59 protein-coding genes and 1 tRNA gene (2 of these 60 cut by a window edge) are annotated in these 55,150 nt (G+C 68.9%); 39 read left to right on the forward strand and 21 right to left on the reverse strand.

The window, feature by feature from the left end; genetic code table 11:
* The 6 genes from ACIO3S_RS18880 to ACIO3S_RS18905 form a co-directional block, all read left to right on the forward strand.
* On the forward strand, window positions 1-1,161 hold the 3' portion of the coding sequence (locus ACIO3S_RS18880; RefSeq protein WP_160026723.1) for an NAD(P)/FAD-dependent oxidoreductase. Its footprint begins 282 nt before the window's first position; only the last 1,161 of its 1,443 coding nucleotides appear in the window; the start codon falls outside the window, past its left edge; the stop codon is at window positions 1,159-1,161.
* Between the two features lie 144 nt (window positions 1,162-1,305).
* Window positions 1,306-2,145 carry an alpha/beta fold hydrolase gene (locus ACIO3S_RS18885; RefSeq protein WP_350842025.1) on the forward strand — a complete coding sequence of 280 codons (840 nt, stop codon included), beginning with the start codon at window positions 1,306-1,308 and terminating at the stop codon, window positions 2,143-2,145.
* On the forward strand, window positions 2,142-3,086 hold the full coding sequence (locus ACIO3S_RS18890; protein ID WP_400466846.1) for a metal-dependent hydrolase: 945 nt from the start codon (window positions 2,142-2,144) through the stop codon (window positions 3,084-3,086). Before ACIO3S_RS18885 ends, ACIO3S_RS18890 begins: the two co-directional genes overlap by 4 nt.
* Complete coding sequence (locus tag ACIO3S_RS18895; protein ID WP_400466849.1) at window positions 3,083-4,159, forward strand: PDR/VanB family oxidoreductase; 1,077 nt, start codon at window positions 3,083-3,085, stop codon at window positions 4,157-4,159. The genes ACIO3S_RS18890 and ACIO3S_RS18895 overlap by 4 nt, the downstream gene beginning before the upstream one ends.
* 60 nt (window positions 4,160-4,219) lie before the next feature.
* The gene (locus ACIO3S_RS18900) at window positions 4,220-4,753 is read left to right on the forward strand and encodes a GNAT family N-acetyltransferase (protein ID WP_400466852.1); all 534 of its coding nucleotides are present in this window, start codon (window positions 4,220-4,222) and stop codon (window positions 4,751-4,753) included.
* The gene (locus ACIO3S_RS18905; protein WP_400466855.1) at window positions 4,750-5,028 is read left to right on the forward strand and encodes a hypothetical protein; all 279 of its coding nucleotides are present in this window, start codon (window positions 4,750-4,752) and stop codon (window positions 5,026-5,028) included. The genes ACIO3S_RS18900 and ACIO3S_RS18905 overlap by 4 nt, the downstream gene beginning before the upstream one ends.
* A 6-nt stretch (window positions 5,029-5,034) precedes the next feature.
* Here the strand turns inward: ACIO3S_RS18905 and ACIO3S_RS18910 are convergent, their stop codons facing one another.
* On the reverse strand, window positions 5,035-5,805 hold the full coding sequence (locus ACIO3S_RS18910; protein WP_400466858.1) for an IclR family transcriptional regulator: 771 nt from the start codon (window positions 5,803-5,805) through the stop codon (window positions 5,035-5,037).
* A 69-nt stretch (window positions 5,806-5,874) separates the two neighbouring features.
* Between ACIO3S_RS18910 and ACIO3S_RS18915 the strand changes: the two genes are divergently transcribed.
* The 8 genes from ACIO3S_RS18915 to mgrA all read left to right on the forward strand — a co-directional run bounded on the left by ACIO3S_RS18915 (window position 5,875) and on the right by mgrA (window position 12,871).
* A complete protein-coding gene (locus tag ACIO3S_RS18915) occupies window positions 5,875-6,678 on the forward strand; it encodes a 2-keto-4-pentenoate hydratase (protein ID WP_400466860.1) in 804 nt (267 codons plus the stop codon).
* A gap of 5 nt (window positions 6,679-6,683) precedes the next feature.
* Complete coding sequence (locus tag ACIO3S_RS18920; RefSeq protein ID WP_400467542.1) at window positions 6,684-7,658, forward strand: acetaldehyde dehydrogenase (acetylating); 975 nt, start codon at window positions 6,684-6,686, stop codon at window positions 7,656-7,658.
* Window positions 7,655-8,677: a 4-hydroxy-2-oxovalerate aldolase gene (gene dmpG / locus ACIO3S_RS18925; RefSeq protein ID WP_400466863.1), complete on the forward strand. Its 1,023-nt coding sequence runs from the start codon at window positions 7,655-7,657 to the stop codon at window positions 8,675-8,677. The genes ACIO3S_RS18920 and dmpG overlap by 4 nt, the downstream gene beginning before the upstream one ends.
* Window positions 8,678-8,747: 70 nt before the next feature.
* Window positions 8,748-9,737, forward strand: a complete 990-nt coding sequence (locus ACIO3S_RS18930) for a hypothetical protein (RefSeq protein WP_400466866.1) — start codon at window positions 8,748-8,750, stop codon at window positions 9,735-9,737.
* Between the two features lie 149 nt (window positions 9,738-9,886).
* The gene (locus tag ACIO3S_RS18935) at window positions 9,887-10,129 is read left to right on the forward strand and encodes a helix-turn-helix domain-containing protein (protein WP_160026734.1); all 243 of its coding nucleotides are present in this window, start codon (window positions 9,887-9,889) and stop codon (window positions 10,127-10,129) included.
* Window positions 10,113-11,357 carry a type II toxin-antitoxin system HipA family toxin gene (locus tag ACIO3S_RS18940; RefSeq protein ID WP_400466869.1) on the forward strand — a complete coding sequence of 415 codons (1,245 nt, stop codon included), beginning with the start codon at window positions 10,113-10,115 and terminating at the stop codon, window positions 11,355-11,357. Before ACIO3S_RS18935 ends, ACIO3S_RS18940 begins: the two co-directional genes overlap by 17 nt.
* Window positions 11,358-11,399: 42 nt before the next feature.
* Entirely contained in the window at window positions 11,400-11,813 is a 414-nt protein-coding gene (locus ACIO3S_RS18945) for a DoxX family protein (protein WP_400466872.1), read from the forward strand.
* Window positions 11,810-12,871 carry an L-glyceraldehyde 3-phosphate reductase gene (gene mgrA, locus ACIO3S_RS18950; RefSeq protein WP_400466875.1) on the forward strand — a complete coding sequence of 354 codons (1,062 nt, stop codon included), beginning with the start codon at window positions 11,810-11,812 and terminating at the stop codon, window positions 12,869-12,871. The genes ACIO3S_RS18945 and mgrA overlap by 4 nt, the downstream gene beginning before the upstream one ends.
* 7 nt (window positions 12,872-12,878) lie before the next feature.
* On the opposite strand, the gene ACIO3S_RS18955 is transcribed toward mgrA, so the two are convergent.
* Complete coding sequence (locus ACIO3S_RS18955; RefSeq protein WP_400466878.1) at window positions 12,879-13,313, reverse strand: DUF4440 domain-containing protein; 435 nt, start codon at window positions 13,311-13,313, stop codon at window positions 12,879-12,881.
* Between the two features lie 80 nt (window positions 13,314-13,393).
* Here ACIO3S_RS18955 and ACIO3S_RS18960 point away from each other — a divergent pair, with 80 nt between their 5' ends.
* The 4 genes from ACIO3S_RS18960 (at window position 13,394) to ACIO3S_RS18975 (ending at window position 20,047) form a co-directional block, all read left to right on the forward strand.
* Window positions 13,394-14,869: an amidase gene (locus ACIO3S_RS18960; RefSeq protein WP_400466881.1), complete on the forward strand. Its 1,476-nt coding sequence runs from the start codon at window positions 13,394-13,396 to the stop codon at window positions 14,867-14,869.
* Window positions 14,870-14,936: 67 nt separating this feature from the next.
* The gene (locus ACIO3S_RS18965; protein WP_400466883.1) at window positions 14,937-16,760 is read left to right on the forward strand and encodes a serine hydrolase; all 1,824 of its coding nucleotides are present in this window, start codon (window positions 14,937-14,939) and stop codon (window positions 16,758-16,760) included.
* Window positions 16,761-16,784: 24 nt separating this feature from the next.
* Entirely contained in the window at window positions 16,785-18,104 is a 1,320-nt protein-coding gene (locus tag ACIO3S_RS18970; RefSeq protein ID WP_400466886.1) for a M20 family metallopeptidase, read from the forward strand.
* A gap of 107 nt (window positions 18,105-18,211) precedes the next feature.
* Window positions 18,212-20,047: a bifunctional metallophosphatase/5'-nucleotidase gene (locus ACIO3S_RS18975; protein ID WP_400466889.1), complete on the forward strand. Its 1,836-nt coding sequence runs from the start codon at window positions 18,212-18,214 to the stop codon at window positions 20,045-20,047.
* A gap of 58 nt (window positions 20,048-20,105) precedes the next feature.
* Here the strand turns inward: ACIO3S_RS18975 and ACIO3S_RS18980 are convergent, their stop codons facing one another.
* Window positions 20,106-20,804, reverse strand: coding sequence for a TetR/AcrR family transcriptional regulator (locus ACIO3S_RS18980; protein WP_400466892.1), 699 nt, complete (start codon window positions 20,802-20,804; stop codon window positions 20,106-20,108).
* Between the two features lie 93 nt (window positions 20,805-20,897).
* Between ACIO3S_RS18980 and ACIO3S_RS18985 the strand changes: the two genes are divergently transcribed.
* The gene (locus tag ACIO3S_RS18985; protein WP_400466895.1) at window positions 20,898-21,836 is read left to right on the forward strand and encodes a helix-turn-helix domain-containing protein; all 939 of its coding nucleotides are present in this window, start codon (window positions 20,898-20,900) and stop codon (window positions 21,834-21,836) included.
* 31 nt (window positions 21,837-21,867) lie between these two features.
* Window positions 21,868-21,940 (forward strand) — tRNA-Lys (locus tag ACIO3S_RS18990).
* 58 nt (window positions 21,941-21,998) lie between these two features.
* Here the strand turns inward: ACIO3S_RS18990 and ACIO3S_RS18995 are convergent.
* The 3 genes from ACIO3S_RS18995 to ACIO3S_RS19005 all read right to left on the reverse strand — a co-directional run bounded on the left by ACIO3S_RS18995 (window position 21,999) and on the right by ACIO3S_RS19005 (window position 24,515).
* Window positions 21,999-22,466, reverse strand: coding sequence for a MarR family winged helix-turn-helix transcriptional regulator (locus ACIO3S_RS18995; RefSeq protein WP_400466898.1), 468 nt, complete (start codon window positions 22,464-22,466; stop codon window positions 21,999-22,001).
* Between the two features lie 13 nt (window positions 22,467-22,479).
* Window positions 22,480-23,541, reverse strand: a complete 1,062-nt coding sequence (locus ACIO3S_RS19000) for an alkene reductase (RefSeq protein WP_400466901.1) — start codon at window positions 23,539-23,541, stop codon at window positions 22,480-22,482.
* Window positions 23,542-23,609: 68 nt separating this feature from the next.
* Window positions 23,610-24,515 (reverse strand): NADP-dependent oxidoreductase, encoded by a 906-nt coding sequence (locus ACIO3S_RS19005; protein WP_400466903.1) that lies wholly within the window; start codon window positions 24,513-24,515, stop codon window positions 23,610-23,612.
* A 451-nt stretch (window positions 24,516-24,966) separates the two neighbouring features.
* On the opposite strand from ACIO3S_RS19005, the gene ACIO3S_RS19010 reads away from it, so the two are divergent.
* Both ACIO3S_RS19010 and ACIO3S_RS19015 read left to right on the forward strand, forming a co-directional pair.
* Complete coding sequence (locus tag ACIO3S_RS19010) at window positions 24,967-25,170, forward strand: cold-shock protein (protein WP_045548871.1); 204 nt, start codon at window positions 24,967-24,969, stop codon at window positions 25,168-25,170.
* A 240-nt stretch (window positions 25,171-25,410) separates the two neighbouring features.
* A complete protein-coding gene (locus ACIO3S_RS19015; protein WP_165111317.1) occupies window positions 25,411-25,557 on the forward strand; it encodes a hypothetical protein in 147 nt (48 codons plus the stop codon).
* Window positions 25,558-25,562: 5 nt separating this feature from the next.
* On the opposite strand, the gene ACIO3S_RS19020 is transcribed toward ACIO3S_RS19015, so the two are convergent.
* Window positions 25,563-26,696: a hypothetical protein gene (locus ACIO3S_RS19020; protein WP_400466907.1), complete on the reverse strand. Its 1,134-nt coding sequence runs from the start codon at window positions 26,694-26,696 to the stop codon at window positions 25,563-25,565.
* 50 nt (window positions 26,697-26,746) lie between these two features.
* Here ACIO3S_RS19020 and ACIO3S_RS19025 point away from each other — a divergent pair, with 50 nt between their 5' ends.
* From ACIO3S_RS19025 to pstB, 5 genes are all read left to right on the forward strand, one after another.
* Entirely contained in the window at window positions 26,747-27,613 is an 867-nt protein-coding gene (locus ACIO3S_RS19025) for an NUDIX domain-containing protein (RefSeq protein ID WP_400466910.1), read from the forward strand.
* Window positions 27,614-27,790: 177 nt separating this feature from the next.
* A complete protein-coding gene (locus tag ACIO3S_RS19030; RefSeq protein WP_400466913.1) occupies window positions 27,791-28,888 on the forward strand; it encodes a phosphate ABC transporter substrate-binding protein PstS in 1,098 nt (365 codons plus the stop codon).
* A gap of 100 nt (window positions 28,889-28,988) precedes the next feature.
* Window positions 28,989-29,948: a phosphate ABC transporter permease subunit PstC gene (gene pstC / locus ACIO3S_RS19035; protein WP_400466916.1), complete on the forward strand. Its 960-nt coding sequence runs from the start codon at window positions 28,989-28,991 to the stop codon at window positions 29,946-29,948.
* On the forward strand, window positions 29,945-31,000 hold the full coding sequence (gene pstA / locus ACIO3S_RS19040; RefSeq protein WP_400466919.1) for a phosphate ABC transporter permease PstA: 1,056 nt from the start codon (window positions 29,945-29,947) through the stop codon (window positions 30,998-31,000). Before pstC ends, pstA begins: the two co-directional genes overlap by 4 nt.
* 9 nt (window positions 31,001-31,009) lie before the next feature.
* The gene (pstB, locus tag ACIO3S_RS19045) at window positions 31,010-31,783 is read left to right on the forward strand and encodes a phosphate ABC transporter ATP-binding protein PstB (RefSeq protein ID WP_141801331.1); all 774 of its coding nucleotides are present in this window, start codon (window positions 31,010-31,012) and stop codon (window positions 31,781-31,783) included.
* Window positions 31,784-31,882: 99 nt separating this feature from the next.
* Here pstB and ACIO3S_RS19050 read toward each other — a convergent pair whose 3' ends face one another.
* The 3 genes from ACIO3S_RS19050 to ACIO3S_RS19060 all read right to left on the reverse strand — a co-directional run bounded on the left by ACIO3S_RS19050 (window position 31,883) and on the right by ACIO3S_RS19060 (window position 35,784).
* Entirely contained in the window at window positions 31,883-32,884 is a 1,002-nt protein-coding gene (locus ACIO3S_RS19050) for an anion permease (RefSeq protein ID WP_400466921.1), read from the reverse strand.
* Window positions 32,885-32,888: 4 nt separating this feature from the next.
* Window positions 32,889-33,506 carry a DUF47 family protein gene (locus tag ACIO3S_RS19055; protein WP_350842069.1) on the reverse strand — a complete coding sequence of 206 codons (618 nt, stop codon included), beginning with the start codon at window positions 33,504-33,506 and terminating at the stop codon, window positions 32,889-32,891.
* A gap of 82 nt (window positions 33,507-33,588) precedes the next feature.
* Entirely contained in the window at window positions 33,589-35,784 is a 2,196-nt protein-coding gene (locus ACIO3S_RS19060; protein ID WP_400466925.1) for an RNA degradosome polyphosphate kinase, read from the reverse strand.
* A 122-nt stretch (window positions 35,785-35,906) separates the two neighbouring features.
* Between ACIO3S_RS19060 and ACIO3S_RS19065 the strand changes: the two genes are divergently transcribed.
* A complete protein-coding gene (locus ACIO3S_RS19065) occupies window positions 35,907-36,953 on the forward strand; it encodes an alpha/beta hydrolase (RefSeq protein WP_400466928.1) in 1,047 nt (348 codons plus the stop codon).
* Between the two features lie 88 nt (window positions 36,954-37,041).
* Here the strand turns inward: ACIO3S_RS19065 and ACIO3S_RS19070 are convergent, their stop codons facing one another.
* Both ACIO3S_RS19070 and ACIO3S_RS19075 read right to left on the reverse strand, forming a co-directional pair.
* The gene (locus ACIO3S_RS19070) at window positions 37,042-39,654 is read right to left on the reverse strand and encodes a hypothetical protein (protein ID WP_400466931.1); all 2,613 of its coding nucleotides are present in this window, start codon (window positions 39,652-39,654) and stop codon (window positions 37,042-37,044) included.
* A 105-nt stretch (window positions 39,655-39,759) separates the two neighbouring features.
* Entirely contained in the window at window positions 39,760-40,119 is a 360-nt protein-coding gene (locus ACIO3S_RS19075) for a DsrE family protein (protein ID WP_160026759.1), read from the reverse strand.
* A gap of 60 nt (window positions 40,120-40,179) precedes the next feature.
* On the opposite strand from ACIO3S_RS19075, the gene ACIO3S_RS19080 reads away from it, so the two are divergent.
* From ACIO3S_RS19080 to ACIO3S_RS19090, 3 genes are read left to right on the forward strand one after another with little or no spacing between them, the layout of a single operon-like run.
* Window positions 40,180-40,683, forward strand: a complete 504-nt coding sequence (locus ACIO3S_RS19080) for an FABP family protein (RefSeq protein ID WP_091045857.1) — start codon at window positions 40,180-40,182, stop codon at window positions 40,681-40,683.
* Between the two features lie 5 nt (window positions 40,684-40,688).
* Window positions 40,689-41,120, forward strand: a complete 432-nt coding sequence (locus tag ACIO3S_RS19085) for a Fur family transcriptional regulator (protein WP_160026760.1) — start codon at window positions 40,689-40,691, stop codon at window positions 41,118-41,120.
* The gene (locus ACIO3S_RS19090; protein ID WP_400466936.1) at window positions 41,117-42,076 is read left to right on the forward strand and encodes a YgfZ/GcvT domain-containing protein; all 960 of its coding nucleotides are present in this window, start codon (window positions 41,117-41,119) and stop codon (window positions 42,074-42,076) included. Before ACIO3S_RS19085 ends, ACIO3S_RS19090 begins: the two co-directional genes overlap by 4 nt.
* Before the next feature lie 22 nt (window positions 42,077-42,098).
* Here ACIO3S_RS19090 and ACIO3S_RS19095 read toward each other — a convergent pair whose 3' ends face one another.
* The 4 genes from ACIO3S_RS19095 to ACIO3S_RS19110 all read right to left on the reverse strand — a co-directional run bounded on the left by ACIO3S_RS19095 (window position 42,099) and on the right by ACIO3S_RS19110 (window position 45,420).
* Window positions 42,099-42,740, reverse strand: a complete 642-nt coding sequence (locus ACIO3S_RS19095) for a hypothetical protein (protein WP_400466939.1) — start codon at window positions 42,738-42,740, stop codon at window positions 42,099-42,101.
* A gap of 128 nt (window positions 42,741-42,868) precedes the next feature.
* Window positions 42,869-43,834: an ADP-ribosylglycohydrolase family protein gene (locus tag ACIO3S_RS19100; protein WP_400466942.1), complete on the reverse strand. Its 966-nt coding sequence runs from the start codon at window positions 43,832-43,834 to the stop codon at window positions 42,869-42,871.
* Between the two features lie 11 nt (window positions 43,835-43,845).
* Window positions 43,846-44,664 (reverse strand): mycothiol synthase, encoded by an 819-nt coding sequence (gene mshD / locus ACIO3S_RS19105; RefSeq protein ID WP_400466945.1) that lies wholly within the window; start codon window positions 44,662-44,664, stop codon window positions 43,846-43,848.
* Between the two features lie 9 nt (window positions 44,665-44,673).
* The gene (locus ACIO3S_RS19110) at window positions 44,674-45,420 is read right to left on the reverse strand and encodes a response regulator transcription factor (protein ID WP_160026765.1); all 747 of its coding nucleotides are present in this window, start codon (window positions 45,418-45,420) and stop codon (window positions 44,674-44,676) included.
* A gap of 122 nt (window positions 45,421-45,542) precedes the next feature.
* Here ACIO3S_RS19110 and ACIO3S_RS19115 point away from each other — a divergent pair, with 122 nt between their 5' ends.
* Window positions 45,543-45,812, forward strand: coding sequence for a MoaD/ThiS family protein (locus ACIO3S_RS19115; protein WP_160026766.1), 270 nt, complete (start codon window positions 45,543-45,545; stop codon window positions 45,810-45,812).
* Window positions 45,813-45,884: 72 nt separating this feature from the next.
* On the opposite strand, the gene ACIO3S_RS19120 is transcribed toward ACIO3S_RS19115, so the two are convergent.
* Window positions 45,885-46,319, reverse strand: coding sequence for an Hsp20/alpha crystallin family protein (locus ACIO3S_RS19120; protein WP_400466950.1), 435 nt, complete (start codon window positions 46,317-46,319; stop codon window positions 45,885-45,887).
* 92 nt (window positions 46,320-46,411) lie between these two features.
* Between ACIO3S_RS19120 and ACIO3S_RS19125 the strand changes: the two genes are divergently transcribed.
* From ACIO3S_RS19125 to ACIO3S_RS19150, 6 genes are all read left to right on the forward strand, one after another.
* Entirely contained in the window at window positions 46,412-46,702 is a 291-nt protein-coding gene (locus tag ACIO3S_RS19125; RefSeq protein ID WP_400466952.1) for a MerR family transcriptional regulator, read from the forward strand.
* A 29-nt stretch (window positions 46,703-46,731) separates the two neighbouring features.
* Window positions 46,732-47,193, forward strand: coding sequence for a thioredoxin family protein (locus ACIO3S_RS19130; RefSeq protein ID WP_201451213.1), 462 nt, complete (start codon window positions 46,732-46,734; stop codon window positions 47,191-47,193).
* Between the two features lie 242 nt (window positions 47,194-47,435).
* Complete coding sequence (locus ACIO3S_RS19135; protein WP_400466956.1) at window positions 47,436-47,897, forward strand: DUF4395 domain-containing protein; 462 nt, start codon at window positions 47,436-47,438, stop codon at window positions 47,895-47,897.
* A gap of 37 nt (window positions 47,898-47,934) precedes the next feature.
* Window positions 47,935-48,783 (forward strand): sulfurtransferase, encoded by an 849-nt coding sequence (locus tag ACIO3S_RS19140; protein ID WP_160026771.1) that lies wholly within the window; start codon window positions 47,935-47,937, stop codon window positions 48,781-48,783.
* A complete protein-coding gene (locus ACIO3S_RS19145) occupies window positions 48,783-49,082 on the forward strand; it encodes a DUF1416 domain-containing protein (RefSeq protein ID WP_160026772.1) in 300 nt (99 codons plus the stop codon). The genes ACIO3S_RS19140 and ACIO3S_RS19145 overlap by 1 nt, the downstream gene beginning before the upstream one ends.
* Window positions 49,083-49,198: 116 nt before the next feature.
* Entirely contained in the window at window positions 49,199-50,023 is an 825-nt protein-coding gene (locus tag ACIO3S_RS19150; protein WP_400466960.1) for a 3-keto-5-aminohexanoate cleavage protein, read from the forward strand.
* Window positions 50,024-50,093: 70 nt separating this feature from the next.
* Here ACIO3S_RS19150 and ACIO3S_RS19155 read toward each other — a convergent pair whose 3' ends face one another.
* Window positions 50,094-50,693, reverse strand: coding sequence for a TetR family transcriptional regulator (locus tag ACIO3S_RS19155; RefSeq protein WP_400466963.1), 600 nt, complete (start codon window positions 50,691-50,693; stop codon window positions 50,094-50,096).
* Window positions 50,694-50,805: 112 nt separating this feature from the next.
* Between ACIO3S_RS19155 and ACIO3S_RS19160 the strand changes: the two genes are divergently transcribed.
* Window positions 50,806-51,957, forward strand: a complete 1,152-nt coding sequence (locus ACIO3S_RS19160) for an FAD-dependent oxidoreductase (protein WP_400466966.1) — start codon at window positions 50,806-50,808, stop codon at window positions 51,955-51,957.
* Window positions 51,958-51,970: 13 nt separating this feature from the next.
* Here ACIO3S_RS19160 and cysC read toward each other — a convergent pair whose 3' ends face one another.
* From cysC to cysD, 3 genes are all read right to left on the reverse strand, one after another.
* Complete coding sequence (gene cysC / locus ACIO3S_RS19165; protein WP_400466969.1) at window positions 51,971-53,158, reverse strand: adenylyl-sulfate kinase; 1,188 nt, start codon at window positions 53,156-53,158, stop codon at window positions 51,971-51,973.
* Between the two features lie 90 nt (window positions 53,159-53,248).
* Window positions 53,249-54,499: a GTP-binding protein gene (locus tag ACIO3S_RS19170; protein WP_222118650.1), complete on the reverse strand. Its 1,251-nt coding sequence runs from the start codon at window positions 54,497-54,499 to the stop codon at window positions 53,249-53,251.
* Window positions 54,499-55,150 carry the 3' portion of a sulfate adenylyltransferase subunit CysD gene (gene cysD, locus ACIO3S_RS19175; protein WP_160026779.1) on the reverse strand. It continues 263 nt past the right edge of the window, so 652 of the gene's 915 nt are visible here — the last part of the coding sequence; the start codon falls outside the window, past its right edge; it ends in the stop codon at window positions 54,499-54,501. The genes ACIO3S_RS19170 and cysD overlap by 1 nt, the downstream gene beginning before the upstream one ends.

Genomic DNA, 55,150 nt, shown 5'->3' on the forward strand with positions numbered 1-55,150 from the left:
GCGAGCATTCTCAACCAAGAGATCGACGTTCCCTACGACTCCCTGATCGTCGCTGCCGGTGCCGGCCAGTCCTACTTCGGCAACGACCACTTCGCCGAGTTCGCGCCCGGGATGAAGTCGATCGACGACGCGCTCGAGCTGCGCGGCCGCATCTTCGGGGCCTTCGAGATCGCCGAGCTGACCGCCTCGCGCGGCGAGCCGATCGGTGACCTGCTCACCTTCGTCGTCGTGGGCGCCGGCCCGACCGGTGTGGAGATGGCCGGCCAGATCGCCGAGCTCTCCCGGCGGGTGCTGAAGAAGGACTTCACTCACATCCAGTCGGAGAAGGCCCGGGTGGTCCTGGTCGACGCCGCGCCGCAGGTGCTGCCGCCGTTCGGCGAGAAGCTCGGTGCCAAGGCCGAGAAGGCCCTGGAGAAGGCCGGTGTCGAGGTCGTCCTCGGCGCGATGGTCACCCACGTCGACGAGTTCGGCATCGAGATGAAGTTCAAGGACGGCACGACCCAGCGGATCGGCTCGATCGCCAAGATCTGGGCCGCGGGTGTCCAGGCCTCCCCCCTCGGCAAGACGCTCTCGGAGCAGACCGGCGCCGAGCTCGACCGGGCCGGCCGGATCGCGGTCAACCCCGACCTGACGCTGCCGGGCCACCCCGAGATCTTCGTGGTCGGCGACATGATCAACCTCAACCACCTGCCCGGTGTCGCGCAGGTCGCGATCCAGGGTGGCAAGCACTCGGCCAAGACGATCAAGGCCCGCCTGAAGAACAAGCCGGAGCCCGGCGACTTCAAGTACTTCGACAAGGGCTCGATGGCCACCATCTCGCGCTTCAACGCGGTCCTGATGATGGGCAACTTCAGGCTCACCGGCATCCTCGCCTGGTTCGGCTGGCTCGTGGTGCACCTGGCCTACATGACCGGGTTCCGCAACCGGCTCACCGCGACCCTGCACTGGATGATGTCGTTCATCGGCAAGGACCGCTCCGAGCGCACCACCACCATGCAGCAGATCTTCGCCCGGGAGGCGCTCGAGCGTGTCCCAGGCGGCATGGCCGCTCTCATCGACGACCCTGCCGAGGTTGCTCTGCAGGTCGAACGCCGCCGCAAGGAGCTCGAGGAGCAAGCCGCCGAGGAGTCGCGCCTGGCCGACTCCCACAGCGCCTCGTAGCCGCAGCTCTCTCCCCGGCCCGCCGCAGACACGTCTGCGGCGGGCCGGTCTTTTCGGTGAGTCCGGATCTGCGCTTGCTATTGTTTGCGGACACGGTGTCTCATTAATCTGTTCGGTGAGACACCCGCGAACGGAGGAGGAAGCGTGACCCAGGTGACCAAACGGCTGGTCGACACGACTGACGGGCTGACGCTCGCCGTCTACGAGCAGGGGCCGGCCGATGCCGAGACCGTGCTGCTCGTCCACGGCTACCCCGACAACCACTCCGTCTGGGACGGGGTCGCCAAGGTGCTCGCCGAGCGCTTCCATGTCGTCGCCTATGACGTACGCGGCACGGGGGAGTCCGGGGTTTCGGACTCGACCGCCGGCTATCGCCTGGCGCAGCTCTCCGCAGACTTCAAGGCGGTCATCGACGCCGTCTCGCCCGACGCGCCGGTGCACGTCGCGGCGCACGACTGGGGCTCGATCCAGACCTGGGAGTCGGTGACCGACCCGGCGCTGAGGAGCCGGATCGCGACGTACGTCTCGATCTCGGGGCCCGACCTCGGGATGGCGACCACCTGGCTGCGCGAGCGGACCCACCTGGGGAGCTCGCTGCGGCAGCTGGCCCACTCCTGGTACGTCTTCGCCTTCCAGCTGCCGCTGCTGCCCGAGGCGATGGTGCGCTCGGGGCTGCTGGCCAAGTTCGTCGGTGGCGAGGATCGGCCGACGAAGGACCAAGTCAACGGGGTCGAGCTCTACCGGGCCAACTTCCTCGGCAAGCTGCTCCGTCCGACGCCGCGGTCGACGGAGGTGCCGGTGCTGGTGATCGCCCCTCGCGACGACGCCTATGTGACGGTGCCGCTGCAGACCGAGGCGCCCCGGGCGTACGCGACATCGCTGGTCACCCAGGTCATCGACGGCGGACACTGGGTTGTGGCCGCGGATCCGGAGCTGGTCGCGGGCGAGATCGCGGCCTTCATCGAGAAGGAGGGTGTGCGATGAGCAAGCTGACGAAGGAGACCAAGCGCGGGCACGAGCCGGCCAAGGTGGCCCTCCACCCGCGGAACGTGAAGTTCGACTGGAGCAAGCTGCCGCTGGTGTGGATCCCGGGCGAGGTCTTCGCCTCCCACTACGTCAACGTGCTGCATCTGCTGCTGCCCGAGGGCGAGCGGTGGTTCGTCAAGGTGTTCTCCGAGATCCTGCCGCTGATCGAGGACGACCAGCTGCGCGAGGACGTGATCGGCTTCATCGGCCAGGAGGGCGTGCACGCCGCCGCCCACCAGGAGGTGCAGGACTACTTCACCGACAACGGTCTCGACGTACGTCCGTTCGCGGCCGAGATCGAGGCTCTGTTCCGCAAGATCCTCGGCGACCGCGACCTGACCGGCCGGGCCAAGGAGGAGTGGCTGATCGAGCGCGCTGCGATCATCGCGGGTCTCGAGCACCTCACCGCCGTGCTCGGCAACTGGGTGCTCAACTCGCCCGCGCTCGACGAGATCGGCGCCGACGAGACGATGCTCGACCTGCTGCGCTGGCACGGCGCGGAGGAGGTCGAGCACCGCAACGTGGCCTACGACGTCTTCCAGCACGTCGATGGGCGCTACTCCCGTCGGATCCGCTCCTACCTGCTCGGCGGCACCGCCCTGCTCGTCCTGTGGTGGCGAGGCGCCGGCTACCTGATGAAGAACGACCCCACCGAGCCCGATCCGGCGAAGCGGCCGAAGGCGGGGCTGCTCAAGCTGATCGACGCCGAGCGTCGCGGGCTGGTGCCGGGTGTCGTACGCATCGGGTGGGCGACCTGGAAGTTCTTCCTGCCCAACTACGACCCGTCCAAGGAGGGCTCGACCGCCCAGGCGGTGAGCTACCTGGCCAAGTCTCCGGCGGCGCTGCGGGCCGACGCCATCGCAGAGTCACAGGAGACGGCACAGGAGACGGCGCGGTGACCAAGCCGGCGCACTACACGGTCCCGGACATCCCCGACTCGCGGCTCTACCGGGGCTTCGAGGCGATCGTCGGGGGCTACTGGACCAAGGCCGCCTACCGATCCTGGCGGCGCCGCAAGCCGCTCGGCAGGATCGACCGCGACCTGCACGTACGTGTCAGCCGGATCGACGAGGAGGGCCTCGACGTCAGGGCGATCTGGTTCGAGCGTCTGGACGGCACCGATCTGCCGCCCTGGGATCCGGGCGCGCACGTCGACGTGGTGCTGCCCAGCGGCCGGCTGCGGCAGTACTCGCTCAACTCCGACCCCGACGACCTCTCCGCCTACCGGATCAGCGTGCGCCGGATCGAGCCGACCGCGGGCGGAGGCGGAGGCTCTGTCGAGGCGCACTTCCTCGCCGTCGGCGACCGGCTCGTCCTGAAGGGGCCGCGCAACGCCTTCCCGTTCGTCGCCTCGCCCGCCGGCTACCTCTTCGTCGCCGGTGGCATCGGGATCACCCCGATCCTGCCGATGCTGCGCGACGTGGTGCGCCGAGGTGTGCCGTACGAGTTCGTCTACACCGGCCGCTCGCGCGAGACGATGCCGTTCCTGGCCGAGATCCGGGAGATCGTCGGCGACCACGAGATCCAGCTGTGGCCCGACGACGAGATGGGCGCGCCGGACGCGGCCAAGATCATCTCGCTCGCTCCGGAGGGAGCGGCTCTCTACTGCTGCGGGCCGATGCCGATGATCGACGCGATCCGTGCGCAGATCCCCGACCCGCAGATCGACACGCTGCACTACGAGCGGTTCTCGCCGCCGCCGGTGCTCGGCGGCCGCCCGTTCCGGGTGCGCCTCGAGGACTCCGACGTCGAGGTGGAGGTCGGCGCCGAGGAGTCGGCGCTGACCGCCGTCCGCCGGGTGCGGCCGACCCAGGCGTACTCCTGTCAGCAGGGGTTCTGCGGCACCTGCCGGGTGCGGGTGCTGGAGGGCGAGGTCGAGCACCGCGACCATGCGCTCGCCGACTACGAGCGCGATGGCCACATGATCCTGTGCGTCTCGCGTGCGAAGGGGACCGTGGTGATCGACGGCTGATCCCCGTCGTTCTGCGATAAGGGTTTGTTCCGGCGGGCTGTGGGCTGGTCTGCTTGCGACATGACAGCACTTGCCCTTCCCTCGCTCGATCTCTACAACTCCTGGGCGGCGTCCGTCGCCGAGTTCGGTGGGGCTCATGTCGACGGCGCCGCCATCCCCGACGAGGAGGCCGCCGACGTGAGCCGCGAGGCGTGCGAGCGGCTGGTCGCGAAGACGGCGCGGGACCGGAACCTCACGATCCCGCCGCCCGCCGGGCGGGTGCATGCCTCGTCCTTCTGGATCACCGACGACGGCCAGGTCGTCGGGTTCATCCAGCTGCGGCACGAGCTCAACGAATTCCTGGAGAACGTGGGCGGGCACATCGGCTACTCGGTGCGGCCGTCGTCCCGTCGCCAGGGGCACGCCCGGCGAGCGCTGGGCCTCGTGCTCGACGAGGCCCGGGCGCTGGGCCTCGAGCGTGTCCTGATCACCTGCGACGAGGACAACGGCGCCTCGGCGCGCACCATCGAGTCCCAGGGCGGCGAGCTCCAGGACGTCATCGACGCGGCTGCGTACGGCTACGGGCTCACCCGGCGGTACTGGGTCAAGCTGTGAGCGAAGACGGGGTCGCGACCGAGGGGGAGGTGGAGTGGGCACTGGCCGGTGACCCCGCTGCGCCTGCCGAGCAGGTCGAGGAGGTGCTGACGGCGCTGCGCAGCACCGGGCGTACGCCCGAGGTGGGTGTCGAGGCGCTCCGCGCCGCTGCCTTCCGGCTCGTCTCCGAGGACCGGCTCGACGAGGTCGGCCGCGGTTGGCTGGAGCTCCTCGACGCCGTTCGAGCGCATCCGGACGCGAGGCTGGCCGACCTGCCGCCCGCTCGCACGGACTGAGCTGCCTCAGCTGGACAGGGAGCGGCGGCGACTCGCCAGGCTGGAGAGGCCCTGGGCCGCGGCCCGGACGATGGTCACGTGGGCCTCGGGGCGGAAGCGTCCGACCGGGCCGGTGACGCTGATCGCGGCGAGCGCCTTGTCGCCGCCGTCGGCGAGGACCGGGGCTGCGATGCACTGCAGCCCCGCGGCCGACTCCTCGCGCTCGAAGGCGACGCCGTTCTCGAGCACGGCGGCGAGCTGCCGCTCCAGCAGGCCGGGCGCCACGATCGTGTGAGGCGTACGCCGCTCGAGGGGGCTGCTGAGGATCTCCTGCTGCACCTCGGGATCGGCGTAGGCGAGCAGGACCTTGCCGATCGCGGTGCAGTGGACCGGCATCCGGCCGCCCGGCCGGGAGGGTGACTTCGCCTGGCGGTGGCCGCCGATCTTGGCGACGTAGACGACGTCGTGGCCCTCGCGTACGCCCAGGTGGACGGTCTCGTGGGTGCGCTCGTAGAGGTCCTGGAGGAACGGCATCGCCAGCTCCAGGAGCGAGCGCTCGACCGAGGCCCGCATGCCGAGCTCGAAGAGGCCGCCGGAGAGGCGGTAGCCGAGGTTGGTGCGGTCGAGGAGGCGGTTGGTGACCAGGTCACCGGCGACGCGATGGGCGGTCGCCTTGGGGAGTCCGGTGCGGCGTACGAGCTCGGCCAGCGAGAGCACCTGGTCGTCGACCGTGAAGGCCCGCAGGATGGTCACCGCCTTGCCGAGCACGGTGTCGAGATCGGCAGGCTGGTGCGGCATGAGATCACCGTACCGGTCAGCGGGACGCCTACCCCGCTTCTTTCGCCCATCTGCTGAGACCGTGGCCATATGAACGAAGTGACCTCCCCGTCCGATGCTGCCGTCGATGCCGCGGCAGATCGGCTGCTGACCGCCGCGGCGACGGGCACCCCCGTGCCGCCGATGCGGGACCTGCTGGGCGCGACCGACCTGAAGACGGCGTACGCGATCCAGGAGCGCCTCACCGCCACCCGGCTCGCCGGCGGGGCGAAGATCGTGGGCCGCAAGATCGGGCTCACCTCCAAAGCGGTGCAGGAGCAGATCGGCGTGGACACCCCCGACTTCGGTGTGCTCTTCGACGACATGGCGTACCCGGACGGCGGCGTGCTCCCCGCCGACGCCATCCTGCAGCCGCGGGCCGAGGCCGAGATCGCCTTCGTGCTCGCCGCCGACCTGGACGACGGCGACCTCTCCTACGACCAGGTCCGTGAGGCGATCGACTACGCCGTCGCCGCGATCGAGATCTGCGGCAGCCGGATCGCCGACTGGAAGATCGCCTTCGGCGACACCGTCGCGGACAACGCCTCCGCCGGCGCCTACGTCCTCGGGGCCGAGCGGCGGCGGCTGGCCGAGTTCGAGCCCCGCGAGGTCACCATGTCGATGTCGATCGACGACGTGGAGGTCTCGACCGGGACCGGGGCAGCCTGCCTGGGCGACCCCGTCAACGCCGTCCAGTGGCTGGCTCGCTACGCGCGTGACTTCGGTGAACCGCTGCGCGCGGGCCAGCTCATCCTCTCCGGCGCGCTCGGGCCGATGCGGCCGATCGCCCCGGGCAACACCGTTCGTTCCACCGTGTCGGGCCTCGGCTCGGTGGCCTTCAGCGTAGGGAAGTGACCTTCATGCCAGCGGAAAGCACAGCCAAGACGAAAGTGGCGATCATCGGGTCGGGCAACATCGGCACCGATCTGATGATCAAGGTGATGCGTACGTCGCAGCACCTGGAGATGGGCGCGATGGTCGGGATCGACCCGTCCTCCGACGGCCTGGCTCGCGCCGAACGCTTCGGGTTCGCGACGACCGCCGGCGGCGTCGAAGGGCTGATCGGGCTGCCGGGGTTCGACGACATCGAGATCGTCTTCGACGCGACCTCGGCCAAGGCGCACGTCGCCAACGCGGCAGCGCTGGAGCCCTACGGGAAGCGGCTGATCGACCTCACCCCCGCGGCGATCGGGCCGTACGTGATCCCGGCCGTCAACATCGACGAGCACATCGACGCCCCGAACGTGAACATGGTGACCTGCGGCGGGCAGGCGACGATCCCGATCGTGGCCGCGGTCGCGCGGGTGGTGCCGGTCGCCTATGGTGAGATCGTCGCCTCGATCTCGTCCCGCTCCGCCGGTCCCGGCACCCGGGCCAACATCGACGAGTTCACCGAGACCACCTCGGGCGCGATCGTCCAGGTCGGCGGCGCCAAGCGCGGCAAGGCGATCATCATCCTCAACCCGGCCGAGCCGCCGCTGATCATGCGCGACACCGTCTTCGCGCTGGTCGAGGGCGGGTCTCGCTCCCTGGAGGAGCTGACCGCGGAGATCACCGAGTCCGTCGAGAAGATGGTCGGTGACGTCGCTGCGTACGTCCCCGGCTACCGGCTCAAGCAGAAGGTCCAGGTCCACCCGATCCCGTCGGATCAGCCGGTCGAGACCTTGCTGGCCGAGGGTGAGACGACCCGGCCCACGCATCAGGTGTCGGTGTTCCTCGAGGTCGAGGGCGCCGCGCACTACCTCCCGGCCTATGCCGGGAACCTCGACATCATGACGTCGGCCGCGCTGCAGATGGCCGAGCGCATCGCAGCGGCCAAGGAGGCTGACAAGTGAGCATCCCGATCTATGTCCAAGAGGTCTCGCTGCGCGACGGCATGCACGCCGTACGCCACCGGATCACGCCCGAGGACGTCAAGCGGATCGTCGTCGCGGCCGACGAGGCCGGCGTCGACGCCATCGAGGTCGCCCACGGCGACGGTCTGACCGGCGGCTCGGTCAACTACGGCCCCGGCTCCAACAGCGACTGGGAGTGGATCGAGGCTGCGGCCTCGGTCATCAAGAACGCCCGCCTGACCACCCTGCTGCTCCCCGGAGTCGGCACCATCCACGACCTCAAGCGGGCCTATGACCTCGGCGTGCGCTCGGTCCGGGTCGCGACTCACTGCACCGAGGCCGACGTGTCGGCCCAGCACATCGCCGCCGCCCGCGAGATGGGGATGGACGTCTCCGGCTTCCTGATGCTCTCGCACATGGCCCCGCCCGAGCAGCTCGCCGAGCAGGCGAAGCTGATGGAGTCCTACGGCGCGCACTGTGTCTATGTCACCGACTCCGGCGGCCGGCTGACGATGAACGACGTACGCGACCGGGTCCGCGCCTACCGGTCCGTGCTCGATGACGAGACCGAGATCGGCATCCACGCCCACGAGAACCTCTCGCTGTCGGTGGCCAACTCGGTCGTCGCGGTCGAGAACGGCGTCTACCGCGTCGACGCCTCCCTCGCCGGCCACGGCGCCGGCGCCGGCAACTGCCCGATCGAGGCGTTCATCGCGGTCGCCAACCTGTCGGACTTCAAGCACAACTGCGACCTGTTCAAGCTCCAGGACGCCGCCGACGACATCGTCCGCCCGCTCCAGGACCGCCCCGTACGCGTCGACCGCGAGACCCTCACCATGGGCTACGCCGGCGTCTACTCCTCCTTCCTCCGCCACGCCGAGAACGCGAGCGCCCGCTACGGCGTCGACACCCGCGACATCCTCATGGAGTGCGGCCGCCGGGGTCTGGTGGGCGGCCAGGAGGACATGATCGTCGACATCTGCCTCACGAAGCTCGAGGAACGCGCCGACGCGAACTGAGTGCGCCGAGGACCTGGGGAGCGTCAGGCGTACGTGGTGCGTCTGGCGCTCCCCGGGTTACCGTCGCTCCGTGATCGAAGCACCGGATGAGCGGAGGGCGCGAGAGCGGCGCGAGGACGCTGCTCGGCTGCTGCGCGCCCACCTGCTCATGCAGGACGGTGTCGCGAGCCACGCCCAGCTGACTGCCGGCGGGGTGACGAAGACCGACATCGAGCGGAGGCTGCGCCGCAAGGAGCTCCGCCGCGTCTACCCGCGGATCTACGTCGATCACGCCGGTCCGATGACGTGGTCCCAGCGCGCCTGGGCCGCTGTCTTCTACGCCGAGCCCGCCTACCTGTGCTGGACCAGCGTCGAGGAACCGAGGGGCCGCGACGACGGCGCCCCGATCCACGTCGCCATCGACCACAACCGCCGAATCCGGCCGCAGGACGGCATCGTCATCCACCGGATGAAGAGACTGGAGCTGCGCGCCTACGGCGGTACGCCGCCCCGGCTCAGTGTCGAGGACAACGCGCTGGCGATGGCGTCTGAGGCCACCAAGGACATCGACGCGATCGCCCGGCTCGCAGACGTGGCGAGCAGGCCGTACGTCACCGCGGACTCCCTGCGCGCCGCCCTCGACCGCTACCCGTCGATCCGCCGCCGCGCGCTCCTTGCCGGCCTGGTCGATGACCTCGAGTCGGGTACCCACTCCGTGCTCGAGCACGGCTATCTCACCAACGTCGAGCGAGCCCATGGGCTGCCTGTCGGGACGCGCCAGGCACCCCGATCCGGCCCGGCAGGGAACCAGTTCCGCGACGTCGAGTACGCGGCGTACCGCCTCGTCGTCGAGCTCGACGGCGCCGTTGGCCACGACTCCTGGCGTGACCAGTCCCGTGACGCCGACCGCGCGCTCGACGACCTCGCCGCCGCCGGAACGCTCACCGCCTGCCTCCGCTTCCACCAGGTCTTCGACACCACGTGCCAGACGGCAACCCGGATCGCCAGGATCCTCAGACGCAACGGCTGGACGGGCGCGATGAGGGCGTGCGGCGACGACTGTCGAATGAAAGCGGCTTGACCCGGGGAGCGCCAGGCGCGTGTGGTGCGCCTGGCGCTCCCCAGGTTCGTGTCATCGGCGGCGTAGGTATCGCGATTTCACGATAAGCCATCAGTATCGTGAAATCGCGATACAGTAGTGCTATCGCGATTTCACGATAGGAGACCGGTGTGACCAGTACGAGCCTGCGGGTACCGGCCGACTTCGGGCTTGCTCTTCAGCAGGCTCGGTTGGCGCGTGGAATGACCCAAGCCGATCTTGCCGGTGAGGTCGATGTCCCACAGAGCACCATCAGTGAGATCGAGGCAGGGAAGTCGACGATCTTCATGCGCCGCCTTCTGGATCTGATGCAGGCCACCGGGGTCGAGCTCACCGCGACCTGGGAGGACGAGGCAGATGCGCCTCGCCGTTGAGCTCTACGGAACCATCGTTGGCGACCTCAACGGTCAGCCTGCGACGTACGACTTCGTCCCGGGCGCCGAAGGGATCGACCGCTTCGGCGCCAACAGTCTGATCCTGTCGGTCGTTGCACCGCTGGTCGGCATCTCGCGCAAGCACCAGGCCGCTCGACGCCGCAACTGGTTCAGCGAACTGCTCCCGGAGGGGGACCAGTACGACTACATGCTGCGGCAGGCTGGATTGCGACGCGGGGACACGCTCGGATTCCTTGCCCGCTATGGACGGGACGTCGCCGGTGCGCTGCAGATCTGGGATCTCGACGACCCGACCGAGCCGAAGACGCCGTCGCGTCGGCCGGTCGACCACGCGCAGATCAGGCGTCTGCTCGAGGACCCGGTGGGGTCACCACTCGCCAACGAGTCGTTGCTCGGCAAGTCCTCGTTGGCAGGTGTGCAGCCGAAGGTGGTTCTCGTGCGCGACGGTGCCGGATGGGCGCAATCGCTGGGTGGCTACCCGACCACCCACATCATCAAGCCGATGCTGGAGCGACGTCCGAGCGTGGTCTTCGATGAGGAGTACGGTGCCCGAGTCTCGCGGGCACTGGGCCTCGCCGAGCACAGTGCGTGGATCGACGACTTCGACGGTCTGTCGGCACTTGTCATCGAGCGCTTCGACCGCGCCGCGGGAACACGGGTCCATCAGGAGGACTTCAGCCAGGCGCTCGGTGCCTCGGGCGACCAGAAGTATCAGGAGTACGGCGGCCTTGTGAGCCTGCGACGGGTCGCCGACACCCTGCAGCGGACCACTCGATCCTCCGACTTGGTCAGCCTGGCGCGGATGGTCGTTCTCGCGGTCGCGATCGGCAATCTCGACATGCATGCCAAGAACCTCGGCATCCTTCACCCGCTCGATGACGAACCTCGGCTCGCGCCGGCGTACGACGTCGTTCCGCAATCTCACCTTTCGGGGATCGACGGGAAGATGGCGCTGGCCGTGAACGGGAACTACCGCCACGCCGGCCTCACCGCCTCGGACATCAAGGCCGAGATCGCGAAATGGGGCGTACGTCGTGCCGAGCGAGTCGTGGACGACTGCCTGTCCGAGATCGCCGAGGTGGTCGCGAAGGAGAGCCCGTTGCCCGGTGCCCACCCCGCCGTCCAAGAGGACATCGCCACCTTCACCGAGAACCTGCGGGCAGGAAGGGCGGTCGGACGACCCGGGAGTCCTGAGGTCACCGGGTGACTCCCCGGCTCCCACGTTAGGCGAGCGTGACAGAGTCGTCCCGTGAGCACTGAATCTTCTTCTTCGCGGCTCGATCTGCCGCTGGCCGGGTTGGCCGCACTGTTCCTCGGGTCGGGGACCCTGCATCTGGTGAGGCCGCAGGTGTTCGAGCCGATCGTGCCGGCGGCGCTGCCGGATGCGCGCAAGGTGGTCGAGGTCTCCGGTGTCGCGGAGATCGTCTGCGGGTTGGGGCTGCTGCACCCGAAGACCCGTCGGATCGCGGGGCTAGCGAGTGCCGCGCTGCTGGTGGGTGTGTTCCCGGCCAACGTGCAGATGAGTGTCGACGCGGGGAAGCGGGCGAACCGGAAGCGGACGCCCAAATCGGCCGGGTTCTTCGCCGGTACGGTCGCGCGGCTGCCGCTGCAGTGGCCGATGATCAAGGTGGCGCTGCGCGCCGGAAAGGGGACCGGCGCATGACGTACGTTCCTTCGGAGTCGCGCTACGACGCGATGCAATATCGGCGGACCGGCAACAGTGGCCTGGATCTGCCGGCGGTCAGCCTCGGGCTGTGGCACAACTTCGGTGACGACCTGGCGTTCGAGCGGCAACGGGCGATCCTGCGTACGGCCTTCGACGCGGGGATCACCCATTTCGACCTGGCCAACAACTACGGCCCGCCCTACGGGTCCGCCGAGGAGAACTTCGGGCGTCACCTGCGTGGCGACTTCGCCCACCTGCGCGACGAGCTGGTGATCTCGACCAAGGCCGGCTGGGACATGTGGCCGGGGCCGTACGGCAAGATCGGCGGCTCGCGGAAGTACCTGATCTCCAGCCTCGACCAGTCGCTGAAGCGGATGGGGCTCGACTACGTCGACATCTACTACCACCACCGTCCTGACCCCAGCACGCCGCTGGAGGAGACGATGGGCGCCCTCGACCAGATCGTACGGTCCGGGAAGGCGCTCTACGTCGGGCTGAGCTCCTACTCCTCGGCGCTGACCCGGGAGGCGGCGGCGATCCTGCGCGACCTCGGTACGCCGCTGCTGATCCACCAGCCGTCCTACTCGATCCTCAACCGCTGGCTCGAGACCGACGGCCTGCTGGACACGCTCGACGAGGTCGGGGCCGGAGCGATCTCCTTCTCGCCGCTGGCGCAGGGTCTGCTGACGAACAAGTACCTCGGTGGTGGCGGCATCCCGGAGGACTCGCGCGCTGCCAAGGCCCGCTTCCTGACCCCGGAGGCACTCACGCCCGAGACGCTCGCCGGCATCGAGTCGCTCAACGCCCTCGCCGTCGACCGTGGCCAGACGCTCGCTCAGATGGCGCTCGCCTGGGCGCTGCGTGATCCGCGGATGACCTCGGTCGTCATCGGCGCCTCCCGTCCGGAGCAGGTCACCGACTGCATCGGCGCGCTCGCCGGCCCCGAGCTCACGACCGAGGAGCTGGCCAGGATCGACGAGTACGCCGCCTCCACCGGGATCGACCTGTGGAAGCGCGACCGGGTCGAGGGCGACTACCGGGAGATCTTCAACTGACCGGCCATCAACGCTCGTCGTCCCAAACAGCGGAGCTGATCCGCCAGCCGTCGTCGGTGCGTACGAACGACATCGTCTTCATGCCCCTGCCGGTGTGGACCTCGTCGTTCGTGCGCCAGCGCTTCCCGTAAGCGCCCCACCAGTGGGCGATGTCGCCGAAGACGTCGGTGCGACCGGGCTCCGGCCACTCCTCGAACTCGCTGATCTCGCCACTGGTCAGGAGTGCGAGGCGCGGGGCGATGAAGGACTCGACGTCGTAGACCTCGATCGGCAGGCCGCATGTGCGCACCACGGTCGCGCCGGGAAGCATGATCCGGCGCAGATCGTCCAGGCGCGCGGCCGCGTCCGGTCCTGAGGTGAACGCGGAGAAGAACGCATGCACCAGGGCCTCGATCGCGGTCTCGTCCGACGTCGAGGCGGCTTCGCCGCTGGTGATGGCCATGCCCGGAACATAGCCATGCACTCCGGAAACGGCACGCCATTTGGGGGCGCGGAGGTCGCCCCGGCCGCTAACCTGCGCTCATGCGGGTCGATGAGTATCTGACGTACGACGCCACCGGGCTGGCGCAGTTGGTCGCTGCCAAGGAGGTGACCGCGGCCGAGGTCCTGGCCGCGGCGCGGGAGCGGGCGGCGGCGGTGAATCCGCGGATCAACGCGATCGTCGCGGACATCCCCGAGGCCGACGCCCAAGTCGCCGGCGACGGCCCGAGCGGGCCGTTCGCCGGAGTGCCGTTCCTGGTGAAGGACCTGGCTCAGGAGTATCAGGGGCACCCGACGACCTACGGCTCGCGGTCGCTCGTCGACGACGTCGCCGAGGAGCACTCCTACTTCACCCAGAGCGCGCTGGACGCCGGCTTGGTGATCTTCGGCAAGACGAACACCCCGGAGTTCGGGTCGAAGGGGATCACCGAGCCGGAGCTGTTCGGCGCCGCGCGCAACCCGTGGAACACCGACCACACGCCCGGCGGCTCCTCGGGTGGCTCCGGCGCCGCGGTGGGCGCCGGGATCGTCCCGGCCGCCGGCGCCAACGACGGCGGCGGGTCCATCCGGATCCCGGCGGCCTGCAACGGCCTGGTCGGTCTGAAGACCACCCGCGGGTTGCTGCCGCTGGGCCCGCAGAGCCTGGATGCCTCCAACGGCTTCGTCGTCCAGGGCGTGGTGACCCGCACGGTCCGCGACGCGGCCGGGCTCTACGACGCGCTGATCGGGGACCAGCCGATGGCGATGATCCACGCGCCGCACCCCGGCGCGGCCTTCTCCGAGGCCATCGCGACCGCGCCGCGCAAACTCCGGATCGGGTTCACCTCGACGTCCTCCATCACCACGCCCGACCCGGAGGCGATCGCGGCCGTCGAGGACGCGGCGAAGGCCCTTGAGGCACTCGGCCACGACGTCGAGGAGGTCGAGGCGCCCTACGACGCCGCCGAGCTCGGCCGCGACTTCCTCACCATCTGGTTCGCCTCCGCCGCTGCCGAGGTCGCCGAGGCCAAGCTCCGCGTCGGAGCCAAGAACGCCGACTTCGAGGCCGACACCCTTGCCGTGGCCGAGCTCGGCCGGGCCGGGGGAGTGGTCGCCGTCGAGCTCGCCCACATCAACCGCCGCAACCACGTACGCCGCCTCAGCGCGTTCCACGAGACGTACGACCTGCTGCTGACTCCGACGTTGGCGAAGCCGCCCCTGAAGGTCGGGCAGCTGGCCACGCCCAAGGCGCTCCAGACCGCGGCGCGGGTGCTGCACAAGGTGCACGGCGGGCGGGTCATGCGCGCGACCGGGATGATCGACCAGCTGGTCGCCGAGAACCTCGGCTGGGTCCCCTACACCCAGCTCGCCAACATCACCGGACGGCCGGCGATCTCGGTACCGACCTACCGGACAGCCGCCGGGCTGCCGCTGGGCATCCAGCTCTCCGGTCAGCTCGGCGACGACGGCCTGCTGCTGCAGGTCGCTGCTCAGCTGGAGCAGACGAAGCCGTGGGCGGAGCACTGGCCAACGCTCTGACACCGGCGTCGTGAAAGAAAATTTCCTTTCACGCACGAAGCTCGCGCCGGAGCGGCAGTATCGGGGTATGACACCGTCTCCGGACATGCTCATGACCTCTCGGCGCACGCTTCTCGGCGGCACCCTGAGCGGAGTCGCGATGACTCTCCTCGGCGGTGCCGCGGTGGCCTCGACCCCGGAGGACCCCACCAAGGCAACCAGGGCGCTCGCCTCGCTGGCCGGCCAGCCGCCGACGATCACGCCGGACGAGCTGACCTTCACCCCACGCACCGTCCTGCGTCCCGGCCACGCCCGCCAGGTCGGCCTCGACCCGGCGCAGATCGCCAGGATCCGCACCGAGCTGACCCGGTTCCTCGAGCCGACGACGGAGAACCCCGCCCACCCTCTGTACGCAGGGGCCACCGCGATCGCGGTCAAGGACGGCGTCATCGTCGCCCACGAGAGCGTGGGCAAGGCGCTCCGATACGGCCTCGACGGCACCACCGTCGTCGAGCTCCCGGCCGCCCAGCAGGTCGCGGCCGGGCTGGACACGATGTGGGACATCGCCTCGATGTCGAAGCTCTTCACCACGACCGCGATCCTCCAGTTGATGGAGCAGGGCAGCCTCGACCTCGAGGCGCCGGTGGTCACCTACCTGCCCGAGTTCGCGCCGCACGGCAAGGACGCGATCCTCGTACGCCACCTCCTCACCCACGTCTCCGGCCTGCTCGCCGGCCCGTCGCCGTCGCTGTGGGCGGGCTACGACACCTACGAGGAGCGGGTCGCGGCGATCATGGACACGACGCCGACGCACGCGCCCGAGCAGATCTACCGCTACTCCGACATCAACCTGATCACCCTCGGGCTCCTGGTCGAGCGGCTCTCGGGGAAGAAGCTCGACGTCTACGTCCGCGACCACATCACCGAGCCGCTCGGGATGCGCGACACCATGTACAACCCGCCCGCCGACCGCCTCGACCGGGTCGCCGCGACCGAGTACCAGCCCTGGGCCGGTCGCCCGATGATCCGTGGCGAGGTGCACGACGAGAACGCCTGGGCCCTCGGCGGCGTCGCCGGTCACGCAGGCGTCTTCTCGACCGCGGCCGACATGGCCAGGTTCGGCCAGATGTACCTCAACGGCGGCGTCTACAACGGCACCAGGATCCTGGAGGAGGACACGGTCAGGCTGTCGCTGCGCGACTACACCGGAGCCCGGTTCACCACCTCCCGTGGCCTCGGCTGGGAGCTCGCCACGACCTGGTACCACGGTCCGATCTGGTCCCCGGTCTCCTTCGGTCACACCGGCTACACCGGCACCAGCATCGTGATGGACCCGATCGGCCACCAGCTCGTCGTGCTGATGACCAACCGCGTCCACCCCAGCCGCGACTGGGGCAGCAACAACCCCTCCCGGCGTGCCGTCTCCGACGCGCTCGGCATGGCCTCGGCGGTCCGCCCGGCGACGGGACGTACGTCGTGGTTCTCGGGTCGCACGAACGCGAAGAAGGCGACGCTCGACGTGCCGCTCGCGGCCACCGACGGCGCGAGGCTCCGCTTCGACTACTACTTCGACACCGAGCCACGCTTCGACTTCGGCCGGCTGCAGTACTCCACCGACGGCACCACCTTCAGCCCGCTGCCCTGGACGCTCGAGGGTGGTGACTGGAGCTGGGAGACCAGCGAGGCGGTCAACGGCTACGGCGGTCGGCGATGGCTGTGCGGCCGCGCCGAGCTCCCGGACGGCACGACCACGGTGCGGTGGACCTACGAGACCGACTCGTCCTCCCAGGGTCGCGGGATCTACGTCGACGGCATCGTGGTCAGCCAGGGGCGGCGTACGTCGTTCGACTCCTCCCGACCGGCCGACGAGGCACGCATCGTCGCCGACGGCTGGGCCCTCAGCGATCGATGACACATCACCGATAGCCTCGGCGCCATGAGCCAGCCGCAGCAGCCGAACCCGTTCCTGGTCAACCAGCTCCGCGACGAGACAGACGCCAAGGCGCTCATCACGAAGGCCGCCGAGTCGACCTCGGCGGGTGCGCCGAGAGGGATCCTGGACGCGATCCGCGACAAGCTCGTGGACCTAGGCCCCGAGCTGGTCGCGGTCTCCCACGACCTCGCCGAGCACCCGGAGACCGGTTTCGAGGAGCACCGGAGCTCAGCCGGGCTGGCCGAGTTCGTCGAGGCTCACGGCATCGAGGTGGCCCGTGGCGCGTACGGCCTCCCGACCGCCCTCTACGCCTCGGCGGGCGGCGCCAAGGACGGCCCGACGATCGCCGTGCTCTCCGAGTACGACGCGCTCCCCGGCATCGGCCACGGCTGCGGCCACAACCTGATCGCCACGGTCGGCGTGGGCGCGTTCCTGGCCATCGCGAGCGTGATCGACCGCCTCGGCGGCCAGGTGATCTGGCTCGGCACCCCGGCCGAGGAGGGCGGTGGCGGCAAGGAGCTGATGGCGCAGAAGGGCGCCTTCGAGGGTGTCGACGCGGCGATCATGGTCCACCCGTTCACCTACGACAGCTCCGAGCCGGTCTTCCTGGGCCGCAGGCAGCTGAAGGTGACGTACGTGGGGGTGCCGGCGCACGCCTCCATCCAGCCGTTCATGGGGCGCAACGCCTTGGACGCCGCCAACCTGCTCTATACCGGCGTCGCGCTCAACCGGCAGCAGATGCCGCCGACCGACCGGGTGCACGCGATCATCACCGACGGCGGCCTGCGCCCCAACGTGATCCCGGAGCACGCCTCGATCGAGTTCTACGTACGCTCCGCCTACCCCGAGACGCTCAAGATCCTCTCCCAGCGGTTGGAGGAGATGGCGATGGGCGCGGCGCTGATGACCGGCTGCGGTGTCGAGTTCAGCTGGGACGAGTCGCCGGTCTACCTGCCGATCCGCAACAACAGCGGGCTGGCGCAGGCGTGGAACCGCCGCTACCAGGAGCGCAACCACACCGTCCTCGCGCCGGGCGTCGTCCCGGACCTGCTCGCCGGGTCCACCGACTTCGGCAACGTCTCCTTCCGGGTACCCGGCCTGCACGCGATGGTCAAGATCGCCGAGCCCGACGTGTCGCTGCACAGCCGTGAGTTCGCCGCTGCCGCGGTCACGCCGTACGCCGACGAGGTGCTCGTCGATGCCGCCTACGGTCTCGCCGGGGTGGCTGCCGACTACCTCTCGGACGCGAACCTGCGGGAGACGGTCCGCGACGAGTTCGAGGAGGCCGGTGGCGCGGTGGACGCTACCGAATTTTTCGGGTGATTAACGGTTGATGACGATTCGGCGGCGGTAATCCTGTTACCTCTTCACAATCGGAACCCGAAGGGGCATTGTTCCCTTCGTCGATCACTGAGATGGGGAGCCCCGCAATGCCTCGTAACACCCGCAAGCTTCGCCCCGTTGCGGCCGTTGCCGCCGTCGCTCTCGCGGCCGCCGCCGTTGCCACCCCGGTCGCGACCTCTGCCTCGGCCCACCCGGGGAAGAACCTGGTAGATGTCCAGCTGCTCTCGTTCAACGACTTCCACGGCAATCTCGAGGCGCCGTCGGGTTCGAGCGGGCGACTGGTCACCGGCCACCACATCGACCCAGCCACCGGCAAGCCGGTCGATGACACCGTCAACGTGGGTGGCGTGGAATACCTCGCCTCGCACCTGGCTGAGGCACGCAAGGGCCATGACCGTTCCCTGACCGTCGCCGCGGGTGACCTGATCGGTGCCTCGCCGCTGCTCTCGGCCGCCTTCCACGACGAGCCGTCCATCGAGGCGCTCAACAAGCTCGGTCTGGACGTGACCGCGGTCGGCAACCACGAGTTCGACGAGGGCTACAAGGAGCTTCAGCGCATCGCCGACGGCGGCTGCATCGACGACGGCGACGGCGAGGACAACCAGAACTCCTGCGCCGCCCACGAGTACGCGGGCGCCGACTTCGACATCCTCGCCTCCAACGTGATCGAGGACGCGAGCGGCAAGACGATCCTGCCGTCGTACGCCATCAAGGAGGTCGACGGCGTCAAGATCGGCTTCATCGGCATGACCCTGGAGGGCACTCCCGACATCGTCACCGCCGAGGGGGTCAAGGGCCTCACCTTCAAGGACGAGGTCGAGACCGCCAACGCGCTCGTGCCCAAGCTGAAGAAGAAGGGCGTCAAGGCGATCGTCACCCTGATCCACGAGGGTGCCAACCTGCCGCGGGAGAAGTGGACCGACCCCGCCACCGGCACGGTCTACGACGTCAACGCCAGGTACGACTACACCTGCGAGGGCGGCGGCGAGCTCGTCGCCGGCTCGCCGATCGTGCCGATCGCCCAGAACCTCGACCCCGAGATCGACATGGTGGTCACCGGGCACACCCACAACCCCTACGTCTGCGACGTACCGGACCCCGAGGGCAAGTCCCGCCTGATCACCTCGGCCTCGTCCTTCGGCCGGCTCTACACCGAGACCAACCTGAAGTACAACCTCAAGTCGCGCGACATCGTCCGCTCGTCGGTCAAGGGCTCGAACCTTCTCGTCACCCGTGACGTGGCCAAGGCCCCCGAGCAGACCACGCTGATCAACACCTACAAGGAGCTGGTCACCCCGATCGCCTCCCGGGTGCTCGGTTCGATCTCCGGTGACGTCACCCGCACCACCAACGCCTCCGGTGAGAGCGCCCTCGGTGACCTGATCGCCGACGCCCAGCTCGCCGACCAGTCGACGGTCGTCAACGGGCAGACGCCGGTGATCGCGTTCATGAACCCGGGCGGCATCCGTGCTGACCTGACCGCGACCAACTCGCCCTACGGCGAGGCTGTCGGTGAGGTCACCTACGACGAGGCGTTCACGGTCCAGCCGTTCAACAACTACCTCGTCTCGCTGACCATGACCGGCCAAGACATCTACGACCTCCTCACCCAGCAGGTCACCGGTGCCAACGCCGCGTCCCACAAGATCCTGCAGGTATCGGAGGGCTTCTCCTACCAGATCAGCCCCTCGGGTCCGGTCGACGGTTCGGTCACGCTCAACGGCCAGCCGATCGACAAGGCCGCGTCCTACCGGGTCGTGACCAACAACTTCCTGCAGGGCGGCGGTGACGCCTTCGCGGCCTTCACCAAGGGCACCGACCCCTACTACGGCGGCCTCGACATCGACGCCTTCGCCGCCTACCTGGAGGCCAACTCGCCCTACACCCCGGGCCCGCTCGACCGCATCACCGGGACCCACTGAACGAGAGTTCGTTCGTACGCAGCGGGCCCGACCAGCTCTGAGCTGGTCGGGCCCGCTGTCATGTCGGCGCGCTCATCGTCAGCCCACCGACGAGTGTCGTCGCAGAAACGGCCGCCGGAGTGATGCGACTGTCGGGGATCCCGCAGGCGCGCAGGCAGGTCGAGGCGATGACGGCGGCGGTAGCGTCGTCGATCGGCACACCGCTGCTGCGAAGGCTCGTGGTGACCTCGACCAGATGCATGAGCATCTCGCCGAGGTGGCCCGGCTCGGCCGCCGTTGCGACGCCGGGCATCGCGGCCCGGGTGGCGAGCCGCCCGTAGGCGTCGGCGAGCTCGGCGCGAATGCTGCGAAAGGCGTCGAACGCCTCGCTGCTGGTCACGTCGGGATGGGTGGCCAGCATGCCGATGTTGTCCGGCGCCTCGGCGAGCGTGTGGATGTCGACGAGGGCCAGCAGGTAGAGCGCGGCCTCGGGGCCCGCGGACGCGGTCAGCTGCTCGATCTGGTCGACCCGATCGACGGTGGGCCGGACGGATCGCTCCAGGAGCTCGGCAAGGATCTCGTCCTTGCCGGTGAAGTGGTAGTAGAGCGATGCCTGCCGGATCCCGACCTTGTCGGCGATCTCCCGGGTCGAGGTGGCCGCGAAGCCCTTGGTCACGAACAGCTGCGCCGCGGCGTGAAGCACCTGCTCGCGCGGTGGGGCGGCCGTGTTCGAGGGGACGAGGCGCGGTCGTCCGGGCTGGGTTCGTCGGATGCTCATCGAGGTCCTGCCTTCCTGTCGACGTCGACCCCGGATTCATTGGAGCATAATATTTCGATCTTGCCAATCATGATGTGCATCTGGACGTAAGGTATGCCCATCGGGCACGATGGTGGTTCGCCGAACCAGTCGAAGCCGTCGAAGGAGGCTGTCGCCGTGCTCCGCCCCAACCGCCGAGCCCGTGAAGCGCTGACCGAGGCGCTCCGGGATGCCCGTCGCGCCGCCGGCCTGACCGGATCCGGCCTGGCGGATGCTCTGGGCTCGGGCTGGTCCCAGCCCAAGGTGTCGAAGATCGAGTCCGGCCGGCAGTCGGTCTCCGAGGCCGAGGTCCGTGCCTGGGCGGCCGCGGTGGGCGCCGACCGGGAGATGCTGCTCGCGCTGCGCGCCCGCGCCGACCAGGAGCACGCCGCGTTCCGCGACGCTCATCCGACCGGCGGTGGTGCGGAGCTGCACCAGGACGCGTACGCAGCGACCGAGGTGGCCACCAAGGTCCTGACCAGCTACCAGCCGCACAGTGTCCCCGAGCTGTTGCAGACACCCGACTACGCACGTGCCCTCTTGGCGCTGGCAGGTGGTTCGCGCGACCGGGACGAGGTTGCCGGGGAGGTCTCCCACGTGATCGCGGCCAGGCTCCGTCGCTCGGCGATCCTCTATGAGCCCGGCCGGACCATCACCATCCTGGTCGGTGAGGCCGCCCTCCACCACCTGGTGGGCTCGCCCGGCATCATGCGTGCCCAGATCGAGCACATCGCCAACCTGGCGACCACCACCCAGGCGACCATCGGGATCGTCCCCTTCGAGAGCTTCCCCGTTCTGGTCCAGCACGGCTGGGACCAGCGCGACCGGATCGTCACCCTCGAGACCAGCGCCGGTGACCTCGAGATCGCCGATCCGGTCGAGGTCGCCCGCTACGAGCGCTGGACGCAGCTCCTGCTCGAGTATGCACTGAGGGGCGAGGCGGCCGCCGAGCGATGCGCCCGGATCATCAGCGAGCGCGGAGGGTCGTCGGCGCGGCAGGACGACCACGAATAGGACACGGCCGCCGCTCCGGTAGACTCCCGGCGGGCCGTTAGCTCAGTTGGTAGAGCAGTGGACTTTTAATCCATGGGTCGTCGGTTCGAGACCGACACGGCCTACAACGGGCTCGAGCCCCGAGCCGCATATGCGACTCGGGGCTCGACCGCGTAGTGAGGGTCAGCCGGACTCCTCCTGCGGCAGCGGACGGCTGCTGATCGAGTCGGTGATCGCGGCGGCGGTCTCGATGAACGCTGATGCCTGATCGTCGGTCAGCGTGCCCGCCGAGGCTCCCTCCAGGCTCTGCCACAGAGTAGTGATGGGCTCCCGCATGGCGCGGCCCTTGTCCGTGAGATGGACGACCATCACCCGCCGGTCGTGCTCGGCCGGCTCGCGGACCAGCAGGCCCGCTTCCTGCATGCGGCGCAGGGACTTGGAGACGGTGGAGTGGTCGAGGCCGACGCTCTCGAGAAGCTCGGACTGGGTCTGGCCCTCGCGGTCCAGCAGCTGCATCAGGAGCAGCTCCTGGCCGGGGTGCAGGTCCATCTTGCGCAGCAGGGCGCCGGCGTAGGCGCGGTGGGCGCGGGCGAGCTGGAAGATCGCGTAGCTCATCGGCCCGCCTGCGGCAGTGGTGGGAATCTCGGGCATGGTCTCCGCTTCTTCAGCCGGTGTGGGTGGGGTAGTCGGTGTAACCGACCGCTCCGCCACCGTAGAAGGTCGCCGGGTCGGGTGTGTTCAACTCTGCCCCGACGCGCAGCCGCTCGACCAGGTCGGGGTTGGCAAGCGCCAGTGCTCCGACGGAGACCAGGTCGGCCGTGCCGTTGTCGACGTCCTTGGCGCGAGTGGGGATGTCGGCGCCGGGCCGGTTGAGGATCAGGGTGCCGGGCCACTCCGCGCGGAGCCTGTCGAGCAGCGTCTCGTCGCCGACATGCATCAAGTGCAGGTAGGCCAGATCCATCGGGCGCAGCGCCTCCACGAGCGCCGGGTACAGCTCGTGGGTGTCGGACTCGACGATGTCGTTGTACGGGTTTCCGGGCGAGATACGGATGCCGGTGCGCTCAGAGCCGATCTCGTCGGCCACCGCGGCGACGACCTCCACCGCGAAGCGGATACGGGCCTCGATCGAGCCACCGTAGCGGTCTGTGCGCTGGTTGGCGTTGCCGGAGAGGAACTGGTGGATCAGGTAGCCGTTGGCGCCGTGGATCTCCACGCCGTCCGCGCCCGCTGCAACCGCCGCAGCGGCCGCACGCCGGAAGTCCTGGATGGTCTCGGTGACCTCCTGCGTCGAGAGCGCACGGGGCTCCGGCATCTCCTGAGGGCCGGAGGCGGTGAACATCACGCCGGCAGGGCGGATCGCCGAGGGCGCGACGGGCTGGCGGCGGTGCGGAGTGTTGTCAGGGTGAGAGATCCGGCCGACGTGCATCAGCTGGATGAACACCCGGCTGCCTGCCTCGTGCACCGCATCGGTGACCTTGCGCCACCCGGCGATCTGGTCGTCGTTGTAGATACCAGGGGTGAGCAGGTAGCCCTGGCCGTCGGCGGAGGGCTGGGTGCCCTCGGTGATGATCAGCGCCTTGGAGGCGCGCTGTGCGTAGTACTCGGCATTCAGGTCCGTCGGCACGCCCTCCGGGGTGGAGCGGTCACGGGTCATGGGGGCCATGACCAGACGGTGTGGCAGAGAGGTGCCGCCGAGGGTGATCGGGGCCCACAGGGATTCCAACATGAGAGTCTCTTTCGGTGAACGCGGTGGCCGGGATGGCCACCGCAACAGGTGGGTGGGGGACGGGGCGGTCAGTCGACGGTGAGGACGAGCTTGCCGCGTACGTGTCCGGCGTCGCTGGCCTGCTGGGCGTCGGCCGCCTTGGCGAGCGGGTACGCCGTGACGGTGGTGGTCAGCGTTCCGGCCGCGGCGTCCTGGGCCACGGCGGCCAGGCGCCCGACGGGGTGGTCTCCGCCGCCGGGCGAGAAGGCGACGCCGAGCTCGCCCGCGCTGAAGTCGGCGATGGTGACGATGCGCTCGGTGCCGCCACGCAGGGTGATGGAGTCGGGCAGGGCGCCCTTGCCGGCCAGGTCGAAGACCGCGTCCACGCCGTCGGGAGCCAGGGCCCGCACACGCTCGACCAGGCCCTCGCCGTAGGTGGTCGGGGTCGCGCCGAGCGAGGTGAGGTAGTCCTGGTTCGAGGCGCCGGCCGTGGCGATCACGCGGGCACCGCGGGCGGTCGCGAGCTGGACGGCCACGGTGCCGACCGCTCCGGAGGCACCGTGCATCAGCACGGTCTCCCCGGCGATTACCCCCAGCTCGTCCAGGACCCGTTCGGCGGTCTCGCTGGCGACCGGCAGTGCGGCCGCTTCCTCCCAGGAGAGGTCCGCGGGCTTGGGGGCCACGGCGGTGGCCAGGGCGTACTCGGCGTACGAGCCGGTGTCCGCCCAGCCGAGCACCTCGTCGCCGACCTGTACGTCGCTCACGCCCTCACCGAGCGCGTCGACCACACCTGCGACCTCGGCGCCGGGGATGGCGGGGAATGTCGTCGGGAACACGGCCTCGAGCACCCCGGCGCGCTTCTTGCCGTCCAGCGCGTTCAGCCCGGCGGCCTTGACGCGTACCAGGACCTGGCCGCGGCCGGGCCGCGGGACTTCGACGTCCGCCTCGTGCAGCACATCCGGACCGCCGAACTCATCGAAAATGATCGCTTTCATGAACACTCCACTTCGGGTCGCCTTGCTCTGGCGAATAATGTGGCCAGCCACATATTCACCATAACAGCAATCATGTGGCTAGCCAAGTATTGCGCCGATGGGTGGATTCGGACGGTCTCTCGTGGGCCGGAAGCTGCCTCGGCACCCGTGGTCGTACGTCCCGCTGAGCGGTCGTTTCACGGCTCTGTTGGGCAACCTTCACCGCTTCGCGCGTAAAACGATCGGTCAAGGGGGGTTCGCACAGGCGCGTGACTTGCTAATGTCACTCCCGCAACAGGTGCAAGTTCCAGAAGGTCTGACGCCTGCGGAGTTTGTGATCCAACGGCGTTTCTGCTCTGTGCCCGCCCGGACCCCGGTCCGGGAACACAGGTCGGAGCGACGTGTCACCCGCCCCTGATGCGGGGCTACCGAACCTGGTGGCCTCTCGCCCCGACTAAGGAGTAACGAGCAGATGGCTCAGGGCACCGTTAAGTGGTTCAACGCCGAGAAGGGTTTCGGCTTCATTGCGCAGGAGGACGGCGGCGACGACGTCTTCGTTCACTACTCTGCTATCCAGACCAACGGCTACAAGTCGCTGGACGAGAACCAGAAGGTCGAGTTCGACGTCACCCAGGGCCCGAAGGGCCCGCAGGCGGAGAACGTTCGCCCTCTCTGAGGCTCTATGAGTAGCTAAGGCGATCTCGGGTTCGGCACCTGCCGACATTTGATCATCTGCAACGAGGCCCCAGCCGTTCGGCTGGGGCCTCGTGGTCTGATTGGAGCCCTCTCAGGCTTCTGTGTCACGCTTGATGTGACAACTTTTGATGGTTCTTGGTGGATCAGCGCGCAGATCCACCAGGACTGGGCGATGATGTGAAGACGAGCTTTGTGAGCGTGACGTGAGGAGGCGGCGAGCGTGGCTGATCAGTTCGATGTGACGCTGGAAGATCCCGAGCTGCTCCTCGAGGTCGAGCTCACGACCAATCTCATCGTCGCCGCCAGCGAGTCCGAGGATCACCTCTCCCAAGAGGAGATCGACCGCATCCTCGGGATCATCCCCTAAGGACGTCAGCAGGTCGCGAAGAGCAGCGGCCCGTTCGCCAGGTCGGAGAGCACGGCCGTGCCGTCCTTCGGCCGCAGCTCCATGGTGGCGACCTCGCCCTCGGCCGCGACCTTACCGAGCTCGAACCGCTCGTCGAACGTGCCGCCCTGGCCGGGCGCCGGGCCGACGGCGAGCTTGGCCCGCGTGTCGGCGTTCGTACGCGCCTGGTCGTCGTTCTCGAACGACATGGCGACACGTACGTCCCCGTTCGACTCGGCTGCCATGGCGAAGCCCGCGATCGGGTTGATGTCGCCTGCGGCGTCGACGAGGCCGTCTGCCTGGTCCTGGTCCGCGGCCGAGGCGCCGCCCAGCCCGATCTCGGTGCAGGTGAAGTCGCCGTCGTACACGAACGCCGAGAGAGGGTTGCCGAGCCGGTCGGCGGCGTCCGTCATCGGCTCGTGCAGGTCGCCGTCGCCGAGGCTCTCGACCTGGTCGCTCAGATAGCGCCGGCCGTCCGAGGCGAGGATGAGGTCATCCTCGGGCAGGAAGGCGATGTAGGTGAGCTGCGGGCTGATCGTCGAGTCGATGCCGGAGTCCGTGAAGCTGGAGAACGGGACCAGGGTGCCGTCCCAGACACCACCGTCCGCGGGGTCGTCCTCGGGAGCAGTGAACCCCATCGAGGTGAGCTGTTCGACGAGATGGTCGGCGTCCATGTCCTCGAGGTGCCCGACCATGAGCGCTCCCTCGGTCGACTGGGTGTAGAGCTCCCAGTCGAGGGTCGCGGGCGACCAGCCGAAGTGCTGCTGCAGCAGGCCGGAGGCGTCGGGAAGCACCGAGGTCGAGGTGAGGTCCTTCGTATAGGCCTCGTCGATCATCTCGTGGACCTCCTCCGGTGTGGAGTCGGCGTCGAGGTCGGCGCCGACGCTCTCGCGGATTCCCGTCCAGTCGGTGAAGGAGACCCGGGTCGCCTCGGCGGGAGCCAGCCGCAGCGCCTCGTCGAGGTCGCCCCCGCGGGTCGCCCATGCGCGGGCGAGGAAGATGACGAGCGCAACGACGACGACGCCCACCGCGATGGTCACCAAGGGGTGGGCGCGTACGACTCGGGATGAGCGGCCTGCCCACGTCCTGGGGCGGCTGAGAAGCTGGGGGGTCCGGAGCATTGCGAGGAACCTTAGACGAATCAGCCGCCTTCTCGACATACCCTGTGCGCATGCCCGAGATCCCGGCCGCCGGCGTAGTGGTTTTTCGCGAGCACGACGACCTGTCGGAGGTGGCGCTGGTTCACAGACCCAAGTACGACGACTGGTCCTTTCCCAAGGGGAAGGTCGACCCCGGCGAGACGGTGCCGGTGGCCGCGATCAGGGAGGTGCGTGAGGAGACCGGCCTGAGGGTCGCGCTCGGTCGCCCGCTCCAGCAGCAGCGCTATCCCGTCGAGGCGGGGCAGAAGGTGGTCCACTACTGGGTCGGCCGCACCGCTGCCGGCGCCGACGACGATGTCGAGGGCTACCTGATCAACGACGAGATCGACGACGTCGAGTGGCTGTCGGTGGACGAGGCGCGCCAGCGGCTCACCTACGCGCACGATCGGGCGACGCTGCGGCAGGCCGAGGACGTACGCGAGCCCACCACGCCCCTGGTGGTCCTCCGTCACGCCGCCTCCGTCGGCCGTTCGGCATGGTCCGGGGCAGACCCGGAGCGGCCGCTCGACGACACCGGCCGGGCCCAGGCGGTCACTCTGGCCGGCCTGCTGATGGCCTACGACATCCGCCGGGTGATCACCTCGCCGAGCGTTCGCTGCACGCAGTCCGTCGCGCCGTACGCCGGGCTCGCCGGCATCGCGTCTGAGCAGATGAGACTGCTGAGCGAGGAGGGTGCGGAGGGAGGTAGCGTGTCGGCCCTGGCCGCGGAAACCCTGCGTGACCTGGCCGTTCCGACGGTGATCTGCACGCACCGACCAGTGCTGCCGTGGGTCTTCGAGGGGCTGAGCATGCGTGACCCGAAGCTGGCGAAGGGCGAGCTGATGGTGCTGCACGTGCGCGCAGGTGAAGTGCGTGCTGTTGAGGCATTTCAGGTCTAACAGAGGCTTGAGGCCTGCCTGTTCATCTCCTGTGCCCGGAACTGACACTGATTTGCCACCGACTTTGTGTTCCTCGTTCAGCCTGTGTTCACCTTCACCGAGTTTCCCGTCCACCTCGGCTCCCTACGGTCATCGCGACAACTCCGAATCGACTGCATCATCAATCAGGAGAATTGCGTGAACACCACCTCGCTGCGCCGGGCACTCGTCCCGGGCATCACGGCTGCGGCCCTCGCTCTCGCGATCAGCGCCTGCGGCGCTGCCAACGAGCCGACGGGTGACAGCGAAGGCGAAGGCACCCTCTCGGGCACCATCAAGGGTGGCGGCGCCTCCTCGCAGGAGAAGGGCCAGGCGGCGTGGGTCGCCGGCATCCAGGACGCGAACCCCGACCTCAGCGTCGTCTACGAGCCCGTGGGCTCCGGCTCGGGTCGTGAGGGCTTCATCACCGGCGGTTACCTCTTCGCCGGCACCGACTCCGCTCTCAACGACGACGAGGGCGAGCTGAGCAAGGCCAAGGAGCAGTGCGGCGCCGACCCGATCCAGGTCCCGGGCTACGTCTCGCCGATCGCCGTTGTCTTCAACGTCGAGGGTGTCGACGAGCTCAACCTCGACGCCAAGACGATTGCCAGCATCTTCTCCGGCAAGATCACCAAGTGGAACGACCCGGCGATCGCCGCCACGAACCCGGACGCCAAGCTTCCGGACACCGCGATCACCCCGGTCCACCGCTCCGACGACTCCGGCACCCAGGAGAACTTCACCGAGTACCTCGCGGCCGCCGGTGGCTGGGCCGAGGAGCCCTCCGGTGAGTGGCCCGCCTCCATCAAGGGTGGCGAGGGCGGCGACGGCACCTCCGGTGTCGTGACCGCCATGCAGGGTGCTGGCTACATCGGCTTCATGGACGAGTCCGCGGCGCGCGAGAACGACCTCGCCACGGTCAAGGTCAAGGTCGGCGAGGACTTCGTCGAGCCGACCGCCGAGGCCGCTGCCAAGATCCTGGCCGCCTCCAAGCCGGTCGGAACCAGCGACAACGACATGGCCGTCGAGGTCGCCCGCACCACCACCGAGGCCGGCGTCTACCCGGTCGTGCTGGTCTCCTACCTGCTGGCCTGCCCGACCTACGAGAACGCCGAGGACGCGGCCAACGTGAAGGGCTACCTGGAGTACATCCTCTCCGAGGAGGGCCAGGAGGTCGCCGCCGAGGAGGCCGGCTCCGCGCCGCTCGACCGTGAGACCGCCGACAAGGCTCTCGATCTGGTCGGCGGCATCAAGTAAGTGCCGGTACGTCTGATCTGATCGCCGTTCGGGCGGTGGCTGCGGCCGCCGCCCGTACGGCTGTCTTAAGAACCCCAACAAGAAAGTCGAGGAATGCCTTGTGACTGTCGCCGCTGACCCCGGCGCCGACCCTGGCGTTGACCCGAAGTCGGAGCTCTCCTCCGGCCGTGGCTCGGTGGGTGATGTCGTCTTCCGAGGCCTCGCCGTCATCGCGGCCACTCTCATTCTGGTGGCGCTGGCAGCCGTCTTCATCTTCCTGGGCATCGAGGGCATCCCGGGATTCAACGTGGACGAGCAGAACTACACAGGCCAGGGCTCGTTCCTCGGCCTGGTCGCGCCGCTGCTGTTCGCCACGATGTACGCCGCCGTACTGGCACTGATCGTCGCGGTCCCCTTCAGCGTGGCGATCGCGCTCTTCATCAGCCACTACGCGCCCCGGCGGATCGCCGCCCCCGTGGCGTACGTCATCGACCTGCTCGCCGCCGTCCCGTCGGTCGTCTTCGGCCTGTGGGGCGCGGTGGCGCTCGGCCCTTACCTGGTGCCGGCCCACGCCTGGCTCGCCGAGAACCTCGGCTGGCTGCCGTTCTTCGACGGCCAGCCCTCCGGCAACGGGCGTACGCTGTTCACCGCCTCGATCGTGCTGGCCGTGATGATCCTGCCGATCATCACCTCGATCTGCCGCGAGGTCTTCGCGCAGACGCCGCGACTGCACGAGGAGGCGGCTCTCGCGCTCGGCGCGACCCGCTGGGAGATGATCCGCTACGCGGTCTTCCCCTACGCCCGTTCCGGCATGGTCTCCGCAGTCATGCTCGGTCTGGGCCGGGCGCTCGGTGAGACCATGGCGATCGCGATGATCGCCTCGCCGAAGGTCCTCATCTCGCTGTTCATCATCGGCACCAACAACCCGCAGACGATCGCGTCCTACATCGCCCAGGGCTACAAGGAGAGCACGCCCGACCGGCTCTCCGTGCTGATCGCGACCGGCCTCGTGCTGTTCGCCTTCACGTTCCTGGTCAACGCACTCGCCCGCTGGATCGTCGCCCGAGGGAGGGCCAAGTGAGCAACATCGACCTCTCCAACGAGGAGACCAAGCTCTCCCACGCCACGCTCCCGCGAGGCGCCCAGTGGCTGGTCGGCGTCGCCGCGGTCGCCCTCGGTGGACTGGCCCTGGTGCTCGGTGTGAGCATCGTCGGAGCCGCCGTCATCGCCATACTCGGGTTCCTGATCGGCTACCCGCTGTGGGCGCTGCTGGTGGAGAACCGTCGCTCTGCGACCGACAAGTTGATCACCGGGCTGGTGTGGACCGCTTTCGCGGTCGCGGTCATCCCGCTGATCTGGCTGGTCTACATGGTCTTCTCCCGGGGCTTCGCGACCCTCAGCCCGGAGTTCCTGACCTACTCGATGCGCTCGGTCACGGGCGACGAGCAGGGCGGTCTCTACCACGCGCTGATCGGCACGCTGATCGTCACGGGTATCGCCGCGGTGATCTCGATCCCGATCGGCATCATGACCGCGATCTACCTGATCGAGTACGGCAAGGGCAACCGCCTCGCCAAGACGATCACCTTCCTGGTCGACGTCATGACCGGCATCCCGTCCATCGTCGCGGGTCTGTTCGCGTTCGCGCTCTTCACCCTGATCGTCGGGCCGGGCACGCGCTTCGGCTTCGGCGGCGGTGTCGCGCTCTCGCTGCTGATGATCCCGACCGTCGTCCGCTCGACCGAGGAGATGCTCAAGCTGGTCCCTGACGACCTGCGCGAGGCGTCGTACGCCCTCGGGGTGCCGAAGTGGCGCACCATCACCAAGATGGTGCTCCCAACTGCGATCGGCGGCATCGTCACCGGTGTCGTGCTCTCGATCTCGCGTGTGATCGGCGAGACCGCTCCGCTGCTGGTCGCCTCGGGCTTCAACCCGAACATGAACACCAACGCCTTCGATGACAGCCCGATGATGACGGTGCCGGTCTTCATCTACACCCAGCTGTCCGTGGCCACGCCCAAGGGCGTCGAGTACGCCTGGGGTGGAGCACTGGTGCTCTTCATCCTCGTCATGGTCCTCAACCTCATCGCCCGTATCGTCGGCACGATCTTCGCCCCCAAGACCGGGCGCTAGGAGAAACACATGTCCATTCAAGTCAAGGACGCCAGCATCTTCTACGGCGACTTCAAGGCCGTCGAGGACGTCTCCATGTCCATCAAGCCGAAGTCGGTGACCGCCTTCATCGGGCCCTCCGGCTGCGGCAAGTCGACCTTCCTGCGCACCCTCAACCGGATGCACGAGGTCATCCCCGGCGCATACGTCGAGGGGAAGATCCAGATCGCCGGCCAGGACATCTACGGGCCGAACGTCGACCCGGTGGCCGTGCGCCGCAAGGTCGGCATGGTCTTCCAGCGGCCCAACCCGTTCCCGACGATGTCGATCTACGACAACGTGCTCGCCGGCAACAAGCTCAACTCCAAGCGGATCAAGAAGTCCGAGGCGGACTCGATCGTGGAGAGCGCGCTGCGCGGCGCCAACCTGTGGAACGAGGTCAAGGACCGTCTCGGCAAGCCCGGCATGGGCCTGTCCGGTGGTCAGCAGCAGCGGCTCTGCATCGCCCGTGCGATCGCGGTCCAGCCGGAGGTGCTGCTCATGGACGAGCCGTGCTCGGCCCTCGACCCGATCTCCACCGCCGCGATCGAGGACCTCATCCACGAGCTGAAGTCCGACTACACGATCGTGATCGTCACCCACAACATGCAGCAGGCCGCCCGTGTCTCCGACGACACCGGCTTCTTCAACCTGAAGGCCGCCGGCCAGCCGGGCCACCTGGTGGAGTTCAACCCCACCAAGCAGATGTTCACCAAGCCGGACAACCCGGACACCGAGGCGTACATCTCGGGTCGTTTCGGCTAGAGCTTCTGAAAATGCAGCCGAGTCGGCGCATCCTGACCCGTGTCTCGCGAAGCGAAGCGAGCGAGAGGGTCAGGATGCGCCGACTCGGCGTTGTTGTCTCTACGGCAGCTGGAAGACGAAGTGGCAGAGCAGGTAGATCAGGGCTGCGGCGGTGCCGGCTGCCGGGAAGGTGAATACCCACGCGGCGACGATGGACTTCGCGATACCCCAGCGGACCGCGGAGAACCGCTTGGTCGCGCCGACACCCATGATCGCCGAGGTGATCGTGTGGGTGGTCGAGATCGGGGCCTCCCAGATGTACGCCGTGGAGTAGAGCACCGAGGCGGCGACCGACTCGGCGGCGAAGCCACGGGACGGGTCCAGGTGGATGATCCGGCGGCCGAGGGTGCGCATGATGCGCCAGCCGCCGGACATGGTGCCGAGTGAGATCGCGGTCGCGGCCGCGGCGATCACCCAGAACGGGAGGTCGTCATCGGCCGAGAGGAAGCCACCGGTGACCAGGGCGAGGAAGATGACGCCCATCGTCTTCTGGGCGTCCTGCAGGCCGTGACCGAGAGCCATCGCGGCGGCCGAGATCGTCTGGGCGATCCGGAAGCCCTTCTGTGCCTTGTGCTGGTTGGCGCGGCGGAAGATCCACATGATCGCGAGCATCACGCCGAACCCGAGGCCGAAGGCGACCACGGGCGAGATGAACATCGGGATGACGACCTTCTCCAGCACCGTCATCCAGTTGACGAACGCGCCGGCGGCGATCGCCGAACCGGCCAGACCACCGATGAGCGCGTGCGACGAGGACGAGGGAAGACCGAAGTACCAGGTGATCATGTTCCAGGCGATCGCGCCGAGCAGGCCGGCCATCACCACGGTCAGACCATGTGCCCCGGATGGTGGCGTGATCGTGTCGGAGACGGTGTGGGCGACCTTCTGGCCCAGGAAGGCGCCGACGAAGTTCATCACCGCCGCGAGCAGGAGGGCGATGCGTGGCGTGAGCGCGCGCGTGGAGACGGAGGTCGCGATGGCGTTGGCGGCGTCGTGGAAGCCGTTGGTGTAGTCGAAGACCAGGGCGACGACGACCACCGCGATGACGATGGCAAGTTCCACGGTGTCAGGATTCCTTGACGGCGATCTGCTCGACGGTGTTCGCGACCTTCTCGAAGCCGTCGATCGCGTCCTCGAGGGACTCGACGATGTCCTTCAGCTTGAGGACCTCCATCGCGTCGTACTCACCGGAGAAGAGCTTGGCGAGGATGCGACGGTGGTTCTTGTCGCCCTGGTTCTCGAGACGGTTGATCTCGATCCAGTACTCGGAGAGCTCCTTCATCGAGCGCAGCTTGGGCATCGCGGCCGCGGTCAGCTCGGCGCAGCGCTGGAGCACGGTGACCTGGTCGGAGAGCTCCGGGGGCAGGATGTTGACGCCGTAGACGAAGATCTGGTCGACAACCTCGTCCATCGAGTCCATCACGTCGTCGAGACCGGAGCCGAGGGCGTAGATGTCCTCGCGGTCGAAGGGCGTGACGAAGGTCGAGTTGACCTTCTTGACGATCTCGTGGGTGGTCTCGTCAGCGGCGTGCTCCGCGTCGCGCATCCGTCGCGCGACGTCCTCGCGATCGGCTGTGTCGCTGAGCATCTCGGCGAGCAGAGAGACACCGCCTACGAGGTGGTTGGCGGACTCGGTGAACAGGTCGTAGAACGACGTGTCGACCGGGCGGATTCGGAAACGCACGGGGGGCTCCTGGCTGGATGAGGCAGACCTGCGGGCTCATGTTAGGCGAGTCCGCTTGACACGACGAAAGCCAGGGCGTGTCTTAGCCCGCCGCGGCACGCCTGCGCTGGCGCTGTCGAGTGATCAACATCGCCTGGAGATGGTTGGGAGCGTGGTTGCGGGTCCAGGTGCCGTCGGGGCCGAGGAGCCAGGCATCGGTAGTCGGTTCGAATGCCAGATCGAACAGTGCGCCGACCTCGGCCACGAGCTCCGGGGTGGGGAGACGTACGAGGGCCTCGACCCGTCGGTCGAGGTTGCGGTGCATCATGTCGGCCGAGCCGATCCAGGCGCTGGGTCCGTCCCCGTCGTCGGCGGTGCCGTTCTCGAACCAGAAGATCCGCGAGTGCTCCAGGAAGCGGCCGAGGATCGAGCGCACCTCGATGGTCTCGCTCAGCCCCTCCACGCCCGGACGGAGCGCGCAGATGCCGCGCACCAGCAGCTGCACGGGCACGCCCGCCTGCGAGGCCAGGTAGAGCGCGTCGATGATGGCCTCGTCGACCACCGAGTTGGCCTTGAGCCGGATCCTCGCCGGCCGCCCCGCCAGATGGTGGGCGATCTCGGCGTGGATCTGCTCGATCAGGCCGTTGCGTACGTTGCCGGGGGCGACCAGGAGCTGCTCGTACGTCGCCTCCCGGCTCCAGCCGGACAGGTTGTTGAACAGGTGGGCGACGTCCTCGCCGATCGCCTCGTTGGTGGTGATCAGCCCCATGTCCTCGTAGAGCCTGGAGGTCTTCGGGTTGTAGTTGCCGGTGCCGATGTGGGTGTAGCGACGGATCGTGCCGTCGGGCTCCTCGCGCACCACCATCGCCAGCTTGCAGTGGGTCTTCAGGCCGACGAGACCATAGACCACGTGGCAGCCGGCCTGCTCGAGCTTGCGCGCCCAGCGGATGTTGGCCACCTCGTCGAAGCGCGCCTTGATCTCGACCAGCACCAGCACCTGCTTGCCGGCCTCGGCGGCGTCGATCAGGGCGTCGATGATGGGGGAGTCGCCGGAGGTGCGGTAGAGGGTCTGCTTGATCGCCAGCACCCGCGGGTCGGCCGCGGCCTGCTCGATGAAGCGCTGCACGCTGGTCGCGAACGAGTCGTAGGGGTGCTGCAGGAGTACGTCACCACGACGGGCTGCCTTGAAGACGTCGACCGGCGCGGCGCTCTCGACCGGCGCGAGCGCCGGGTGGGTGCTCGGCACGAAGGCCGGATACTTCAGCTGCTCGCGGTCGATGTCGGCGATGCCGTGGAGCCCGCGCAGGTCGAGCGGACCGGGCAGCCGGAAGACCTCCTTGTCGGAGATGCCGAGCTCGGAGACCAGCAGGTCGAGCGTCGAGTCGGTCATCGACTCCTGCACCTCGAGGCGTACGGGAGGGCCGAAGCGCCGCCTGAGCAGCTCCTTCTCCAGCGCGGTGAGGAGGTTCTCGGTGTCGTCCTCCTCGACCTCGAGGTCCTCGTTGCGAGTGACCCGGAAGGTGTGCACCTCGAGGATCTCCATGCCCGGGAAGAGCTTGGACAGACGCTCGCTCATGACCTCTTCGAGAGGTACGAAGCGGTCGTTGCCCAGCGGCACGAAGCGGCTGAAGATCGGCGGCACCTTCACCCGCGCGAAGTGCTTCTTCTTGGTCTTCGGGTCCCTCAGCCGGACGGCGAGGTTGAGCGAGAGGCCGGAGATGTAGGGGAACGGGTGGGCCGGGTCCACCGCGAGCGGGGTCAGCACCGGGTAGACCCGCTCCTTGAACAGCTTCTTGCAGGCCTTGACCTCCTCGGGGGTGAGGTCCTCCCAGTGCAGCAGCTGGATGCCCTCCTCGAGCAGCGCCGGCTTGATCTTGCCGCGGAACACCGCGGCATGCCGCTCGGAGAGCTCCCGGGTCGTACGCCAGATCACCTCGAGGACCTCGCGCGGCATCAGCCCGGAGGCGGCCTTGACCGCCACCCCCGCCGCGATCCGCCGCTTCAGACCCGCCACCCGGACCATGAAGAACTCGTCCAGGTTGGAGGTGAAGATCGCCAGGAAACGTACGCGCTCCAGCAGCGGCAGCGTCTCGTCCTCCGCCAGCTCCAGCACCCGCTCGTTGAACCGCAGCCAGGACAGCTCTCGGTCGAGGAATCTGTCCTCATACTTCTCGACCTCGGCCAGCGCCTCGTGATCGGGGATGTATTCGGGCTCGACGTCGAACGGCTGGTCGGGAACCGCGGTCAGGCTCACGGTGTCCTCGGCCGAGCGGGTGGGGGCCTGCGGGTCGAGACTCATGAGGCCAGTGTGACTCACCTGCGTGTCTTTGGGGGAGACGTGATCCGAACTCTGACCTTTGGCCCGGTCGTCTGCTGAACTACCTGTTACACGATGTCCCTGGTAACGGGTAGTTTGAGCGCATGTCGATTCTTGATCGCGTCTCGTCCCTGATCGATCCGTTGCTGGTGCCGGTGAAGCGGCCCGCGTTCACGGCGGCGTTGAACCTTCCGGCTCCGGTGCAGCGGCGGCTTGTCGGCAAGCCGGTGACGTACGACGGGCAGACGCTCGCGGTGGACACGCAGATCATGCTCGCGCTGATGAAGGTGTCGGGGGAGCCGGACCCATCGACGCTGCCGATCCCGAAGGGGCGGGTGGCGCTGCTGCGGCAGTCGCAGCTCGGGGGCGGTCGTCAGGAGATCGGGTCGGTACGCGAGCTCTGGGCCGCGGGGCTGAAGGCGCGGCTCTACGTCCCGGAGGGTGCCTCGGGCAACGCGCCGCTGCTGGTCTTCCTGCACGGCGGCGGCTTCATCTTCGGTGACCTCGACAGCCACGACGCTCCCTGCCGGCTGCTGGCCAGCGAGTCCGGCGTCAAGGTGCTCTCGATCGACTACCGGCTGGCGCCGGAGTCACCGTTCCCGGCGGCGTACGACGACTCGGTGGCGGCGTTCCGGTGGGCGGTCGAGCATGCGGCCGAGCTCGGTGCGGACCCGGCCCGGATCGGGGTCGGCGGCGACTCCGCGGGCGGCAACCTGGCCGCCGGGGTCGCGCTCGCCGTCGGTGAGGACTGCGCGTTCCAGCTGCTCATCTACCCGGTGACGCAGTCGGAGGCGAACACTCGCAGCCGCGAGGACCTCAGCGAGGGCTTCTACCTGACCGCCGACTTCATCGCGGCCGCCACGAACAACTACCTGCCCGAGGGCATCGACCGCCGCGACCCGCGCCACGCTCCGCTGTACGCGGAGATCCCGGCGACAGGGATCGCCCCTGCGTACGTCGCGACAGCGGGTTTCGACCCGCTGCGCGATGAGGGCGAGGCGTACGCTGCCAAGCTCGAGGAGGCCGGGGTCAAGGTCGTGCACCGGCGCTTCGACGACCAGATCCATGGGTTCCTGAACGTGGTCGGTGCCGGGCGTACGTCGCGCGCCGCCGTGCTCGAGATCGCGCACGTCCTGCGCGACAACCTCTGACTTCTCTGGCGTTTCCTGCACTTCTCAGGTGTTGCAACGCCTGAGAAGTGCAGGGATACCCGGTTAACCGGGTATCCCAGCAAGCCGCTCAGCCAGCCATGTCCGGGCGCCAGCGGAGGACCTCGCGCTGGAACGCCTCGGGGTCGACCATCGACTTGTCGACCTGGACCGCACCCGCCTCGTCGGTGTTGAACTCGACGACCCACTCGTCGGCGGCCGGCTCACCCTTGATGGTGATGTCGGTGTGAGTGTCGTAGAGGTCGTAGGTGTGGGTCTGCTCGTCCTTGCGTACGTCGAGCACACCCTCCTCGGTGACCGTGACGGTGCTCTCGGTCATGAGCGAGCCGTCCTCGGGCCTGAAGGTGCGGACCGTGAGCCTCTTCGGGCCGACTGGCTCGCCCTCCGCGTCGTCGGCCGACGTAGCGGCCTCGGGGGCGGCGCTGCCGGCGCCGGGGATCTTGGCTCCGGGGAACTTGCCGGACTCGGCGAGCTTGACCGCCGCCAGCCAGCCGCTCGAGCGGTGGGGGAGGGAGTCGCTCGGGGTGTCGGGCAGGTCCGCCGGCTGCGCGGGCGAGCCCTCGGACTGCGACTTGTTGGCCTGCTTCTTGCCGGTCTGCCGTTCGGGCAGCGTCACGGGTGCGGTCGGAGGACCGGCCGTCGGCGCTGCCGGTGAGTCGACCGGCGCGGGAGCGGTTGCCTTCACGGGCTCGACCGGCTCGAGGGGCTCGACCACGAGCGGCTCGTCAGGAGCGTCCGGGATGGGGAACTGCGCCTCGGGCGGCGACGGGGTCGCGGCGAGGGTGAGCTCGAGGGCCTGCATCGCACGCTTGTTGGTGCTGCCGCCCTTGACCGCGAGCATGACGGCCTCGCGCAGGTCGGCGAGCTGCTTGGCGAGCTGGGCGCTGCGGCGCTCGGCGATCTGCCGGTCCACGATGGCCTGCTCGACCAGCTGGGTGTTGTGCAGGATCGAGGCCTCGACGGCCTGACGGTCGATCGCCTTCTGGCCGGCGACCTCCTCGGCCTCCGCCCGAAGCCGTACGGCCTCGGCGGCCTGCTCCTGGACGTCGGCGAGACGGTTCATCATCTCGGTCATCCGGCGCTCGGCCTCTTCACGCTCGCGAGCCTGGCCGGTGATGAGCTCGGTCATCGACTCGTGGGCGGTACGCAGCGCGGACTCCGCCGCGCGACGACCCTCGTTGGCCTCGGTAGCGGCGCGCTCGGCGGCGCGCCGGCCCTCCAGAGCCTGCACCGCGAGATCGGCGTGCTCGGAGGCGCGCTGGTCGGCCGCCATCCGGGCGAGGTTGGCGGACTCGGCCGCCTGCTCGGCCTGGGAGGCGAGCTCGGTGAGCTGCCGGTAGCGCTCCTCGTTCTCGTTGGCCTCGTGGGCGGCGGCAGCGGCGAACTCGGCGTACTGCTTCGCGCTCTTCTCGGCCTCGAGACGGGCATCGTTGGCGGCGTCGGCGGCCTTGAAGGCGCGCAGCGCGGCCTCCTCCGCCTCCGTGCGCGCGGCCAGCGCCTCCGCTGCCACGGCGTACTGGTCGGCCGCCGTGGCCTCGGCCGCGGCACGAGTCATCGCGTGGTCCTCGGCGTTGGCGTCGGCGGCCTTGCGCTCCTCGAAGGCCTCCTTCGCCGCTTCCTCGGCCTCGGCGCGGGCGGTCGCGGCCGCCTCGGCAGCGGCATAGGCGGCCTCAGCCGCGGCCTCGGCCTCCTTGCGGGCCTGCTCGGCGAGCTCGGCCTGGGTCGCCATCGCGACCGCGGACTCCTCGGCCGTGATGCGCGCGGCGGCTGCCTTCTCGGCCTCGGTCGCCCGGTCGTTGGCGGCCTGCTCGGCGGCCTGGCGCGCGGTGAACGCGGCCAGCGCCTCGTCGGCCCGGCCGGCTGCGGCCGCGTCGGCCTCCTCGCGCATCCGCGCGAGCTCTTCAGATCGGGTGTCGGCCGCGGCGCGGGCGGTGTAGGCGGCCTCGGCGGCGGCCTCCGCCTCGCTGCGTGCCTCATAGGCGGCACGGGCCTCGTCCGCGGCCTTGCGGGCGGCCTTCTCGGCTGCCGCCAGCGCGTCGCGAAGCTCGTCCATCTCCTCGAGGCGGTCCTCGGCGGCTGCCTCCGCGACGCTGCGCGCGGCGTAGGCGGCCTGGGCCAGCTCGGCGTGCTCGGCCGCCTTGGTGTGGGCCTCCGCGGCGGAAGCGGCCGCGGCGGCGGCCTCCTCCGCCTTGGCGCGGGCGGCCTCCTCGGCCTCGGTGCGGGCGGTGGCCTGCTCCTCGGCGACGCGGGCGGCCTCGAGAAGGCGGCGCTCGGCCGCCTCCAGCTCCTTGCCCCTCGCGAGGGCGGCCTCCTCGGCCTCGGCGCGCTCCTTGGCACGGGTGTCGGCGAGCTTCTCGGCCTCGACCCGGGCGCGGGCGTACTCCTCGGCTGCCTTCTCCGCGACCTCGCGCGCCTGATGGGCGTCGGCGGCCAGCTCGGCGTGGAGCTTGGCCGTCTCGTCAGCCTTTGCGCGGGCGGTCGCGTGCTGGGCGGCGGACTCCTCGGCCACCAGCCGCTCGGCCGCCTGCTCGGCGGCCGCCTGTTCGGCTGCGATGCGAAGTGACTCGGCTGCGGCAGCGGCGCGGGCCAACTCCGCAGCGCGCGCCGTCAGGTCCTCGTCGTCACCCGGCTGGGCGGCCGAATCACGGCTCCACCACTTGCCACTGGGGGTCTGCGTGCTCACGAGGGTGAATGCTAACGGCGAAGTAGGCGGTGTGTGGAGTCTCCGAGAGGTTTAACACGGCTGCTACCTGGAACTACATTGGTGTAGTTCTGTGAAGGGGTGGGCTCAGTAGACGAGCGCCTGCACGCCGTCGCGCAGGATCTCCTCGGCGAACACGAACGCGCCCTTGATGATCACGCCGTCGATCAGGTCCTCCTCGGACAGGTCGCGACGGGACGCGCACTGGCTGCACACGGTGATCTGGCCGGACTCGAGGACCAGTCCGATCAGCTCCTGCAGAGGAGTCGCATTCTCCAGCGTGAACTCCTCCGCCTTCCCTGGCACCGCGAACCAGGTCGCCTCACCGGTGAGCCACAGGGACACCTTCGCGCCGGCGGTCGCGGCCGCGGAGGCGACCGTGAAGGCCTGGTTCGTACGCTCGGGCGCCTCGGCGCCCACGGTCACCTTCACCACGAGTTCTTGCATGCCGAGCACACTAGCGCTTGCGTTTCGGGTCGTAGCCGACGTACGGCCTAAACTCGGGGTGTGGCTTTCGAACTTCCGGAGAACCTTCACCCCGATGCCGGTCCCTGTGCGTGGATGCTCGGCACCTGGCAGGGCAACGGACACGGTGACTATCCGACGATCGACAAGTTCGAGTTCGGGCAGGAGCTGATCTTCACCCACGACGGGCGACCGTTCTTCCACTACTTCGCGCGCTCGTGGATCATCGACCCCGAGACCGGCGAGAAGGTGCGCGACGCCGCGCTGGAGACCGGCTTCGTGCGCTTCCGCCCCGAGGGCGAGGTCGAGTGGGTGATGACGCACAACACCGGCATCGTCGAGGTCTGGTACGGGAAGGCCGAGGGCGGCAAGCTCGACCTCACCACCGACGCGGTCGCTCGTACGGAGACCGCGAAGGAATACACCGCCGGCAAGCGTCTCTACGGCAACGTCGAGGGCGACCTTCTCTACGCCTTCGACATGGCCGCGATGGGTCAGGCGCTGCAGCCGCACCTGTGGGCGCGGCTCAAGCGGGTCAACAAGTAGTCGCGATGACCGAGGCGGCTGAGGACTGGCGCGAGGCCCTTCGGGCGAAGGGCTATCGACTCACGCCCCAGCGCGAGCTGGTCCTCGGTGCCATCGAGCGGCTGCGGCACGCCACCCCCGAGGAGGTCCTCGCGGTCGTACGCGAGTCGTCCTCGGCGATCAACCTCTCCACCGTCTATCGCAACCTCGAGGTGCTCGAGGAGCTGGGACTGGTGCGCCACGCCCACCTGGGCGAGCGCGCCTCGACCTATCACTCGGTCTCCGGCCGTCCGCATTTTCATGCGGTTTGCAGGAAGTGTCAGAAGGTCACCAGTGTTGACCCCTCAGTGGCCGACGGAATCAGCGAGCGGCTGCGCGAGGAGTACGCCTTCGAGGTAGATGTCGCTCATCTGACTGTCTTCGGGGCGTGCGTCGACTGTTCTTCCGAGGAGCCATGATGACTGCCAGCCCGCTTCTGTCCCTGCCCGGTGCCGTCGCCGGCGATGGTGCTGACGCACCCGTCGCCGCGCACTACGGGTCGTTCAACCTGGAGCAGCGGACGTTGGCCTCAGGTGAGGGATTCGTCGACCTCTCCCACCGTGACGTCCTACGGATCGCCGGCCCCGACCGGCTGACCTGGCTGCACTCGCTGACCTCGCAAGCCTTCGAGGGACTGGAGCCCGGGGTCTGGACCTCGGCCCTGATCCTGTCGCCGCAGGGACATGTCGAGCACTTCTTCTCCGGCGTCGACGACGGCTCCTCCTTCCTGGCGTGGACCGAGCCCGGTGCCGGCGAGGCTCTGGTCGCCTATCTGGAGCGGATGAAGTTCTGGTCCGACGTGACCGTGACGGCAGAGCCGTCGCAGGCCTCCGTCTGGCGCCCCTCGCAGGGCTACTCGTTCGTCCTGCGCGAGTCCTTGGAGACGTACGCCGCTGCCGCGGGCCCCGCCTGCGGGCTCTGGGCGTTCGAGGCTCTCCGGATCGAGCGCGGTGAGCCGCGGTTCGGCGTCGACACCGACACCCGCACGATCCCCAACGAGGTCGGCTGGGTGCCGGGTTCGGAGGAGACCGTCGGCCCGGAGTACGCGGTCCATCTCGACAAGGGCTGCTACCGCGGCCAGGAGACGGTCGCCCGCGTCCACACGCTCGGCCGCCCGCCGCGGCGCCTGGTGCTGCTCCACCTCGACGGCTCGGAGAACCGGCTGCCCGCCGCTGGTTCCGAGCTGGTCTTCGGTGAGAAGACGGTCGGCTTCATCGGCTCATCGGCTCGTCACCATGAGCTCGGCCCGATCGCGTTGGGGCTGGTCAAGCGCAACGTACCTGTGGACGCGCAGCTCGTCGTGGACGGGATGCCGGTCGCTCAGGAGGTCCTCGTCGACCCCGAGATCGGCCTCCACATCCGCCCGCTCCGCTGATCGGCCCTGCGGCCGGGTACGTTCAGAGCCGTCCGTTCGATCGGACGGGCACGTCCGCGCTCAGCCAGTTGCGCGAGCTCCTGTAGGCGACCTGGGACGCTGTGCGTTCGGGTCGTCCCGGCGGCTGGATCGTGCTCGAAGGTGCACCCCACAGGATCCAGCGCCGACGCGGCGGGAGGGGCAACCAGGTGTCCTGGAACGAGTCGAACCAGGGCCCCGGCGGCTCGAGGCGGAAGCGGCCCTCGTCATATCCGGTGATCTCGGCGCCGACAGTCGCCCAGTCGCCGACGACACCGACCAACGGGTGGCGCATGCCCGTTGATCGGTTCAGGCTGCTGTGCCACGCGAGATAGATCGAGGTCGGCAGCGGTAGCCGCCACGGTCCGGCGACGGCACGAGCGCGTTCGCTCCACGCGGCGTCGATGTCGAAGGCCTGTGTCCTACCGACTCGGACGACGAACGGGCGCCAGCGGTCGAGCTCTGCGAGTGGGCACTCGGGGCGATCGAGGAGTTGGTCGAGTCCTTGTTCGTCATAGAGAAGCGCGCGCCCTTGCCTGGTGGCCGGTCCTGCAAGTCCGGCCGCAAGCACGCGCCCCGCATCTCGCAGGCCGATGTTGTGGGCGGCGGCGATGGTCTCGGCGGCAGCCCGAGCGGTGAGCTTCATATGGCGACGGTAGGCCTGAGCACCGACAGTTCCTTGTGTCTCTCGCGGCTACGTCAGTGGGCGGGATCTTGTGAATCGTTCACAAGATCCCGCCCACTGACGTAGTGACGGCTGACCGATGCTGGTGATCAGCGAGCCCGACCGGCGACAACAGCATCCAGGGTGAGGGTGGCGAGGACGTCGCCGGTGATGCCGGGGTAGCCGTGGCTGAGGTCGCGCCACTCGGCCGGGATGGCGGTGGCGCCCCAGCGGGCACCGAGGAGGCCGCCGGCGATGGCGGCGACGGTGTCGGTGTCGTTGCCGATCCGGATGGCGGTGTTGAGGGCCTCGACGTAGTGCTCGGGACCGGCAGCGGGAGTCTGGGCGATCGAGGACCAGGCGGCCTGCAGTGCGGTGACGACCCAACCGTTGGGATTGAAGGTCGCCGGCGGCGCGGTCTCGGCCTCGTCGAGCTTCTCGGTCCAGAAGGTGGCCTCGGCGGGGGAGAGGAGGGAGAGGCCGGAGCGTACGTCGAGCTCGCCGTGCATCACCGCGTGCTCGATCGCCAGGGACCACAGGACGCAACCGGACCGGGCGTGCTCGTCCCAGTGGGTCAGGGCGCTCACCGCGGCGGCTGCCTCGGCGACGGCCGGGCGGTCGCCCAGATAGCGGAGTGGGACCGGAGCCGTCCGCATCAGAGAGCCGTTGCCTCCCGTGTGGCCGGTCGTCTCGTGCAGCTTCTCCGAGACGTGGTGCAGTTGCGCGGCGGTCGGCTCGGGACCGGCGGTGTTGAGCACCCGGGAGGTCTGGTTGCCGATGTCCTTCGGGTCCGACTCCGCCCACGTCCGGAAGTTGCGGGCGACGGCGGTCAGCCCCTCCTCGGTACGCAGGTCGAGACCGCCCGCGGCGACCTCGAGGATGCACCACGTCATCGTCGTGTCGTCGGTCCACTCCCCGGGCGCGAACGGGCCGAGCCCACCGCCGAGCATCTGCGCCGCCTCGTCCGGGCTGAGGCGAGGGCGGTCGAACTCGTAGTGAGCCCCGAGCGCATCCGCCACCGCGGTTCCGACGATGGCCCCGACGGCCCGGTCACTCTGCGCTTCGGTCAGCTTCACGCGACCCAAGACTAGCCGCGGGTGTACTGGACGTGCGTGTCCGCCGCGGCACGGGTGAAACCGAGGCCTTCGTAGAGACGTACGGCCGGGGTGTTGTCGCCCTCGACATAGAGGTGGATCCGCTCGACGCCGACAGCAGCCAGATGGTTCAGCCCGAGGAGGGTGACCAGCTTGCCGAGGCCGCGCCCCTGGGCGGCGGGATCGACACCGACCACGTAGACCTCGCCCTCGGTCTCGCTGTGGCGCTTGGTCCAGTGGAACGCCAGGAGCTTCTCGCCCTCCCACGCGGTGACCAGCCCCGACGGGTCGAACCACGACTCCGCCATCCGCTCCCGCAGCCCGGCCTCGTCCAGCGATCCCTGCTCGGGGTGGTGCGCGAAGGCGGCAGCGTTGACCCGGAGCAGCTCGGCCTCGTCGCCGGGCTCGAAGCCGCGTACGACGATCCCGTCAGGAGCCTCCGGAGCGGGCGGCAGACCGGTGACAGGGCGCCGCATCACCCACAGCTCACGGGTGCGGTCCCACCCCTGCGTCGCGGCCAGCCGGGCAGCCGCCGGGTTGTCCCCGTGCGACCACGCCGTCGTCCCGGCCGGAGGCGACGGCGCTCGGAGCAGCAGCTGGCGACCCAGGCCGACACCGCGATGCTGGGTCAGCACCACCAGCGACAGCTCGGTGCCGATCATCAGCCCGAAGCCGCGTACGTCACCCCAGATCGTGGCGGCCTCCGGACGGTTGCGCAGCGTCAGGAGGGTCGCCTCGTCGAGCGGCGCCACGCCGTCGTACGCCTCGGTCGCCTTCGCGATGGCCAGGACCTGATCGACGGTGAGTGCCATGGGAGCAGCCTAGGCGTCGGCCCCCAGGCGAGGAGACGGGGTCAGCCGGGCGCCGTCGGCGGCGGCCTCGTTGTTCTTCGACGGCAGCACGAAGCGGTAGCCGACGTTGCGGACGGTGCCGATGAGGGTCTCGTTCTCCGGGCCGAGCTTGGCACGCAGGCGACGTACGTGGACGTCGACGGTGCGGGTGCCGCCGAAGTAGTCGTAGCCCCACACCTCCTGCAGCAGCTGCTGGCGGGAGAAGACGCGGCCCGGGTGCTGGGCGAGGAACTTCAGGAGCTCGAACTCCTTGAAGGTCAGGTCGAGCGGGCGGCCGCCGATCTTGGCGGTATAGGTGGCGTCGTCGACGACGACCTCGCCCGAGCGGATGACGTGAGCCTCGGGGTCGGAGGCCTCGCGGGCCGCCGAGATGCGGCCGATGGCGAGCTTGATCCGGGCCTCGAGCTCGGCCGGACCGCAGGTGTGCAGCACGACGTCGTCCATGCCCCAGTCGTGGGCGACGACGGCGAGGCCACCCTCGGTCGCGATCAGCAGAACGGGGATGTCGGTGCCGGTGGTGCGGATCAGACGACACAGGTCACGGGCCTGGGCGAGGTCCTGCCGGCCGTCGACGAGCAGCAGGTCGGAGTCCGGCGCCTCGAGAAGCGCGCTACCTTCAGCAGGAAGGATCTTCACCTGGTGGCCAAGGAGCGAGAGCCCGGGAAGGACGTCTGCCGAAGGCTGGAGCGAACTGGTCAACAACAGAAGCGAGCTCATGGGGGGTGCCTCTCGGTCAGAGAAAGAGGAGCACCGAAACGCAACATTGAGCCTCGGTGAGGTGATCGTAGGACCATATTAACGAAACCTTGCGGTGACATAGGAAGGATGTCCACGAGAAAGTGACGAATGTTATAGAGGTCCGCTATTGGGCCGCGGCCAAGTCAGCGGCCGGGACTCCGTCCGACCGGTTCGAGGTGGACGGTCCGTTGACGCTGGCAGAAGTCGTACGCCGCGCCGCGGAGCTGCATGCCGACACCCGCCTTCCCGAGGTCCTGAAGGTCTGCTCGGCGCTGATCGGCGACCGCCCGGCGGGTACGGGTGACCCCGGCGGGATCGAAGTCCCACCGGGGTCGACGGTGGAGTTCCTTCCGCCGTTCGCCGGCGGTTAGGTCGCAGAGGGCTGGGGAGCCCGCACCCGGCGACTCACCTGCGTAAGGGCCTGCCGGGGCGGGCAGGCTCACTCAGCTTTCGATCGCGGCCGGCTCCGACTTGGGGCTGGTGGCGATCTGGATCTTGCGCGGCTTGGCCTTCTCGGCGACCGGCACGACCAGGCGCAGCACGCCGGCGTCGTACGCAGCCTCGATGTGGTCGAGGTCGAGGTTGTCGCCGAGCACGAGCTGACGGCTGAAACTGCCGCGGACGCGCTCGTTGGCGAGCATCTGCCAGTCGCCGTTCTTGGCGACCCGCTCGGCCTTGACGGTGAGTACGTTGCGCTCGACATCCAGGTCGATCGTGTCCGGGCTGACGCCGGGAAGGTCGAACTCGATGACGAACCGGTCGCCCTCGCGCCAGGCATCCATGGGCATCACGGCCGGTCGGTTGGTGGTGCCGCCGCCCAGGAGCTGCTGGGTGATGCGATCGAACTCGCGGAACGGATCGGTGCTTCGGATCAGCATGGTTCCCTCCTCACGGGATCTATATCAGCGGATACACCTTTCATATATCCCATGCGCTAGATGATTTCAAGCCCACGTGTCAGAATTGATGCGTGACGGAGCGAACCAGGGCTGTCTACGCCATCTCGGTGGCGGCCGAGATGGCCGACATGCAGATCCAGAACCTCCGCGTCTACGAGCGGCGCGGGCTGGTCGACCCTGCGCGGACTTCGGGTGGCACCCGGCTCTACTCCCGCGCCGACGTCGAGCGTCTCGTCCGCATCCGTGACCTTCTCTCCGACGGCCTCAACCTCGCCGGCATCGCCCGTGTGCTCGCCCTGGAGGAGGACGTACGCCGCCTGGAGGCGGCCAACGAGAGGCTTCGGCGCGCGGCGAGGGAATGAGTGGAGCGGATTGCCGGTTCAATAGTTCTATGAGCACCGGAGCCTGGATCGCCGTCGTCGCGATCGCCGCCGCCCTCGCCTTCGGCCTGTTCCGGATGCTCAGCGACGGCCGCTTCCGAGGCACGAAGGAGCTCCATGTGACTCACGAGGATCACGCACCCGAGCCGCACGCGTGGGATGCGGTCACCGACGCACTGGGTGAGACCGAGCTCGGTGCGCGCGCGACTCTCGTGCAGTTCTCCAGTGCCTTCTGCGCGCCCTGCCGGGCGACCCGGCGGATCCTCGGCGAGGTCGCCGACATCGTCCCGGGTGTGGTGCACGTCGAGATCGACGCCGAGCACCACCTCGACCTGGTGCGCCGCCTCGACATCATGCGTACGCCGACGACCCTGGTGATCGACGGCTCCGGCAACGAGATCGCACGTGCCTCCGGTGCTCCGCGCAAGGAGCAGGTCCTGAGTGCGATTCCTGCCGTGAATCTCGAATCCTGACACGCTCGTCCATATGACGAGACATTCGTTTCGTGGCCGTCGAGCATCGCGCTACTGTCATCGCATGTTCTCGACCATGCTGACCAAGCGCCGCGCAGTGGATCACTGCCGCGTGCGCTCGGCGCTGTGTCGTTCCTGCCGCTGATTCCCTGAGATTTGTCGACTCAGTCGACACCGGGGATCGCTTTCGCCTGTCAGGCTCGTCCTGACGACCTCCCCTCCACTCTCGCAGGAGCACACCTATGTCCGAGACCTCAGGCCAGACGGCGACACAGACCGGAATCGACCCTCGCGGCCCGCAGTTCGCTGCGGCGCTGACCGTTGTCGTACTCATCCTGGCTCTGCTGCTTCCGCAGCCATGGGCTCTGGTGGTGACGGCCATCCAGGTCGTCCTCTTCGCGATCGGGGCAGGTCTCGGCGTTCAGCGGACCCCGCACTCCTGGCTCTTCAAGAAGTTCGTACGTCCCCGGCTCGGGGCTCCGGACGAGCTCGAGGACCCGGCACCGCCCCGGTTCGCCCAGGGCGTAGGCCTCGCCTTCGTGCTGGTCGCGCTCGTGGGTTTCCTCCTCGGCGCCACGCTCGTGGCGCAGATCGCGCTCGGCTTCGCACTCGTCGCGGCCGTGCTCAATGCCGCCTTCAAGTTCTGCCTCGGCTGCGAGCTCTACCTGCTGATCAGGCGAGTGGGTCTCATCCCCTCGGCCTGACCCCTGAACGCAAGAAACACCAACGAAAGGTACCTAGATGACCCGCGAGAACTCCCTCGTCTCCGCCCAGTGGGTGGAGGAGCACCTCGATGACCCGAAGGTGGTGCTGATCGAGGTCGACGAAGACACCACCGCCTACGACAAGGGCCACATCAAGGGCGCGATCAAGCTCGACTGGACCACCGACCTGCAGGACCAGGTGCGCCGCGACTTCGTCAACAAGGACCAGTTCTCCGCACTGCTCTCCGAGCGTGGCGTCTCCAACGACGACACTGTGGTGCTCTATGGCGGCAACAACAACTGGTTCGCCGCGTACGCCTTCTGGTACTTCAAGCTCTACGGCCACCAGGACGTCAAGCTCCTCGACGGTGGCCGCAAGAAGTGGGAGCTCGACTCCCGCGAGCTCACCGACGAGACCGTCACCCGTGAGCCGGCCAGCTACACCGCCAAGGACCAGGACCTCTCGATCCGCGCCTTCCGCGACGAGACCGTCGAGGCCATCGGCGTCAAGAACCTGGTCGACGTGCGCTCGCCCGACGAGTTCGCCGGCCGCCTCCTCGCCCCGGCCCACCTCCCGCAGGAGCAGGCCCAGCGCGCCGGTCACATCCCGACGGCGGCCAACGTCCCGTGGTCCAAGGCGGCCAACGACGATGGCACCTTCCGCTCCGACGAGGAGCTCAAGGAGATCTACACCGAGGCCGGCGTCGACTGGAGCAAGGACACCATCGCCTACTGCCGCATCGGCGAGCGCTCCTCGCACACCTGGTTCGTGCTCAAGGAGCTCCTCGGCCAGGAGAACGTGAAGAACTACGACGGCTCGTGGACCGAGTACGGCTCCCTCGTCGGTGTTCCGGTCGTGACCGGCGACGAGCCGGGTGTCGCCTGATGTGCGGCGCGACTGAGGGCGGGCTCTCGCTCGCCGGCGTCGATGTCGCCAAGGAGGCGGTCATCCAGGGTCAGGTGACCCGTGACGGCGAGCCGGTCCACGGTGCGTACGTCCGGCTGCTCGACCGCACCGGCGAGTTCACCGCCGAGGTGCCCACCTCGGCCACCGGTCACTTCCGGTTCTTCGCCGGCAATGGCGAGTGGACGCTGCGTACGCTCGCGCCGAAGGCGGAGCCCGTGGACAAGAAGGTCCACGCCGCGGTCGGCAACGTCGCTGAGGTGACGATCCCGATCGGCTGACGATCCCTGACGAGGGAGCCCCGGTGTCACCAGTGACACCGGGGCTCCCTCGTCGTTTTGCCATCAGCTGGTGGAGATATTGCGGTGGATCGCTTGAATGGCGCTAGATTGTCCGGGTGACTGGACTGCTTGTGACCGTGGCGCCGACCGGGGCGGAAACCGCGAAGGAAGACTGCCCGCAGCTGCCGACGACGCTGGAGGAGCTGGTGGCGACGGCCGTCGAGTGCGAGGAGGCGGGGGCGCGGATGATCCACGTCCACATCCGCGACGACGACCACGCGCCGACGCTCGATCTGGGACGGCTCACCGAGACGGTCGACGCGCTCCACGAGAAGACCGAGCTGATCGTGCAGCTCTCCACCGGCGGCTCGGTCCACGACCCGCTGGACAAGCGGCTGAAGGTGCTCGACGCCGGGCCGGACTCGTGCTCGCTGACGATGGGCACGACGAACTTCGGCGACGACGTCTTCTCCAACCCGTGGCCGTTCATCACCGAGCTCTACCAGCTCACCCAGGAGCGCGGCGTGGTGCCGGAGTTCGAGCTCTTCGACCTGGGCCACGTCGCCGCGCTGCAGCGGCTGCTGGGCAAGTACGGGCTGCCCGCCGGCGGCAAGGTCCACGTCGACTTCGTCATGGGCGTGCCCGGTGGCATGCCCGGCACCTCGGCCGCGCTGGTCGCCGGCGTCGCCGCGCTGCCGGACGAGGTGACCTCGTGGTCGGCGACCGGCATCGGCCGCTCGACCCTCCCGGTCATGCTCACCTCGCTGGCCATGGGCGGGCACCTGCGGGTCGGGATGGAGGACGTACTCACCCTCGCCAAGGGCGTTCCGGTCGACGCCAACCGCCAGCTCGTCGAGCGAGCCGTCGAGGCCGCCGCGGTCGCGCAGCGCGAGCCGATGAGCAGCGACGAGGCCTGGGCGCTCCTCGGTCTCAAGCGCTAGGCGCTCCTACCCGCCCGCAGGATGCGCCGAGTCGGCTCGTCCTAACCGAAACCCGCGCCGAGTCGGCTCGTTACGACGAGCCGACTCGGCGCGGGTTCTCGTCAGTTTGTGCCGACTCGGCGGTGAGGTAGCGGTCGATCGTCGGGCCGACCCAGGTGACGATCTCCTCGGGGTCCATCTCGACGATGGGCGGGAGGTGGAGTACGTAGCGGCCCAGCGCGATGCCGAGGAGCTGGGTGGCGACGAGGGCCGCCCGGCGGGCGGCCTGGGCCGGGTCGGGGCACAGGGGAGCGACGGCGGCGGCGACCTGGGTGGCGAAGATGCTCCGCATCTGCTCCGCGGCCTGGGGGTCCGAGGCGGCTCGGCGGAGCAGGGCCATCAGGGTGCCCTCGGAGTCCCAGGTGCGTACGAAATGGGCGGTCATCACGCGGCCGACCTCGCCCTCCGGAACCGTGGAGAGGTCGGGGAGGGCCAGGTCGATCGAGGCTGCGGCCTTGAAGAGCTCCTCTTTGTTGCCGAAGTAGCGCATCACCATCGAGGGGTCGATCTGCGCCGCTGAGGCGATCGAGCGGATGGTGGTGCGGTCGTATCCCTGCTCCGCGAAGTGCTCGCGCGCGACGGCGAGGATGCGCTCGCGGGTCTCGGCTCCGGATCGGCGAGTCTCGGTCATGCCAACGATTGTAGGCCAACACGCGTTGACGTCAATGGCGGCATCGCGCTAGCTTGGTCAACATCAGTTGGCCAACACCTGTTGACCTTCAAGTCAGAGCAAGGAGAGCATCATGTCCACCATCACCACTGATGTGCTCGTCGTCGGTGCCGGCCCCACCGGGCTGGCGGTGGCGGCCAAGCTGGCCGCGGCCGGCATCGACGTCACCGTGATCGACAACCAGGCCTCCGGGGACAACACCTCCCGGGCCGCGGTCGTCCACGCCCGCACCCTGGAGGTCCTCGCCGATCTCGGCGTCTCCGCGCGCCTGGTCGAGGAGGGCATCGAGGCGCCGCGATTCACCATCCGTGACCGCGACAAGGTCCTGGTGCCGATCCGCTTCGACGACCTCCCCAGCGACTTCCCCTATGCCCTGATGGTCTCCCAGGCGGTCACCGAACGGGTCCTCCTCGATCGCCTCACCGAGCTCGGCGGTCATGTACGCCGGCCGCTCACCCTCGTCGACCTCGTCCAGGACGAGACCGGCGTCACCGCCACCACCGAGGATGGCACCGAGATCCGGGCGCGCTACCTCGTCGGCGCCGACGGCATGCACTCCATCGTGCGCGACAAGGCCGGGATCGGCTTCCCGGGAGGGAAGTACGCCGAGTCGTTCAGCCTCGCCGACGTACGCATCGAGGGCGACCTGCCTCACGACGAGGTCATCCTCTACTTCTCGCCCGAGGGCACCCTGGTCTCCGCGCCGCTGCCCGACGGCTCGTTCCGGTTCGTGGCCCCGGTTCCCGAGGCGCCGGAGAACCCCGACGTCGACTACGTCCAGGCCCTCCTCGACCAGCGAGGCAGCATCAAGAGCCCGGTCAAGGTCACCGAGGTGATCTGGGGTTCGCGTTTCCGGGTCCACCACCGCGTGGCCGACGCCTACCGTGCGGGCCGGGTGCTGATCGCCGGCGACGCCGCCCACGTCCACAGCCCCGCCGGCGGCCAGGGCATGAACACCGGTATCCAGGACGCGGTCGTGCTCGGCGACGCCCTCGTCGCGACCATCGCCCACGGCGACGAGGCCGCGCTCGACACCTACGCTGCTCGGCGCCGGCCGGTCGCCGAGGAGGTCATCGAGCTCTCCGACCGCCTGACCCGGTTCGGCATCGCGCAGGGGGTCCGGCGCAGCGTACGGAACGTGGTGCTGTCCGCCCTTGCCAAGCTCCCGCGCTTCCGCCGGATGCTCGCCTGGCGCCTGTCCGGTCTGGTCTACCGCGACTGCTAAGCGCGCGATCTGGTCACAGCGACAGGTAGCCCGCCGAACGCAGGCCCTCGATCACGTCATCGAGGGCCTCGTCGATGGAGCGGCCGGTGGTGTCGACGCGTACGTCGGCGTCGGCCGGCTCCTCGTAGGGCGAGGAGATCCCGGTGAACTCGGGAATCTCGCCGGCCCGGGCCTTGGCGTAGAGGCCCTTGCGGTCGCGCCGCTCGCACTCCTCCAGCGGCGTGGCCACGTGGACCAGGAAGAAGGCGCCGCCGGCGTCGTCGACGTAGCCGCGTACGTCCTGGCGAGTCGAGTCGAAGGGCGCGATGGGGGAGCACACGGCCAGTCCGCCGTGGCGCGAGATCTCGGCGGCCACCCAGCCGATCCGGCGGATGTTGGTCTCCCGGTCCTCCTTGGAGAAGGTCAGCCCGGCCGACAGGTTGCGGCGCACGACATCGCCGTCGAGCGAGGTGACCGTACGCGCACCCTGCTCCAGGATCCGGTCCATCAGGGCTCGGGCGAGGGTGGACTTGCCGGAGCCGGACAGGCCGGTGAAGAAGATGACCAGGCCCTGCTCCTCGGGAGCGGGCTGGTCGCGGTCGATGACCGCGGCGATCTCGTCGGGGTAGTCCTCCGAGGTGGGAGCGGCCAGCGCGTGGACCGGGTCGCCCCCTGCGTACGCCGCGACGACCGCCACGCCGAGCGCGTGATCGGCCTCGGGGTCGTCGTGGGAAGCCAGCGGCACCGCGACCACGGCCGCGTCGGGCAGTGCGTCCGCGGCCAGCAACGACGCCCGCAGCAGCGCGACGGGGGAGAGCGACGGGGTGCCGTGCCCGACGAGAGCGAGCAGCAGCACCGGCCCGAGGGCCGCGATCTCGGCGATCTCGGCGGTGGTGAGCGCGTCGGTGACCGGCACGACCGTCCGCCCGGCGTACGTCTTCCGGGTCTGCTCCGGAGTCAGATAGAGGCGTCGGAAGGGGCCGTAGGCGGGAGAGGAGAGGCCGGTGACCTCGCCGGCGGGCCAGGTGACCCGCGCCAGCGGGAGCCCCTCGGGGTCGACGATCTCCACCGCGCCGTCCGCGGCCGCGCTCTCGGCAACGGAGGCCGGGAGGGCCAGCGTCAACGCCGACCCGGGGGCGTTCAGCGGACCCGGGAGGGCGCCGGAGACGATCAGCTCGATGTCGTCGAGCTCGCGCGGGGTAGGAGAGAACTGCTGAGGCACAAGATCACCTGTTGAGGTCGTATGAGATGGAGAACGGGCGGCGCATCCCGTTGCCGGAATGCGCCGCCCAGTCCTGAATGGCTCGACTGATCAGTCGTTGATCATGCCCGCGCCGACGGTGACGCCGGTCGCCTCGTCGATGAGGATGAAGGAGCCGGTGGTGCGGTTCTTCGAGTAGGGGTCGCACAGCAGCGGCTTGGTGGTGCGCAGCTGCACGCGGCCGATCTCGTTGAGGCCGAGCTCCTTGGTCTCCAGGTCGCGGTGGAGGCTGTTGACGTCCAAGCGGTACTGGATGTCCTTGACCAGCGCTCGCGCCGAGTTGGAGGTGTGCTTGATGGCCAGCTTCTGCCGCGGACGCAGCGGAGCGTTGGTCATCCAGCAGATCATCGCGTCGATGTCCTGGCTCGGCTCGGGGGCGTTCTTGACCCGCGAGATCATGTCGCCGCGGCTCACGTCGACGTCGTCCTCGAGCCGGACGGTCACCGACATCGGCGGGAACGCCTCGGGGATCTCCTTGTCGAACAGGTCGATCCCGGCGATCTTGCTGGTCATCCCGGAGGGGAGCACCATGACCTCGTCGCCCGGCTTGAGTACGCCACCGGCGATCTGGCCCGCGTAGCCGCGGTAGTCGTGGTGGTCGTCGGACTTCGGCCGGATGACGTACTGCACCGGAAGGCGTACGTCGACCAGGTCGCGGTCGGAGGCGACGTGGACGTGCTCGAGGTGGTGGATCAGCGTCGGGCCGGAGTACCAGTCCATGTTGGTGGAGCGGGTCACCACGTTGTCGCCCTGGAGCGCCGAGATCGGGATGACCTCGAGGTCCGGGATGTTCAGCTTGGTCGCGAACGCGGTGAACTCGGCCGAGATCTTGTTGTAGACCTCCTGGGAGTAGTCCACGAGGTCCATCTTGTTGATGCACAGGACCAGGTGGGGGACGCGCAGCAGCGAGAGCAGCACCGCGTGACGGCGCGACTGCTCGGTCAGGCCGTGACGAGCGTCGACGAGCACCAGGCCGAGGTCGGCGGTGGAGGCACCGGTGACCATGTTGCGCGTGTACTGCACGTGACCCGGGGTGTCGGCGATGATGAACTTGCGGTTGGGCGTCGCGAAGTAGCGGTAGGCGACATCGATGGTGATGCCCTGCTCACGCTCGGACCGCAGTCCGTCCGTCAGCAGCGACAGGTCGACGTAGCCGTGGCCCTTGTCCTGCGAGGTCTTCTCGACCGACTCGAGCTGGTCGGTGAAGATCGACTTCGAGTCGAACAGCAGCCGCCCGATGAGGGTGGACTTGCCGTCGTCGACCGAACCGGCGGTGGCGAACCGCAGAAGGTCCATGGCCATCAGAAGTAACCTTCCTTCTTGCGGTCCTCCATGGCAGCCTCGGAGAACCGGTCGTCACCGCGGGTCGCGCCTCGCTCGGTGACCCGGGCGGCGGCGACCTCCTCGATGATCTCGGGGATGGTGGATGCGGTCGACTCGACGCAGCCGGTCAGGGTCATGTCGCCGCAGGTGCGGTAGCGGACCGTACGCTCGGTGACGACCTCGCCCTCGCGCAGCGGGTTGAGCGGGGTCTCGGTCAGCAGCATGCCGTCGCGCTCGAAGACGCGACGCTGGTGGGCGAAGTAGACCTTCGGGATCTCGATGCCCTCGCGGCCGATGTAGTCCCAGATGTCCAGCTCGGTCCAGTTGGAGATCGGGAAGACCCGCATGTGCTCGCCCTCGTGGAGGCGGCCGTTGTAGAGCGACCAGAGCTCGGGGCGCTGCATCTTGGGGTCCCACTGGCCGAACTCGTCGCGGTGGGAGTAGACGCGCTCCTTGGCGCGGGCCTTCTCCTCGTCGCGGCGACCGCCACCGAAGGCGGCGGTGAAGCCGTTCTCCTCGATCGCGTTCAGCAGGGTGGGCGTCTGGAGCCGGTTGCGCGAGGTCTTGCCGTCGTCGACAACGATGCCGCGCGCGATGGCGTCATCGATGCTCGCGATCACCAGGCGTACG

It is taken from the genome of Nocardioides sp. NPDC087217, from assembly GCF_044744805.1.
In the GTDB taxonomy this organism is placed as follows: Bacteria; Actinomycetota; Actinomycetes; order Propionibacteriales; family Nocardioidaceae; genus Nocardioides.

Bases quoted from the DNA above. Each gene is read 5' to 3' on its own strand.
- ACIO3S_RS19075 (WP_160026759.1), bottom strand. From the start codon at position 40,119: ATGCAAGAACTCGTGGTGAAGGTGACCGTGGGCGCCGAGGCGCCCGAG.
- ACIO3S_RS19025 (WP_400466910.1), top strand. From the start codon at position 26,747: ATGCCCGAGATCCCGGCCGCCGGCGTAGTGGTTTTTCGCGAGCACGAC.
- ACIO3S_RS18890 (WP_400466846.1), top strand. From the start codon at position 2,142: ATGAGCAAGCTGACGAAGGAGACCAAGCGCGGGCACGAGCCGGCCAAG.
- ACIO3S_RS19140 (WP_160026771.1), top strand. From the start codon at position 47,935: ATGACCCGCGAGAACTCCCTCGTCTCCGCCCAGTGGGTGGAGGAGCAC.
- ACIO3S_RS19060 (WP_400466925.1), bottom strand. From the start codon at position 35,784: ATGAGTCTCGACCCGCAGGCCCCCACCCGCTCGGCCGAGGACACCGTG.
- ACIO3S_RS19020 (WP_400466907.1), bottom strand. From the start codon at position 26,696: ATGCTCCGGACCCCCCAGCTTCTCAGCCGCCCCAGGACGTGGGCAGGC.
- ACIO3S_RS18960 (WP_400466881.1), top strand. From the start codon at position 13,394: ATGCGGGTCGATGAGTATCTGACGTACGACGCCACCGGGCTGGCGCAG.
- ACIO3S_RS19090 (WP_400466936.1), top strand. From the start codon at position 41,117: ATGATGACTGCCAGCCCGCTTCTGTCCCTGCCCGGTGCCGTCGCCGGC.
- ACIO3S_RS18940 (WP_400466869.1), top strand. From the start codon at position 10,113: ATGCGCCTCGCCGTTGAGCTCTACGGAACCATCGTTGGCGACCTCAAC.
- ACIO3S_RS19135 (WP_400466956.1), top strand. From the start codon at position 47,436: ATGTCCGAGACCTCAGGCCAGACGGCGACACAGACCGGAATCGACCCT.
- ACIO3S_RS18980 (WP_400466892.1), bottom strand. From the start codon at position 20,804: ATGAGCATCCGACGAACCCAGCCCGGACGACCGCGCCTCGTCCCCTCG.
- ACIO3S_RS19170 (WP_222118650.1), bottom strand. From the start codon at position 54,499: ATGGCCATGGACCTTCTGCGGTTCGCCACCGCCGGTTCGGTCGACGAC.
- ACIO3S_RS18900 (WP_400466852.1), top strand. From the start codon at position 4,220: ATGACAGCACTTGCCCTTCCCTCGCTCGATCTCTACAACTCCTGGGCG.
- ACIO3S_RS18920 (WP_400467542.1), top strand. From the start codon at position 6,684: ATGCCAGCGGAAAGCACAGCCAAGACGAAAGTGGCGATCATCGGGTCG.
- ACIO3S_RS19085 (WP_160026760.1), top strand. From the start codon at position 40,689: ATGACCGAGGCGGCTGAGGACTGGCGCGAGGCCCTTCGGGCGAAGGGC.
- ACIO3S_RS18955 (WP_400466878.1), bottom strand. From the start codon at position 13,313: ATGGCCATCACCAGCGGCGAAGCCGCCTCGACGTCGGACGAGACCGCG.
- ACIO3S_RS18915 (WP_400466860.1), top strand. From the start codon at position 5,875: ATGAACGAAGTGACCTCCCCGTCCGATGCTGCCGTCGATGCCGCGGCA.
- ACIO3S_RS19160 (WP_400466966.1), top strand. From the start codon at position 50,806: ATGTCCACCATCACCACTGATGTGCTCGTCGTCGGTGCCGGCCCCACC.
- ACIO3S_RS19120 (WP_400466950.1), bottom strand. From the start codon at position 46,319: ATGCTGATCCGAAGCACCGATCCGTTCCGCGAGTTCGATCGCATCACC.
- pstB (WP_141801331.1), top strand. From the start codon at position 31,010: ATGTCCATTCAAGTCAAGGACGCCAGCATCTTCTACGGCGACTTCAAG.
- ACIO3S_RS19095 (WP_400466939.1), bottom strand. From the start codon at position 42,740: ATGAAGCTCACCGCTCGGGCTGCCGCCGAGACCATCGCCGCCGCCCAC.
- mgrA (WP_400466875.1), top strand. From the start codon at position 11,810: ATGACGTACGTTCCTTCGGAGTCGCGCTACGACGCGATGCAATATCGG.
- ACIO3S_RS19065 (WP_400466928.1), top strand. From the start codon at position 35,907: ATGTCGATTCTTGATCGCGTCTCGTCCCTGATCGATCCGTTGCTGGTG.
- ACIO3S_RS18985 (WP_400466895.1), top strand. From the start codon at position 20,898: ATGCCCATCGGGCACGATGGTGGTTCGCCGAACCAGTCGAAGCCGTCG.
- ACIO3S_RS18975 (WP_400466889.1), top strand. From the start codon at position 18,212: ATGCCTCGTAACACCCGCAAGCTTCGCCCCGTTGCGGCCGTTGCCGCC.
- ACIO3S_RS18970 (WP_400466886.1), top strand. From the start codon at position 16,785: ATGAGCCAGCCGCAGCAGCCGAACCCGTTCCTGGTCAACCAGCTCCGC.
- ACIO3S_RS19155 (WP_400466963.1), bottom strand. From the start codon at position 50,693: ATGACCGAGACTCGCCGATCCGGAGCCGAGACCCGCGAGCGCATCCTC.
- ACIO3S_RS18965 (WP_400466883.1), top strand. From the start codon at position 14,937: ATGACACCGTCTCCGGACATGCTCATGACCTCTCGGCGCACGCTTCTC.
- ACIO3S_RS19130 (WP_201451213.1), top strand. From the start codon at position 46,732: ATGAGCACCGGAGCCTGGATCGCCGTCGTCGCGATCGCCGCCGCCCTC.
- mshD (WP_400466945.1), bottom strand. From the start codon at position 44,664: ATGGCACTCACCGTCGATCAGGTCCTGGCCATCGCGAAGGCGACCGAG.
- ACIO3S_RS18910 (WP_400466858.1), bottom strand. From the start codon at position 5,805: ATGCCGCACCAGCCTGCCGATCTCGACACCGTGCTCGGCAAGGCGGTG.
- ACIO3S_RS18995 (WP_400466898.1), bottom strand. From the start codon at position 22,466: ATGCCCGAGATTCCCACCACTGCCGCAGGCGGGCCGATGAGCTACGCG.
- ACIO3S_RS19010 (WP_045548871.1), top strand. From the start codon at position 24,967: ATGGCTCAGGGCACCGTTAAGTGGTTCAACGCCGAGAAGGGTTTCGGC.
- ACIO3S_RS19145 (WP_160026772.1), top strand. From the start codon at position 48,783: ATGTGCGGCGCGACTGAGGGCGGGCTCTCGCTCGCCGGCGTCGATGTC.
- ACIO3S_RS19000 (WP_400466901.1), bottom strand. From the start codon at position 23,541: ATGTTGGAATCCCTGTGGGCCCCGATCACCCTCGGCGGCACCTCTCTG.
- ACIO3S_RS19110 (WP_160026765.1), bottom strand. From the start codon at position 45,420: ATGAGCTCGCTTCTGTTGTTGACCAGTTCGCTCCAGCCTTCGGCAGAC.
- ACIO3S_RS19005 (WP_400466903.1), bottom strand. From the start codon at position 24,515: ATGAAAGCGATCATTTTCGATGAGTTCGGCGGTCCGGATGTGCTGCAC.